The sequence below is a fragment of the Burkholderia sp. GbtcB21 genome (assembly GCF_019091065.1).
Lineage (GTDB): Bacteria > Pseudomonadota > Gammaproteobacteria > Burkholderiales > Burkholderiaceae > Burkholderia > Burkholderia pyrrocinia_C.
The window spans coordinates 340,384-382,102 of sequence record NZ_JAGXKA010000006.1 but is presented as its reverse complement, the minus strand read 5'-3'; the positions used below and the strand labels follow the sequence as shown (position 1 = coordinate 382,102).

Here is a 41,719-nt window from a genome sequence, read left to right as displayed (position 1 = left end):
CGCAACTGCCTTCGCCGCTCAGATACGCCTTGACCAATTGTTGCTTGAACGACGGGTCATACTTCGTCATGAAAAAAACCCCCAAGGGTTGGAGTGATGTCCAACTCTTGGGGGTCAATTCACATGTGCAGGCGGCCTTTTCGTTTATTGCCCTTCGATCGCTTTGCGGTCGAAGGGCACGGAGACCGGGCTCGCGTTACTCGTTGCCCGCGTCGTCCGACATGAACGCGCGCATGAACACGAGCGCGCCGAAGCCCCACACCGCGTTCGCCGCGAAGCCGGCCGCAAGCACGGGCATCATGTTGCCCGACGGCCAGATGCCGCGCAGCGGATCGATCGCGAACACGCGGGCTGCAGTCAGCACGATGCCGCCGAACATCAGTGAGCCGATCCACGACGCCTCGCGTTCCGGCGACACGCGCAACAGCCATGCCATCGGGATCGCGCAGCACGCGCTGATCAGCGCGTTCGCGACAAATTCAGGAATGCCGAGCGGCGCGAACGGCTGCGTGGAGAAGCCGGCCGCGGCGATCAGGTCCGCGGTGTGAAGGAGGGCGAGCGTGGCCTCGCGGAAGAACAGGGCGGCAAGGAAGCCGGACAGGAACGGCAGGATGACTTTCTGCATCGATGAGTGCACCGCAGGCGCGCCCGGCCGGGGCCGTTCGCGCGGAGTTATTCGGATAGGTACGCCATTATAGGGCCCGGTCGCCGCGATATTCGCTCCAGCGTCGTGCTAATCACGAAAGCGGAAAACCTAAGCTCAAAAAAATCGTTCCAAAGCCCTGCACCGATCCCTAGACTGATTTCCCAGAAACAGCCGTGCAATCGCGTATTTGCCCGCTGCACGGCCTGACCCGCGAACCATCCCGATTCGAACGCACACCATGCATGCGTCGCTCGTCCGCGACGCGAGCAGGGCGACGTTTTTTTCAAATTTCGGCAAGAACAGTCAAGCAGGAGCAGCAGATGAATGTGTTCTGGTTTATCCCCACGCATGGCGACAGCCGCTACCTCGGCACGGCCGAAGGCGCGCGCGCCGCAGATTACGATTATTTCAAGCAGGTCGCCGTCGCGGCGGACACGCTTGGGTACGAAGGCGTGCTGCTGCCGACCGGTCGTTCCTGCGAGGATGCGTGGGTCGTTGCGTCGAGCCTCATTCCGGCGACGCAGCGCCTGAAGTTCCTGGTTGCAATTCGTCCCGGCATCGCGTCGCCGGGGCTGTCGGCGCGCATGGCCGCGACGTTCGACCGCCTGTCGGGCGGCCGCCTGCTGATCAACGTCGTGACGGGCGGCGATGCGGCCGAACTCGAAGGCGACGGCCTGTTCGCCGATCACGATACGCGTTACGAGATCACCGACGACTTCCTGAACATCTGGCGCGGGCTGCTTGCCGCGTCGCACGACAACGGCGGCTTCGACTACATCGGCAAGCACCTGCAGTCGAAGGGCGGCAAGGCGCTTTATCCGCCCGTGCAGCGTCCGCATCCGCCGCTGTGGTTCGGCGGCTCGTCGCCGGCCGCGCACGCGATTGCCGCCGATCATATCGATACCTATCTGACCTGGGGCGAGCCGCCCGAGGCGGTCGCGAAGAAGATCGCCGACATCCGTGCCCGCGCGGAGGCGCGCGGCCGCAAGATCAAGTTCGGCATTCGCCTGCACGTGATCGTGCGCGAGACCGAGGACGAAGCATGGCGCGATGCCGAGCGCCTGATCAGCCGCCTCGACGACGACACGATCGCTCGTGCGCAGAAGGCGTTCGCGAACATGGACTCGGAAGGTCAGCGCCGGATGGCCGCGCTGCACGGCGGCAAGCGCGGCGGCCGCGAGGCGCTCGAGGTGTATCCGAACCTGTGGGCCGGCGTCGGTCTCGTGCGCGGCGGCGCGGGCACCGCGCTCGTCGGCAATCCCGAGCAGGTTGCCGAGCGCATGCGCGAATACGCGGACCTCGGCATCGAGACGTTCATCCTGTCCGGCTACCCGCACCTCGAGGAGTCGTATCGCTTTGCCGAACTCGTGTTCCCGCTGATCAAGGGCAAGGGCGCGCAGCGGCCGGCCGGCCCGCTGTCGGGGCCGTTCGGCGAGATCGTCGGCAACAACTATCTGCCGAAGACAAGCCAGAGCTGAGCGAGGAGAGGCCTGCGATGACAACGAAAACGTCGACGACGGTTGCCGCCGTGGCCGCCCGCGCATGGCGCGGCGTCGCGCCGTGGCTCGTGCCCCTCGCGCTGCTGGTTGTGTGGGAAGTCGGCGCGCGCACCGGCTGGCTGTCGACCCGCGTGCTGCCCGAGCCGGTGGCGGTCGTGCGGGCGGCGTGGTCGCTCGTGACGTCGGGCGAAATGTGGGCGAACGTGAAAGTGAGCACGTGGCGCGCGCTGTTCGGTTTTGCGATCGGTGGCGGCGTCGGTCTCGCGCTGGGGCTTGCAACCGGCCTGTCGAAGGCCGCCGAGGTCGCGCTCGATTCGACGATCCAGATGATCCGCAACATCCCGGCGCTCGCGATGATTCCGCTCGTGATCCTGTGGTTCGGCATCGACGAGAAGGCGAAGCTGTTCCTCGTCGCGCTCGGTGTGTTCTTCCCGGTTTACATCAACACGTATCACGGGATCCGCTCGGTCGACGCGAACCTGATCGAGATGGCGAAGAGTTACGGCGTGCGCGGCTTCGCGCTGTATCGCGACGTGATCCTGCCCGGTGCGTTGCCGTCGATCCTCGTCGGCGTGCGTTTCGCGCTCGGGCTGATGTGGGTGATGCTGATCGTCGCGGAAACCATCTCCGCGCAGTCGGGCATCGGCTACATGACGATGAACGCGCGTGAATTCCTGCAAACCGATGTGGTGGTGGTCGGCATCCTGCTGTACGCGGTGCTCGGCAAGCTGGCCGATGTGCTGGCGAAATGGCTCGAGCGCGTGACGCTGCGCTGGCACCCCGCTTACCAATCAGGAGCAAAGGCATGAATGCGACGACTTCGGCGGCCGCCTACGGCCCGCTCGCCGGCGCAGACCTCGAGGCCGAACTCGCGCAGGCACGCGTCGCGGACGGCGATGCGCGAGACGCGGCAATCCTCGATCGTGACGGCAGCGCATCCGTTGTTCCGCTCGCGCGGCGGCGCGCGGGAAGCCCGGCACCCGATGACGCGGTGACGCTGTCGGGCGTCAGCAAGCGCTTCGGCGCGCGCACCGTGCTCGACAACGTCGAACTCGGCATCGTGCGCGGCAGCTTCGTCGCGATCGTCGGCCGGAGCGGTTGCGGCAAGTCGACGCTGTTGCGTCTCGTCGCGGGACTCGAGCAGCCGAGCAGCGGCGCGCTCGTGACGCGCGGCGACGGCGGCGGTGCGCTCGATACGCGGATCATGTTCCAGGATGCGCGCCTGCTGCCGTGGAAAACCGTGCTGCAGAACGTGATGCTCGGCCTCGGGCGCGGCGCGCGCGACGACGCGCGCGCGGTGCTCGATGAAGTCGGCCTGCTGGAACGGGCGAACGACTGGCCCGCGCAACTGTCGGGCGGCCAGCGGCAGCGTGTGTCACTGGCGCGCGCGCTCGTGCACCGGCCGCAACTGCTGCTGCTCGACGAGCCGCTCGGTGCACTCGACGCGCTGACCCGCATCGAGATGCATGCGCTGATCGAGCGCTTGTGGCGCGAGCATCGGTTCACCGCGCTGCTCGTCACGCACGACGTGCAGGAGGCTGTCGCGCTCGGCGACCGCATCCTGCTCATCGAGCAGGGGCGCGTGGCGCTCGACCAGCCCGTCCCGCTCGACCGGCCGCGTGCTCGCGCATCGGCGGCGTTTGCGGCGCTGGAAGACCGCGTGCTGAAGCGCGTGCTTGCCGGCGGGCCTGGCACGGCCGAACCGGGCGCGGTGCATGAAGCAGACAACGTTCGACCGGTCGGGCAGATCCGCTGGGCCGTTTAAATCCGGGCGGCTCCGGCCGCCCGTTCTGAGACTTTTTCTTCGGAGCGATCAACCCGATGAGCATCACTGCAATCAACGTGCGTAACCAGTTCAAAGGCAAGGTGAAGGAGATCATTCGCGGGCCGGTGGTGTCCGAGGTCGATGTCGAGACGCCGTTCGGCATCGTTACGTCGGTGATCACGACCCGCTCGGTCGACGAGCTCGAACTGAAAGTCGGCGCGGAAGTCGTCGCGCTCGTGAAGTCGACCGAAGTATCGATCGCGCGTCTCTGAGCGCGTGCTTCCTGCGCTGGTGCGGCGCCGGCGGGCAAGCCTGCCCGTTGGCGTCGTCCGGCGTTCCCGCAGCGCGTTTGCCTCGGTATTCGGCGTCCGGACGAAGTGTTAGGATGGAACGACACCGATGCCGGAGGGCAACGCATGACCCCCATCCTTTCCCCCGAAGCCATCGAGGCGCTGAAGTGGATCGACCAGTTCGGCGACAGCCGGCCGGTTCCTGCCGCGTTCGGCGACGTCGTCTATGCGTTGCTGAACGAGGGGCTGATCTATCAGGCGGCGGCCGACCGCGTCGACCTGACGGCCGACGGCAAATCCTTTTTGTCCGACGAATACGACTGAGCGCACGGCGCCGGCTGCACGGGCGGCCTGGCGCTGTATCGCCACGGAGCGTGCGATGGAACCGAGAGGCAGCGACCTCGGCGATTTCAGCGAGCCGTACCGCGGCTTCGAGATCGAGGTGAAGACCGAGCAGGTCTGGGACGGCGAGCATGCGCACTACCGCGTGCTGCAGGGCGACGCCGTGCGGATCGACTGGCGGCTCGTCAAGGTCGACGGGTTGCTGCTGACCGAACGGCGCGTGATCGAGCGCGTGCTCGACGAGGCGCGAAGGGCAGTCGATGCGGAGCTGGGCGAGGGTGACTAGCGCAGGCGCCGGGCAGGTACGGCCCATGTTGCGGTAAAATAATTGGTTGTTTCCGCGCCGCCTGGCTTGTTGCCCGAATTTCATGTCCGTACCGTCCTCGCTTCCTCCCCGCCGCGTATCCGTCGCGCCGATGCTCGACTGGACCGATCGCCATTGCCGGTCGTTCCACCGTACGCTGACGCGCGATACGTGGCTGTATACGGAGATGATCACGACGGGCGCGCTGCTGTTCGGCGATGCCCAGCGGCATCTTGCGTTCACGCCGAACGAATCGCCGGTCGCGCTGCAGCTTGGCGGCAGCGAACGCGACGATCTCGCGCGCGCCGCGAAGCTCGGCGAGCAGTGGGGCTACGACGAAATCAACCTGAATTGCGGATGTCCGTCCGAGCGCGTGCAGCGCGGCGCGTTCGGCGCGTGCCTGATGAACGAGCCGCAGCTCGTCGCCGACTGTGTGAAGGCGATGCGCGATGCGGTGTCGGTGCCGGTTACGGTCAAGCACCGGATCGGTGTCGACGCGGTCGAGGACTACGCGTTCGTGCGCGACTTCGTCGGCACGGTGGCCGAGGCCGGCTGCGAAACGTTCGTCGTGCATGCGCGCAACGCGATCCTGAAGGGGCTGTCGCCGAAGGAGAATCGCGAGATCCCGCCGCTGAAGTACGACTATGCGTATCAGTTGAAGCGCGATTTTCCGTCGCTGGAGATCGTCATCAACGGTGGCATCAAGACGTTGGACGAGGTTGCTCAGCATCTCGAGCATGTCGACGGCGTGATGCTCGGCCGCGAGGCGTATCACAACCCGTACGTGCTCGCGGAGGTCGATGCGCGCTTCTACGGATCGACGGGTGCGGTGCCGACGCGCGAAGAATCTGAAGCGCAACTGATCGAGTACTGCGCGGCCGAACTGAAGCGTGGGACCTATCTCGGCGCGATCGTGCGGCATGCGCTCGGGCTGTATCGCGGCGTGCCCGGCGCGCGCGGCTGGCGTCGCGTGCTGTCCGACAACAAGAAGCTCGCGCGCGGCGATCTGGCCGTGTTCGACGAGGCGCGCGCGCATCTGAACGAAGCCGAAGAATTTTTTGAAAAAAAGGCTTTGCAAGATTCAAAAGACTTCGTATAATCTTGCTTCTTCGCTGCTGAAACAAAAACAGCGAAGAGCAGAAAGCAGTATCAGTGGTGGCTGTAGCTCAGTTGGTAGAGTCCAGGATTGTGATTCCTGTCGTCGTGGGTTCGAGTCCCATCAGCCACCCCAACAAATTCAAGCACTTGCGCTCGATCACTGTTCGGGCGTACAGCATCTAAATTCCCAAAATGGGAATTTAGTCGCACTCCCCTCCGTCACTATCTGCTTCTTTCAGCATGTTGTAGTCTCTCCTGAAGTTCGAGAAAGGGCTGCACAGCTGCAACGTCGGCAGTTGGTTGCCAAGCACCTTGGCTTGGTTATAGACTTGGCAGATCTCAATGTAGCAATGTCCTCGCGTGCCACATTCCTGCGGGCTCTTGCAATCTTTGCACGGGCTAAACATCCCGTGCATCTCGCGATGCAACATCGCGTTTCCGAAAAGCATCACATCCCCCTTCGTTTGACAATTTTTGTCCGATCGTACACCCGCGCCGTTGTGGCCGGGTTTGCGTGAAGATCGGGTAGCGAACCACGTTCTGCCTTATACGTCGTGACGTAGTAGGCGCGAAGGTCATGGAATGTGAACCGCTTGGCGATCACTTTCTCTCTGAGCGCTTCGGCCATCAACTTCGTCCACATCGCCTTGAATCCAGCGGCGGTGTAGTGCGTCTTGTGCTTGCTTGAGAACACGTACAGGCAATCGTCCTTACGGACGGCGCGCAGACGCTCCAGAAGCGCCGAGATAGCCGGCGTGATCTCGATATGCTCGATCACTTCGCCGCGCTTCTTGCCGCGCTGCTTGGCCCGCTTAACGCGGATGATTCCGGCCTGCTCGTCGATCTGCGGCCACCCCAGGTCAAGAAACTCCACCTTGCGGTTTCCTGCCAGCGCAGCGTACTCAGCAGCCATGCCGATGACACCTCGCTGGCCACCTTGGTTCGCAAGCCAAGTGGCGAATTTATGAAACTCTTCCGGATCCGGGGCTTCAGTTCTCGGCTGCTCTTCATTGCGTCGCACCTCTCGGCAGGGGTTGTGCTTGGCTTCGCCGCGGTCGATTGCCAAGCCGATCAGGTTCGAGAGTAGGGCGGCCTCGCGGTTGGCGCGCACCGGTGCCGCGGCGCGCTCGATCCGTAGGTAGCGCGAGACGTGCGTTGCGTCGATGTCGGCCGCGCGCATGTCGCCAAACGTTTCGAGTAGCGGTCCGCTGCATTGCTTGTAATCGTCGCGGGTGTACTGCGAATAGCGCTTCCAGCCGGGTGTCTCCTGAAACTGCTCCCAGAGCCGCGAGATCGTCCCGAGGTCGTCACCCGTGCCGAGCAGGTCAAGCACCTTGCGGATCGCGATCAGCCGGTCTTGACCGAGATTGATCGGCTTCTTGCCGACCGGGTGGTAGCGGTACGTGAAGCCCTCCTTTCGTTTGCGCGCCTCCATGCGCGGCAGGAGGCCATCACGTTCCCGGTGCTTCTTCATGCTGCCACGCTCCATTTCGGCTGAGACTTAGGCTTCTCTTCGGGGCCGCGATTGACCTGTTCCCACGTCAGGAGAGGATGGCCGTCTACCTTGCGCGGACATTTGATCCCGAGATTCCGCAAGATCCAACGCGTTTGCGCCGCCCCTTGCTTCAGGCCGCCAGTCAATTCGACAAGCTCCGTGTTCGTCACGATGCTCATTCATCCACTCCTTCGTGATCTCCAATATGCGCTGAAAGGCCGTTTCCACTTACGATCCTTCTCCCTGTCGTTGCGCGAGGGCGGCATCGATGGCTGCGTCCAGTTGTTCGGCGCGCAGCGTTTCGCCAACCCAGTTGATCACGCTCCAGCGCTGACCGCGACGCACTAATCGATACCGGTCCGCATCTAGCTTATCCGCCGCAGCGGCTTCCAGCTCGTCCTTCAGCTTGCGGATGTTCTCGTGGATGCTTCCGACATTCGGCAAGCCTTCGGCATCCGGCTCAAATTCGTTCGCATAGGCGATCCGCGCGGCCCGGAGTCCTTCCACCTCTGCCAGTAGGAGGTCTATGGCGTCGGCGGCTTGATTTGGTATCGGGTTGTTCACCCATTTCCATGCGCGTAGCGTCTTCGCCAGCGCTCGCATATTGTCTTGGTCGATCATCTGTCACCTCGCATCTCTTTCATGAATTTCTTGTGTGCCCGTCTCTCTAAAAACCATGCGATCAGAACATATGGAACCATTACAACCAGGGATCCTATAAGGCCGCCAAGAACCGGGTTCATCACGCACCTCCCTTATCGCTAGTGATGGCGGTCTTGAGGGCAGCGTATAGCCCATACATCAGCTCGCTAAGACCGTTAGCCCGCATCTCGTCGTTATGCTCGTCGCAGGGATGAACGCGTACGTCGTCAAGTGCATCTCGAACCACGCGTTGAGCGGCGGTGATAACCGCCTCCCTGTCGGGCGTGGTGCGGCGGGCGGCTTGCCATGCTGCAAAGGCAAATCGGGGCCAATCTTTGGCCAGCAACTGAGCTCCATCGTCAGGACGCCATTCGGTAGATACCCAATGCACAAATGATTCTCTGTCGGCAATCTCGCGCTCATCCATGGTGCTTCTCCTTCAGGCCGCGCCAGCCCTTGTTTTGAACTGCCGAGGGGTAGCGCCTGTTGTTCGCCTCGGAAATTCTTCCGCATGAATTTCCCCAGTTCTTGCCGTCCCAATAGGCCCAGCCGCCGCTGCGGCATACGTTGAAGTCAGTTTCGTATACCCCAACGTGCGCGGGCTTTACTTCATGCGGAAACCACTCCGTCAGCATGTCATCGGTGATCTTCATGATTGGCTCCGGTTGAGGGCGTAGACGATGCGCGTATCGTAAAACTGCGGCTGGGATGCGCAGGCATAATGCGTGCCTGCATACACGTCGTCCCATCGGTCAGGCTCGTCGGAAAGTTGACGGGCTTGATAGATCGGCTCCCCGCACAGCTTCTCCACCAAATCGATGATTGCGCCGCAAAGCAGACCTACCTCGCGTGGCTCTAGTGCGGCTTCGACGTTGAGGCCAGGTACCGTCAATGCATCAAGTACTTCCTCGCGCGACAGAATCGGCTCTTTCATGATGAGGCTCCGGTGCTGGCGGCGTCGATGGCGGCTTGCACCGTTGCGCGCAGTTGACCGAGATGCGGCCCACGTCCGACGCTCTCGCCGTGCGGACATGGGAACGTGTCATATGCAAATGCCGCAGCCTCGACCATTTCGTCCGTCACCTCGGAGCGCGGCTCCGGCTGCGGTGTCGCGAGAAGGGCGTGGGCGCGCGCTAAGACATCATCCCGCCATACTTTCTCGCGCGGCTTGAATTCCCGAGATGCTGCGTAATCGGATACATCATCGATGAGGTCTTGCAGCAGGTCGCGCGGGATCGTCAGCACGTTGTCATTCGGCATGGTTGGTTCCTTGGAGAAGGGCGCGAAGGACTTGGTGCATCTTCCTGACGCGCGGATCACCACTCAGGCCAATGAGAGAAAGCGCAGTTTCCAATGCCGCTCGCTGCTCGTCCGTCAGCCCGACCCGAGCGTCGGCCTGCGCGGGCGGCTGCGGGGCGGCGAGGATGGAGGCGCGGCAATCATTCCATCCGTCCACGTATGCGCACTTCACGTCGTGCTGGTCACCTTCCTCCGCAGAGCCGCCGTAGTACTTCGGATCTGGCAGCTTCGCCTTCGTTACCGCCTCGATAATCCCGGCCTGCCACGCGATATATTCGTCCGGCGTGCAAGGCTTGCCATCGATGAAGTATTCATCGGCCGGTTTATACAGGCCACGCAAGCAATATGCGGGAGAGTTTGGGATCGCCACCGCTTCCGCCGCCATAGCGGGCGAGCGAAGTACGTCCGACAGCTTGACGTATTCGCCGTCAGCGCGGCTATTTTCGGTGGTCGTCTCGTTCTTGCACGCGCCGGTGCCACAACCGCGCGAACATTCGATGTCGGCGATTTCGCATACGCGAACGGCTGAGCGGCTTTCATTGGTGGTCATATCTGGTATCCAAAAAGATGGGCGCTATACAAGCCGCCCAAACGGGGGCTAAATCGCTTCGAATTCGACGGCAAGCGTTTCCACTGCATACAGTTCGATCATCGTCACGTAACGCTGGAACGTTTCCTTGTCCATCTGGCTCGTGCTCATCGGAGTCAGGCCAGCGGGCCCGTCTTCCTTGGGCGCGTATTGCTCACGGAAGTACGTGTGCCATGCTTCCCGGCTGAACCGCTTGCCATCGACATAGGCTTGCCCGGAGATTTCCTCCAGGAGCGCCCAATAGCGGGCATTGGCCTGGGTGGAGCGCTTCGCCTGGTATTCACCGACCTCTACTACGATCGGCTTACCTGAGGCTGCGGCAGGTCCAGCAACAGCCTTGATGTAATCCACCATCCGCTGGGCGATGTCTTTGTTTCGGAGGATGTAGGTAGGCATCATTCCCCCCATGCAGCCGGTAATAATTCTTCTTTCTGATCGCGCAGTTCGTTCGCGGTCGAAACGAGCGTCGACAAAATTCCGACGAGCATTTCGACGTGCGCGATGTGGTGATGACGATTGGCCTCGTCTTGCAGAACCAGCCGCAGATGATCGCAAGCCTTCTGCGTGGTTTTCTGCATTTCCTCCATCGTGTCCTTGTATGCACCGTTGACGGTTGCATATCGGCCACGGGCCTCGATCAAAGCCGGATCAACAGTGGACAGATCCATCACGCCCCCTTGCTTGCCTTGAGCGCTTTGCGACGCTTCGTGTATTCGGCTGCGAGTTCTGCCTTCTGCGCATCCGTTGCCGTTGCGGGAACACTGCTTCCTACTCGCAGAAGAGATTCTTCGTCATCGGCTTCGCGCATGGCGACGGTCAAATCAGCCATTTCGCTATCCGACATTCCATGCTGCTCGCGAGCGCCTATCGGTGCGCCGGAACCAGCACCATCGTCGTCATAGGACTTGTCCTTGACGGCGAGTCCGGTCGCAGCCAGAAGCGTGTAGCGTTCCAGATATGTGATCGTGCTGGCTTGAGCTTGGATATTGTTCTTTCCGCCTGATTGATCCAGACCAGCTTCGAGAGTGATGGATTTGCTGTATCCGAGCTTGTGGGTGATTTCGCAAGTAACCGAAATCATGCCGCCTTCGCCACGCGACGGGATCCAGCTATGCGAAAACCCATGCTCAGCCAGACTTGCTACGACCTTCTCGACCACGTTGCCGATCGTCGCGTGATCGTAGGTTGTCCAGCCTTTGCTAGTCTCGAAGTTGACCGTCTTGTCTTTGATGATGGTCGGAGCGTTCTTCTTGAACTCAGCCATATCCAAGGCATACGCCTTGCGAGCTTCGTTCGCTTCCCACTTCGTCTGCATGTCCATCAGCCGTTCCAGGCGGTCCAGGTCGGCACCGCTGTCCATGGCGTAGCGCAACAGTTCAGCAGGCGTCGCCATGGCCGTGATGGCGGTTTTGGTGGGTTGCTCAACGACTACCGGCGGGTTGCATTCGCGCGGCAATGCATCGATCACGTCCATCTCGGTCTGTTCCATCACGCGTGTCATCGCTTGTTCCTCATATGCTCTAAGTGTGTCGGCCGCGAGCCAGTCGGGGCCGTCATCGGTATTCATGTTTTTTTCTGATGCGCAACCGCTTGGTCCACATAACTAGGGTCAGCAGGCAACACCATCCAGAACACGAATAGGAATGCCCAGCCAATGCAGACTTTCGTGAGGTCGTGTTTGAAGAAGCGATTCATGCTGTCCATCCGCTAGCAGCCGCATAGGCCAGAAGGAAGCCGCATGTGAAAGCTACTGCCCAATCGATAAAGGTGGATTTCATCTCATTCTCCTTCCCGTACTGGCGCAGCCTTGCGGCCTGCCTTGATGAGGGCGGCGTCGATGGCAAGACGAATGCCAGAGGTCATCAGAATCTCGCCAGCGTCGGCGTCAGCAGCGATCATTTCCAGGACTTCGGCCATGTCGGGCGCGGCGGTGATCAATCTGGCATTGGGAATACCCTCTGAGATGAGATCGTTGACCTCTGCGATAACAACATCTCCATCGGCACTTACCGTGCTATATCGCCCTGGTCCGTCTGGCGGAAGAATGCCGCGGTCGTAACTCCACGGCCCCGGCGTCGATTTCGATTCATTCATTGTTGGTCTCCAGCAAGACGGCGACGCGTCTCGTAATGGTTGGCACCGCGCGCTACGTGCTCGCGATGAGCGCTTGCCTTGATCGAAGCGGAATGACTCTCTCCACGCGAAGTTCGGCCGTGGCGATCTCGATCAGCCGCGTTGTCCTTCTGCGTGCCCCATGCGAGATTCTTGTAATGCGGATTCAGCTTGTTGCCGTCTAGATGGCGAACTTCATATCCGGGTGCGGGTTGTGGACCAAGATGCGTTCGCGCGACCAGCGAGTGGACCGTGACGCGTTTTCGTTTTCCGTTGACGATGATGCGAACGCACGGATAGCCGTCGGCATTGAGCGTCTGAGCCATCTCACGGCGACCATATCCGCGCCAGTTCGTATCGACCGAGAACACATGACCATCATGCGTAATTTCGTATGCCGGCGTGTGCTTGATCTCGTTCATGTGGTCCCTCTATTCAGTTACCGTCGTATATCCGCGCGGCCCATCGGAACGCGCCTTCTCGTGTTGAAAAGCTCAATGTCACGTCAGGACACTTCGCACGGACTTTCCAGAATCCTTGCTGGTAGAAAAGGTGCGGGCGCATGTCAGCACCAGACAACGTTCTTCCAGTCGACAATTCGACGGATCGACCAGTGGCGCCGAAGCTCGGGCAGTTCCATATCCGGACATGCAACTTCCATGTAACCCCCGGCGAGCAGCACAAGTTCGGTATGCAAACGGTGGAAGTTCATGACTGCCTCCGCAGAAAGCGCCGATTGATCGCCTCGATGACGAGGGCTACGAGCGTCAGGGTGAGGGTGCCGAGCGTGCCTATTACGATGGTGGCCATGTCAAGCTCCGGTCGCCTTGGCGATGGCGGCATCGATCTCATCCATGACGCCGAAGATCGGGTCATCGCCGTCGATTTCGGTCACCATGCCGACATAGTGTCGCGCCTTGATTAGAAGGTCTAGCGTGTTCGATTCGGCTTCGATTTGCATGCGCTCTTCCAGACAGCGCATGAATCGCTCCGAGAGATCCGGATCGCCATTAAACAGCGCTTCTAGCGCATCGTGCTCGTCAGGCGACATGCATTCGGCGCCAGCGTCTATAATCAGTTTTCTCGCATCAATAACGCTTTTCATTTCACTCATGATTCACCTCTCGTCGAAGTCGATTGCGGCTGCAAGTTCGAGATCGTCCTCGGTGCAGCATGCCGTTTCCCGCGCACTGAACACCGTTCGCTGCTCGCGTTGGATGCCCATGATCTCGATCGCAGCTTCGTAGCTGCTGAACTCGCCAAGCCACCGATCACCATTCACGCCCGCGTAGAGCGTTCCGCCATTCACTACGAGGGGTTGGGTCCAGTCCATGATTGCCTCCCGACCTATCATTTGTTTGCCTGATAGTTTTCGACGTGAATCCCGGGAATGTCGTAAAGCTCGCTGGCCATGACGAAGTGCTTGTTGTCGTCACCCATCTGGAACATCCCGAAATACGCATCAATCCAACGGCACTTAAATGTTCCGCCGGGACCCACCAAGTCGAATGTGGCGCAGTTGTATGCATCGTCGTCTTTGGCAAGACGTTCGCACCGTTCAAGCGTCATCTGGTCCATGTTTATCTCCTTATTAAGCAGCCCGATCACTCGCCGCATCGGCCGCGATCTGCTCGTTCATCGTTACGCCTCGATCGCCTGAAGAGATTGGATCTGAGCATCGATCTGCGTAACACGCATTTGGAATTCCGCCTTGATGCGCTCTTTTTCTGCCTTCAGCCTTTCAACCATGGCCGGTCGCGGATCAAAATCATCCGGAACATCGAAAGAAAGCGTTTCAGGACGGACAGTGACGAAGCTTTCGCTACCCGGCTCGTAATCCTTGAAGCTGAAATACGGCTTGTCGCCACTACGGGCCTCATGCTCATAGCACCCGTAGACGATGAATCCATTGATCTCGATCTTCATGTCAGTCATCCTCAGTTTCGTGTTCGCGCTCGTCTTCCGGTTCTTCGTCTTGCTCGGGTTCGTCATCGGGTAGATCGCGAGTCAGCCAATCGTCGTACCCGATCCACTTGTCGACGAGCTTCATGATCAGTCAGCCTTAACGATCGTGACGCTGAAGCCAGCGGAAGCAGGATCTTTTGCGATTCCGTTTCTCCGCGACTTGTAATCGAGATCTACGCGCCCCGTCCCATCGTTGTGACAGTTCAAGAAAAGGCGCTCGATTTCTTCTATCGTGGCCAGCCTGTTTTCTGCGTCGTTGAAGACAAAAAGCTCGATGCTCATGACGACCTCCAATTACCGACGACCCATGCCACCAGAAGCAGCACCAGCACCGTTACCGCTCGCGCCACGACCTCCGATGCTGCCGTGACCCATGCCGCCAGCAGTAGCGCTGCGACCGCCTCGGGCGCCGACTGCCGTGGAGTGACTACCGTTGCCGACGCCGTGGTCAACGTGCTGCGTCGGAGCCGACGTACACGCCACCAGGGCGATTAGGATCATTGCTGCTGCGTATTTCATGTTGGTCTCCATTGCCCGCAGTAGCGGGCGCGGTTGTTCAGACGATCAGTTCGATTCGCGAATCGACTCAGCCCATACCCATCCGTCATACCAGTCGATAGACTCGCGCGTATCCATGGGGTACGGATTTTCATCTTGGCGCGCCCCTTCGATTCCGGCGGTGTATCCGGCGCGTTGTTCAGTGCTGCGGAATTCCTTTTCGTGGCTGCGTTCCATCGTCGTTCTCCTGTAGCGGGAGGAGTTGTTCAGCAGCCGCGCGAGCTCAGTTGAGCGGCCAGAAAGCGCATATGTGCTCGCCCCATTGCGTCGTGGTGCCCGGATCGGATGAACTGGATCAGTCCTCGTGCGGTCTTGCTCATGTTCAGCTCCTCTGTTGTTCGTCTGTCGTGACGTTGAATCTATCTTAGGGCAACCTAATATCAAGGTCAAGAATTATTTTAGGTGGGGCTTATACCGAGGGCGAAAAAAAGCCCGCTCGAGGCGGGCTGCCGATAGGGCACGACAGGCTAGATGCCGCGGCCCATGCCACCAGATGCGGCGCTGCGTCCTCCGCGCGCGCCAGTCGTACCACTAGACCCGGAGCCATCTCCCGACGCTTGATGGTCTTGGCTATTCCAAATGCCGCCAACCCCGATCGCTGGTGATGTTGCTACGCCTGCCGAGCAGGCGCCGAGAATGAGGCAAGCAAGAAGGATGATGGCTTTCATGATATCCCCGTTGGAATTTTGATCTCGCACAGGATGTCCGAGATTTTGATGATGTGCTCCGTTATGGCGCGAAGATCATCGTATAGCTTTTGGTATTCGGAAGGGGCTAGAGTCCTGCGTCTTGCCTTCCGATAGTCGTCAAGTCTTGTTACTGCGGGGCTTGGTTCTATGCTCTGCATGGTCGGTAACCTCTGGCCAAAGGTTAGGGAGACGTTTCGTCGACTTTCTCAGATCATGGGACGGCGAAACATTCCTACCGTATGAATGTTCCTTGAAAGGAGAAAGAGAGGGTAAACCCGCAATGAAAGCCAGCGTCGCCTCTATTTCCGTATGAAGATTCTGCAACTTTATGATTAATTGATTTATTTCTTGCAAAACGTTTGCATCGGGAATTTTTTCATCGGGGTTTCCGATATCCCCGCCGGGACGCATCTGACCGCTCTCGTACAGGATCCATTCCGGGCGCACGTTCAGCAGGCGGCACGCCTCCATCAGGTGCGTCGCCTTGATGTCCTGAGCCGGCTTGATCGAGGCCGCGCCAACCCATGCCGCAACAGTCGGCGCAGACACTCCCACGTCGGCTGAAAACCGGTTGACGTTCCCGCAGTAGCTGCTTTCGGCCAGAGCCTTGGCCATTCGCTGATTCCATGTAGTCATTAGTCCAGCCTAACTCATTTTCTTTTAGGCAAACCTTGCGTTCGTGCTTAGGTTGACCTAAAATTGGGCGTGTACCTTGAGGAACCGATATGCAACACGATCCGAACATCGTTATCGACGGGCTGGGTGGCACTACGGCCGTAGCAAAGATTTGCGACTGCAAGCCGCCGTCGGTCCATCAATGGCGCACGGACGGCATCCCGAAGTACCGGCTGCAATTCCTGCGTCTCGCTTACCCGACGTTCTTCGCCGAGTTGGACAAGAAGCAAGAGGAATCCGTTTAACAGTTTCATTTTCGTAAGGCGTCCTTAGTGACGCCTTCATTTGATGCGATGCAGTACGTAGAACGCTACGTAGAACACCAAGAACTTTCCAAGAAAAACAAGGGAGTGCGACATGCAGACCGAGATTCCGGTTTTTCAGGCCGTCAAGGAGCCTGACTGGGTAGCCGAGTATTTGATTGGCCGCTTGCGCAACGAGCACGATGCCGTGCTGCTTTGCTGGAACAAACGGCGAGTCAAGTATTCGATGAGCGACGCCGCGGCGCTGTTGGGCCTGCCGAAGTCGCACCTGTCGAACATCTTGGCCGGGAAGAAGTACCTGCCTTACGACATGCGGGTTCGGTTCCAGCAGTTCTGCGGGAACTACGCGATCCGCCAGTACGAGGACAAGGTCTTCGGTTTCAGAACCATCGCGGAGACGCCACAAGAACGCGAGCTACGTGAGCTTCGCGCGAAGGTGGCGGCAATGGAGGCAGCAGCATGACACCCCTTCTCGGAGCATTCATTGCATGGGGAGCCCTGTTCTTCGGGCTGTTTGGGTTGCTTGGCTGGCTGACGAGGGGTGGGAAATGAATTGCAAGCCTGGTGATCTGGCGATCGTTATCGCTAGCGGATTTCCATCGAATATTGGCCGCATTGTTGAGGTTCTTAGGCCCTGTCCGTCTTGCGAATTGATTGATCCCTTGGTTCCTGAATGGGAGTGCAGAATGCTGAGCCCCATGGAAGGCGCCCTCTGGTTTGAGGCGGACGGAATCGATCCTATCCAAGATGAAATCGATATCGAAGATCGACAACTTCGCCCCGTCTCCGGCCTTCCCATAACCGAAGACATCGATACTGAGATCCTGGCGTGAATCATCTTATCTGGATACCGATATTCCTTACTGTCCTCGCGTTTGTTCTGCCGTACGTATGGCTTGGCAAGGATCGGAAGGAAATGTGGGCTGCTGTCGGCTATGTATTCATGCTGGCGCCGTGTTTGATCGTCGCTCTGCTTGCATGGATAGCTTATGCATTTTGGGGCCAAGCATGACCGCGCTCTCTAGCGGCTTCCTCTTCGGCTTCTTCGGCATGCTCTTCATTGGGGCGCCGTATCTCGTGATGGGGCATGAACTGTGAACGAAGATTGGCTCGATATCAGCGCTTCGATGGAGTTTGTTGACGGCGACTGGATGGAGCGGCAGCAGATCATTCGCCGGAATTACGCTCGATACAAGCGTGGCGTTGATGCTGGGATCCTGTCGTGGCAATTCCCATGCAACCCGTACTTGGTAGCGGACTGGAAGCGCCTGATGACCCCGATTGAGCTGGCTATGTGGGATGAGATGCGATCGGAAGGTGTCGCCTTCTGGCCGCAATTCCCGGTTGGCAAATACATGGTCGACTTCGCGCAACCCGACAGAAAGATTGCAATCGAGTGCGACGGATCTGCCTATCACGATGTCGACAAAGACTCAGTGCGCGATCGCGAACTTCGGTTGATGGGCTGGACGACATATCGGATCCCGGGTCGAGAATGCTTCGCGGATGAGATTGTGCTTCGTACGCTTTGGGGCGAAGAACTTAGCTTGGGGAGCTTCCGTGCGTGAATACGGAAAGATCCACTCGTCGTTCTGGACGAGCCAGGATATTCGGTCGATGACCGAGGACGGACGAACGCTCGCCGCGTATCTGCTGACGAGTCCGCATTCGAACATGCTCGGATGCTTTCGCGTGCCGATGGCATACGTTGCAGATGACCTCAAGTGGAGTATGGAAAGGGTTAAGGAAGGGTTTAGAGAAGTGTTTGAGAAGGGTTTCGCTACCTTCAACGAAGAGTCGAATTGGGTAGTTATTCACAAGTTTTTGAAGTGGAACCAGCCCGAGAATCCGAATGTGGTCAAGGCAGCCGAAAAGCTGTTCGCTCAAATCCCTAGCAGCAGTGGCGTTAAGTCAATCCTGGCGTGGGCTGTTGCTGAATTCGAGTCACGCTTTTCTGTGGATAACCTTAAGGACTGCAAACCCTTTGTGAACCCTTTCGATACTAGTCATAAAGCCTATCGAAAACCAGAGCCTGAGCCAGAGCCACAGCCTGAACCGGAGAGAGAGCCTGAACCTGAACCGGAGCCGACCCTGTTGCAGCCGGCAGAAAATCCGCCGGCCGCGCCGCTGACGGCTGGGGTGTGGAGTTCGTACGCGGACGCCTACAAGCGTCGGTACGGCGCAGAGCCAGTGCGAAACGCAAAGGTCAACGGCCAACTATCGCAGCTCGTGAAGCGGCTTGGGAGCGACGAGGCCCCAGGCGTAGCGGCGTGGTACGTGGCGAGCAATAACCGGTTTTACGTGCAGAAGCGGCATACGGTCGACTGCCTGTTGGCGGATGCCGAGGGTCTTCGGACGGAATGGGCGACGAATCGTCGTGTCACCGAAACCGGGGCTCGAGAAGCGGATCGACTGCAAGCGACTGGCGACATGTGGGAGCGGATCATCGACAAACACGTGGAGGTGTCGGATGGCGAGTGCTGAACTGATCAAAGCCGTGGCCGCTACTGCTGAACTCTGCGGAACGACGATGAGCCAGCCGGCCGCGGAGCTGCTGCTTGCCGATCTGTCGTCGTTCGACGAACGAGCCGTTTTGGCTGCACTGTCGAAGTGCCGCCGCGAAGTCAAAGGGCGCCTGACGGTCGCAGAGATCCTGTCTCGCATCGATGACGGTCGACCAGGCGTCGAGGAAGCGTGGGCGATGCTGCCGCGGGATGAGGATTCAACGACGGTCTGGACTACCGAAATGGCGGAAGCGTGGGGACTGGCGCGAGAAATGATCGCGGAGAGTGAGACTGTCGCCGCGCGCATGGCCTTCAAGGAGGCATACCAACGCCTCGTGAACGCGGCGCGGGAGGCTCGCCAGCCGGCGAAATGGAGCGTCTCGCTAGGCCATGACGTGAACGGGCGAAAGGGAGCTTTGCTGATGGCCGTCGCGCAGAAGCGAATCACGGCCGAGTATGCCTGCGCATTGCTGCCGAATTTCGCGGGAGAGGCCGAGGTTCCACTTATGCTGCCGAAGCCGGTTGGCGTTATCGGGCCGACGCATGCGCTCCAGCATTTCTCGGAGGTTGATAGTGATCCGCACGCTTAAGCCCAAGCGATGCAAGGTTTGCTCGCGCGACTTCACGCCAATCTCGTCGATGTCGAAGGTCTGCTCAGTGCCGTGCTCGCTCCAGTTCGCGCGGGACGTGGCTCGGAAGAAGGCGGAGCGGGAAGCTGTGGCGGAGCGCAAGAAGACGCGAGAGGCAAAGGAACAGCTGAAGACGCGTGGGGATCATCTGGCGGAATTGCAGGCCGTGGTGAACCTATTCGTAAGACTACGGGATCGCAATGACGGCTGCATCTCATGCGACAAGCCGGCGACATGGAGCGGCCAATGGCATGCATCGCATTTCAAGTCGGTCGGTTCGCATCCTGGCTTGCGGTTCAATTTGCTGAATATCCACAAGGCTTGCTCGGTATGCAACAAGTGGAAATCAGGGAACTACGCGGGGTATAAGCCGCGATTGGAACAGAAGATCGGCAAGGAAATGGTCGAGTGGTTGGAGGGGCCCGAGGGTGAGCAGCCGCTGAAGATCACCGTGGCAGAAATCAAGGAACAGAAGAATTTTTACCGCGCCGAGGTTCGGCGGATGAAGAAGGAGGCATGAGATGCAGAGCAAACAGCGCAAACCCACGCGCTCCCCATGGATGACGAGCGAGGTCGCGATCCTGCGAAAGCACTACCCGACTAACATGCCGATCGAAGAGATCGCGAAGATGCTGCCTAACCATCCGGCCAGCTCATTCAAGGCATATGCGCAAAAGGTTCTGAAGCTGCGCCGCCCTACGAATGGCAGATTCTTCGAAAATCGCGGTTGGAACCGAATCGTTGAATTGCTGGCCGAGCGCCCCATGACTGCTGGAGAACTCGCGGCGAAGACTGGCAAGACAAAGCAATCGACCGGCGAATGCCTTCGACTTCACCGCAGCGAGTGGCACATCGCAGGCGAAATCCCACGCCGCGGCGTATATACGCGCCTGATCGCTTTGGGCGCTGACAAGGATGTGGTGACGAAGCGGAAGGGGCGCAATCGGCCGGAGCGAGCCATCACAGCCGTCAATCCGTTTCTCGTCGCCGCAGGATCGGTCAAGCCGCGCGAGACGATCACCGGCCGCGTCATCAAGCAAGACATGACCATCCACCTCGACCATCTCGACGAAATGGAGGCAGCATGATGTTCGGAAAGTTTGAAGCGCGCCCCGACAGGTGTGAGGTCTGCAAATTCTCGGTTCGAGAGACGAGATATGCGTGCTCGAATTCGATGGTGCCGCCCGCGTACGGTGGTTGTAGACCTCACGATACGATCGAGGTATGGGTCTGCAAGAGAATGCCGCCAACGCCCAATGAACGCGGAGATGGAGTGTCGCCCGTAGTCCGAGAGGGGGATTATTGCGGCGAGTTTATGGCGAAGGAGGCAGCATGAAACCCATGAAACTAGAAATGGACAAGAACCGCCTTGAGCGGATTTGGGACGAAGTGATCGCGCTGAACCGGGCCGCGGGGCCGTGGGGGATCTTCGGGAAGAAGGAGGAATCGTGAAGCTCTTCGTAACGCCGGCCACCGATGGACTGCCAATGACCCAAGGGCGCGAAGAGAGTGCCCTCTGCCACCATCAACTGAAGCGGGGATGCGAGATGCCGATCGCCGACGAAGGCGCCGGGAAATTCGACCAGAAGGCTCACGAAGCCTTCATGAGGAGCTTGGGATGAACTTCTGCAAAGACTGCAAGCATTTCAACGATCTCGGGAATGGGATTTCGATCTGCATACATCCTGAGGCACCGCGCAGTCCTGTCTACGGGAATTTCAGCGGAACCTGCGATCTGATGAGGTCACCTAATGCCCTGATTCAGCCGCGCTGCGGCCCGGTCGGGAACTGGTTCGAGCCCATTCCTAACGCTCTGGAGGACTGATGGAAGACGAAATCGCAGAGCGTTGGGTATGGTGGTGCCAAACGAGGCGCTATTTCGCGCCCCGCGTGAAGTCGAATATCCTCGCCAGGCTACGGCCTGGTGGGCGATCCTTCGAGCCCGACGCATTCCTCGACAAGGAGATGCCATTCTTCAACATGGCCGTGCATGCGCTTTGCGATTCCACTTTGTACGAGAAGGAGGCCATCTGTTTCATTGGCGTTCATTGGTACAGAGAGAATATCAAAGCGCTTGCCAGCGAACAGCGCTGCGCCCGCGGAACGATCTACAATAGAGCCAGACGGTTCGCTCGGCATGCCTACGCTTTGTCGCAGTCGATCGCGAAGATTCATTCAGCACATGGGCCCGAGAAGTGTTCAATCTTAGTTGAACAAAATAGTTCTTTGAGCGATTGAACACTTTGCCTTAAAATCGATGATGTTTAGATAGGCTGCATCATTGCCTCTCGAAGCACCTCTGTTGTGTCTCCTCTGCATCCCCCGATGCTTCGGCCGCCTAGTGCGGCCATTTTGTTCTCACGCATGGCAGGCTGGAGTGTTAAGCCGCAGACCAGCGTTCCGGATGTCGCGCACCGGGCCAGCCGTGAGAGCGAACGCGCTGAAAGCGCCATGATCCGCACATGACCCTGAAAGTTGCGGATACGGTCATCGTTGAATGACTGGAGTTAATGGGCGCTCTCAACCTCTATCCCCGCTATATGCGGGGTTTTTAATTTCTGGAGCCCGAAATGGCGAAGCTCACCACCAAAGCGCGCAAGAAGCTGCCCGCAAAGGATTTCGCCGGTCCGGGCCGCTCGTACCCGGTGAATGACAGGAGCCACGCAGCAAACGCGAAAGCTCGCGCCAGTCAGGCTGTCAATTCCGGCCGCATGTCCAAAGCGCAAGAGTCGAAGATCGACCGCAAGGCGAATGCCGTGCTGAAAGGCAAGCGAGGCCGTTGATGTGGCGCGTATTTGGTTGGATCGCTGCCATGGCAATTCTTGCTGTCGTCGTGGTGACGATCGTTGACCTTGGCCGCGCTGTCTCGGGATGTAAGTGAAATGGAAGATACAACCGAAACTACGGGAAATATCGGGGCTGGACGAGATGGGAATGGCCGCTTTGCTCCTGGCAATGCTGGACGCCCGAAAGGCTCGCGCAACAAGCTCGGCGAGGAATTCCTTTCGCAGCTTCACGCTGATTTTGTGGAGCACGGCGCTCGAGTCATTCAGACGGTGCGTACCGAAAAGCCCGATGTCTACCTCAAGGTCGTGGCTTCGATCCTGCCGACTCAGATGGAAGTCAAGATCGACCCGATTGAGGAAATGAGCGATGCAGACCTCGATCGATACATCAAGCAGCTTGCTGCCGCAGTCGCCCGATTCGACCAGCTTGAAGATGCAGCTGGCGCGGGCGCTGAAAGCGAAGCACGACCGCTCTCGCACTAACAAGCTCCGTGATTACCAGCCGTACCCGAAGCAGCGCGAATTTCACTCGGCTGGCGCGGTGCATGGCGAGCGGCTGTTTATGGCTGGCAACCAGCTTGGAAAGACATGGGCTGGAGGATTCGAAGCCGCGATTCATCTCACCGGCCGATATCCGGAGTGGTGGGATGGCGCTGTATTCGAGCGCGCGCCGAAATGGTGGGTGGCTGGAGTGACTGGCGAATCGACGCGGGACAACCCGCAACGGATCCTGGTTGGGCCGCCTCAGATCAAGGACGAGTGGGGCACGGGCTCGATCCCGAAGGAATGCTTGGTCGACTTCACGTCGGCCCGCGGCACGCCGGATGCACTGGATAGCATTGTGGTGCGCCACGGCGGCGGTGGGGACGTTCAAGCGCAGCACGCGATCGTCCTGTTCAAAGCCTACGAGAAAGGTCGTGAGAAGTGGCAGGGCGATACGGTCGACGGCGTGTGGTTCGACGAAGAGCCGCCGATGGAGATCTATTCAGAGGGCCGCACACGGACGAACAAAGGCCAGCGGGGCGTGTTCAACATCATCACGTTCACGCCGCTGCTCGGGATGTCTGAAGTGGTGCGATTGTTCCTGGCTGATAGCGAAGTGGAGTCGATGAAATGACGATCGCAGCACAGGAATATGGCAAAACGCCGGGGAATTTCGATACCTCGATGCGGAAATCAGCACAATGACACGCCACGTCGTCCGCGCCACGATCGATGATGCGGTGCCCTATGTGTATTCGCGCGCTCAGGCTGACGCGATCATTGCGGGCTATCCGGCTCACGAGCGCGACGCGCGGGCGAAGGGCATTCCGATCCTTGGCTCGGGCCGCGTGTTTCCGATCTCGGATGACGACATCACTGTCGACGCATTTCCGATCCCGCGGCATTGGAAGCGGATCGGAGGCTTGGACTTCGGTTGGGATCACCCGACCGCAGCAACGAAACTGGTGCATGACGCAGACGAGGATGTGATCTACGTGACGAGCGAGTACAAGGTTCGCGAACAGACGCCGCTGATTCATGCCGGCGCGCTTCGTCACTGGGATGGTCACGTCTGTTTGCCGTGGGCGTGGCCGCACGACGGATTGCAGCATGACAAGGGATCGGGCGAGCAGCTCGCCGAGAAGTATTGCGAGCATGGGCTCGACATGCTCGCCGAGCGCGCGACGTTCGAGGATGGCTCGAATGGCGTCGAGGCTGGCGTGACGGACATGCTGGAACGGATGCAGACGGGCCGCTGGAAGGTGTTCAAGCATCTATCGGGCTGGCTCGACGAATTCCGTCTCTACCACCGCAAGAACGGCGTGATCGTGAAGGAATTCGACGATCTGATCTCGAGTTCGCGCTACGCGCTGATGATGCTGCGCTTCGCCAAGCCTGACATTCCGCCGCCCTCGCAGCGCCGCCGTCACACCGGCTCCTGGATGAGTGCCTGACATGGCTGAAACCACCGAAAATCCGGCCACTGGCTCGCTCTCGGGCGACATGAGCCTGTTCGAGACGCTCAAGGAATGGTTTCGTCAGGATGCTGACCATTCGCACGACTGGCGTATTCAGGCGCGCGAGTACTACGCGTTCGTGGCCGGCGATCAGTGGACCGCAGAGGATGCCGCGAAGATGCGCCTTGAGCTGCGGCCGATCATCACCTTCAACCGCATTGCACCGGTCATCGATACGGTCAGCGGGATGGAAGTGGCGAACCGGCAGGAAGTGCGCTACATCCCGCGGCGTCTGGGTCAGGCAGGCGTCAATGAGCTTCTGACCGAGGCAGCGAAATGGGCGCGCGACGAGTGCAACGCCGAGGACGAGGAATCTGATGCGTTTGTCGATGCGGTGATCTGCGGCTATGGCTATACCGAGACGCAGATGGACTATGACGAGGATCCGGACGGGATGTGTGTCGTCCGGCGCCTCGATCCGCTCGAATTGTACGTCGATTCGAACGCGACGAAGCGCAATCTGATGGATGCAAAGCGCATGTTCCGCGTTCGCGACATGACGTGCGAAGAAGCGGAAGAGATGTTTCCGGGCATCCCGCTCGAAGAGATCAACGCGCAATGGGCTGACGACACCGCGAGCGTGACGGACGATCCGCACGACGCGCAGGAGGCCCCGTTCTATCGGCACGATCAGTCGCCCGAGCTGGACAAGCGCAACTATCGCGTGCGCGTGGTCGAGGCTCAATGGTGGGAGCATCAGATCGTCGTGCGGTATGTCGATCCCACAAACGGCAACGTTTCGCGCCTGACGCGCGGTGAGTTCGACAAGCTGCAAGAACGTGTCCATGCGATCGGCGGCCCGGATCTGATGCACGTCGAGCAGAAGCAGAAGATCTACCGACGGGCTTTCCTCGGCACGAAGGTGTTGAAGATGCTGCCGGGCCCGAAGGCTGGCGGCTTCACATGGAAGGCCATCACCGGCAAGCGCGACCGCAATAAGGGCACGTTCTACGGCATCGTGCGCGCGATGATCGACCCGCAGAAGTGGGCGAACAAGTGGCTTGCGCAGACGTTGCATATCATCAACACGAACGCCAAGGGCGGCATTCTGGCCGAGGCGGATGCGTTCGATGACGTGAATGAAGCTCAGGACACGTGGGCGCAGCCGGATGCCATCACGCTTGTCGCGAAAGGCGCGATCACGGGCGGCAAGATCAAGGACAAGCCGCAGGTGCAGTTTCCGGCTGGCATGGAGAACCTGCTCCAGTTCGCTGTCTCGAGCATTCGGGACGTGTCGGGCGTGAATCTCGAACTGCTTGGCATGGCGAACCGCGATCAGCCTGGCATCGTCGAGGACGCGCGCAAGCAGGCTGGCATGACCGTGCTGGCTTCGATGTTCGATGGGCTGCGTCGCTACCGCAAGGAACAGGGCCGCTTGCTGCTCTGGTATCTGACGACGTTCATGTCGGACGGGCGCCTGGTTCGTATTGGCGGTCCCGAGTCGGCTCAATACGTGCCGCTGATTCGCCAGCACGACACGCTCGAATACGACGTGATCGTGGACGATACGCCGTCCAGCCCGAACCTGAAGGAAAAGACTTGGGAAGCGCTGCTGCAACTGATGCCGATGTTGCAGAACATGGCCGTCCCGCCGCAAATCTGGCTGGATATCCTGCAATACAGCCCACTTCCGTCGACGCTGGTCGCAGACATCGAGCGCACGATCACGAGCGCACAGCAGCAGCCGAACCCGGCAGCGCAACTTGCGCAGGCCGAGCAGCAGGCGCGCGTGGGCGAGATCAACTCGAAGACGCAGCTCAATCAGGCTACGGCCATGGAGCGAGTCGCTCACGCGCACCAAGCCGGCGCGCAACAGCAATTGCCGCCTGTCGACCCGATGCAATTGATCACGGAGATGGTCAAGGCTCGCGCGGCCGATACGAAGGCGAATGCGGACGCGATCCGAGCGTCCGCAGAAATGCACACGGCGCTTCACCCGCCACCGGTTGCGGCTCCGAAAGCCGCATTGCATTGACCCGCACCGGACGGACTCCGGGAAACGTTAAGGACCGACGAAATGGCCGAGCAAGAAGGTTTGACCCCGCAGGAAGCAGCGTATTTCGAGTCAGACGGTGCACAGACGGATGGCCTGAGCGATGCTGCGCCGTCGTCAAGCGAGCCAGTGCAGCAGCCCGCTACGCAGGCCGCGGAGCCGGCACAAGACCTGACGCAACAGCAGCAGGAACCGCAGCAGCCCGACCAGCGCACCGTACCGCTGGCCGCGTTGCAAGAGGAACGCGCCGAGCGCAAACGCCTGCGCGACGATCTGCAACGCCTGCAGCAGCAGCAAGACGCGCTGGTTCAGCGGATCCTCGCGAATCAGCAGCCGCAAACGCAGGAACCGCAAGTCCAGATTCCAGACTACGCTACCGATCCGGTCGGCCATCTGCGCGCGACGAACGAGGCACTCCAGCGCCAGATGCAGCAAATGGCGTCGTACCTGAGTGGCCAGCAGCAACAGCAAGAGCAGATGACGCAGCAACAGCAGCAGCACGTGGCTGTCGCGAACTTCATCGCTTCGCACGAACAGGAATTCCGCAGTCAGGCGCCGGATTACGATGCCGCCGCAGCTTTCTTGCAGCAGTCTCGAGCCGAAGAATATCGCGCGCTCGGCATGACCAACCCGATTCAGATCCAGAACGCATTGCAGCAGGATCTGATCGCGATGGCGAACATCGCTCACCAGAGCGGTACTAACGTGGCGCAGGCGGCCTATAACCTCGCGAAGGCGCGCGGCTACAAGGCAGCAGCCGCCGCGGCACCGCAGGGCGCACCGGCAGCGCAGCAGGACAACGCAGCGCGTCTGGCGGCCGTCGCTCAGGGCCAGCAACATGCAGCATCGCTGAGCCAAGCCGGCGGCGCGGCAGCTACGCCGATGTCGATCGAGAAGCTGCTCGCGATGAGCGATGCGGATTTCGCGAAGGCAACGACCGGGCTGAACTGGCAGAAGCTGAACGCAGAACTTTCGCAGTAACCGCATCGAAGGATTCCGGGGCCTCCTGAAGCGCCCCGATTCGGCCTCCTGAGCCGTTATTCAGGTTTCGCAAGCTCCGAGCGTGATCGGGCAATTCGCAGTCGCAGCGCTACGCGACGAACCCGAATTGTTCTCTCATCTCTAGGAGTCTCATCATGGCTGTTTCCAGCTGGGGCACAAACGATCCCCTTGCCGTAAAGCTCTGGTCCAAAAAGCTCGCAGTCGAAGCACTGAAGCAAACCTGGGCCTCGAAATTCATGGGCACCGATTCGTCGGCGCTGATCCAGATCAAGGACGAGGCGCAGAAGTCCGCCGGCGACAAGATCACGTACGGCCTGCGCATGCAGCTCTCGGGCGGCGGTGTGCAGGGCGACGGTACGCTGATGGGCAACGAAGAAGCGCTCACCACGTACAGCGACGCCGTTCTGATCAACCAGCTCCGCCACGCCGTACGCTCGGCGGGCCGCATGTCGCAACAGCGCGTGCCGTTTGACGTGCGCCAGGAAGCGCTCTCGGGCCTTCGCGACTGGTGGGCTGATCGCTTCGACGCATCGTTCTTCAACCAGATCTGCGGCAACACCGCGCAGACCGACACGCGTTTCACCGGCAACCAAGCCACGATCGCACCGGACGCAACGCACCGGCTCGACCCGGCCGGCGGCACGGACGACAACGCGCTCGGCTCGAGCAATACGTTCACGCTCTCGCTGATCGACAAGTGCGTCGAACGCGCGCGCACGCTGACCCCGGCGATTCGCCCGGTTCGCGTCGGCGGCAAAGACTGCTACGTGATGTTCCTGCATCCGTATCAAGTCACCGACCTGCGCACCAGCACCAGCACGGGCCAATGGCTGGACATCCAGAAAGCGGCGATGACCGGCGGCGAGATCAGCGACAACCCGATTTTCGACGGCTCGCTCGGGATGTACAACGGCGTGATCCTGCATTCGGATGCTCGCGTGACGACCGGGTGCGTGCTTGCCACGCCGACCTCGGCTGTCACGACGGTTCGCCGCGCGGTGTTCTGCGGTGCGCAAGCGTCGATGCTCGCCTTCGGTCGCGATTCGGGTCCGAGCAAGTACACGTGGGTCGAAGAACTGTTCGACTACGAGAACGAACTCGGTGTGTCGGCTGGCACGATTTTCGGTCTGAAGAAGACGCAGTTCAACAGCGCCGACTTCGCCTCGATCGTCGTGTCCACGTACGCCGTGCAGCACTGATAGGAGCGTGAAATGACGACATACCTCTCCAACAAGGCACAACCTGGCGTTGCGCCGAAGTTCCTGCCCGCCGGCGCCATCGCCGTCTGCGCTTCGTATGCATTCGCGTCCGCTCCGTCGCTGAACGATCTCGTTCAGATGATGAAGATCCCGGCAGGCGCGACTGTCGTGGACATGATCCTCGATTCGGACGATCTGGACTCGAACGGGACGCCGACGATGAAGTTCGACGTGGGCGATACCAACACGGCGGCTCGCTTCATCGCGGCTTCCACGATTCCGCAGAGCGGCGGTGTCGCCCATACGGGTGTTGCCGCTGGCACGGCATACCAGTATTCGGCCGACACATGGATTTACGTCAAGGTCAACACCGCAGCAGCGACGTTTGCGGCTGGCACGGTGCGCCTGACGGCCGTTTATACGATGGATCCGTGATCGCACGTTCTTCCTGAGTGCTCCGGGCGGCTTCGGCCGCCCATCTTTTTCGAAGGAATCGAAATGTCCAACGCAAAACGCAGTGCGAACCGGAAGGCCAGCTTCCGAACCGGTTCGTCGGGCTCGCCGTATCACACCGAACGCTCGGGCGGTGGTGGTGGCGGTGCGGGCGAGGTCTATACCGGTGGTCCCGGTTCGGCCGCGCGCCGCAAGATGGTCGATACGAGCAGCAATCCGCGTCCCGCTGCCTCGGGCAAAACCCCCGGTGGCATGAAGACGTACAACGAGGAATGAACCTCGCATGGTGGTTCTCGGCCGCGCATCACGAGCTAGAACAGGCTCAAGTGCGTGCGCCGGAACCCGTCATCGAGGCTGCTGAACCAGCGCCGCCGCCTGTGAAAACCGGCCCTCTCGTCTGTCCTTTGTGCGGGCGCCGCGGTCGCGGCATCGCCAAGCACATCCGCCATTGCAAGGGGTGACGCCATGCAGAAATTCCAGGACGCAGTGCTGATGACGAATGGTCAGCCGGCGGCGAATGTTCAGGTTACGGTGCTCAATTATCCGTCTCTGACTGCGCCTACGATCTATTCGGACAATGGCGTAACGCAATATCCGAGCAACGTGCTCACGACAGATTCGCTCGGGAACTTCTCGTTCTATGCCCCGAATGGTCACTACCAGCTCACGGTAAGCGGCGCTGGCATTCAAACTGCAATCCGCAGCGACATCATTTTGCTGGACATGCTTCCGGCAGATCTTTCCACGACGCTTCCTGGCACTCCGGGGCAGCCGTGGAACAACGGCGGCTCCATCTCGATCTCCTGACATGCTCAAACGAATTCTGATCGCGGCCCTCATGTGGCCGCTGCTGGCGCTCGCCCAGAGCTATCCGTCGCCGACATTCAACAACCTCACGGTCAACGGTACGTTCACGGCGACCGGGAAGGTTGGTTTGGCGAGTCTCGCATCGCAAGCAGCCAATACGGTAGTCGCGAACGTCACGGGGTCCAGCGCAAGTCCGACGGCCTTCGCAATGCCATCCTGCTCGACCAGCTCGAGCGCGCTGACATATACGACGAGCACGGGCTTTACCTGCAATGCGGCAGTGAATGCAGCGCAACTCGGTGGAGCAACATTCGCAGCACCGGGACCGATCGGTTCAACGACGCCTGGAACAGGTGCATTCACGACGCTCTCGGCATCGAGCACCGTCAGCGGAACCGGCTTCAGCACATATCTCGCATCGCCACCCGCAATTGGCACTACCGCTGCTGCGGCTGGCAAGTTCACAACGCTCCAAGCAACGAGCGCGATTACCCCATCGAGTACGGCTGGCATCGTTGGTACGACTACCAATGACAATGCCAATGCGGGCAGCATTGGTGAATATGCTACCAACTCGACGAGTGGAACAAGCCTCACGACGGCCACGGCTGCTAATGCGACCAGCGTGTCGCTTACCGCAGGAGATTGGGACGTAAGCGGAGTAATTCGGTTCAACCCCGGTGGCTCTTCGACAATCTCCAATTTCACTGTCGGTATTTCTACCACAAGCGCCACATTCGGAACCATTCCGAATACTGTCCAAGCGCTATTGATCCCGTTCACGGGTGCATCAGGACAAAACCACGCGATAGCAACCCCAACAGTACGGATTTCTGTGGCGTCGACAACCACTGTGTATTTAGTGGCGCTTTGCTCGTTCTCTGCCAGCACAATGACGGCAGATGGATTTATTCGGGCTCGTCGAGTTCGGTGATTCAAATGAATGTAGCTCAGATCCTTCGCTATATGTATCCGGATGCCAACCCGAATGCTGATTACCAGGTTGGTGATGATGGGTCTGGTCCGCGTATTGTCGCGTGGAATTATGCGAAAGCGCCGCAGCCGTCTGATGCCGATTTATCGGCTAATGCAGTTGCTGCGCAGATGGCGGAAGACTGGGAGATTTACCGAGGGCAAGCGCGAGTGCTTCTAGATTCGTCGGATACAACAATCCTTCGCTGCTATGAGCATGCTGTCCCAGTGCCGGCGGGGTGGGTTACATACCGAGCCGCCTTGCGCGCCATCGTGAGCGCGCCCAGCGGTGATCCAACTCAGCCGCTTCCATTGAAACCAGCCTATCCGAGCGGGACGTAATCCATGCCTATCTTCGTCATTCCCTCGTCGCAGATTGGGCTGGACAACCGATCCTATGGCGACATGCAAACGCGCATCGCGGATGAGATCCTTCGATCGGACCTGACCTCGCAGATTCAGAATGCGATTCAGACGGCCATCAAGCAGTACGAACGCATTCCGTTCTACTTCAACCAGATTCGGCAAGAGGCGGCGTTTTTCACTGCTCAGGGACAGGAGTTCTACACATCCGCAAACTCGGCCTTGATCGCCCAGATGGTGACGCTAAATCGGGTGACGGTGACGGTTAGCGGAAACCGCTATTCGCTGAATCCGCGCACGCCGGAATACCTCGAAGACACGTCGGTCAACCCGATCGTATTAGGTCAGCCGGTCGATTACGCGTATTTTGCCGAGCAACTTCGGTTCTATCCGATTCCGGACAATGCGTATTCGGTGGCGCTGTCGGGCATCTACCGGCTGTTCACATTGGCTAATTCAAGCGACACGAATCCGTGGACTTCTGACGCAGAACTGCTCATTCGCAGCCGTGCAAAGTACGAATTGGCGCTTCATGTGCTGCGCGACGCCGACATGGCTACGCTGATGAAGGCATCGGAACTGGAAGCGCTCTCGGATCTGCGGGGCGAAACGATCCGTCGCACGCCGCGGCGCATCCGGCCCACCTATTTCTGATCATGCTGCTTCCCATCGCAAGCTACGCACCGGACCTCCCGCCGAACAACGCGGAAGGTGCGTCCGCAAACGTCGTGAATCTGTTCCCCCGCACGAAAGAATCATGGGGCCCGGTCGGTACGCTGTCGAATTACAGCAGCAACGGGCTCGCGAAACAGTGCCTAGGCGCGTTGATGGCGATCGATACGGGGGCGAACAACTACCTCTTTGCGGGCGATGCGAACTCGCTCTATGAGCTGGCGCCTGGCGGCACAGCATTCTCGAACGTCAGCAAGGTAGGTGGGTATTCCGTTCCGGCTGGTGACGGATGGTATTTCACGCAGTATGGCCAGCGCATCATCGGCGCAGCTCAGTCGCAGAACTTGCAGAGCTTCACTCTCAACTCAAGTACGTTGTTCGCTGATCTGGCTGCCGGTGCCCCGCAAGCCCGCTACATCACTACGATCAAGGATTTCGTGATGGTGGCGAACACCTATGACGTGACGAATGGTGAACAGCCTCAGCGCGTGCAGTGGTGTGCGATCGATGATCCGACCACATGGCCAGCAGCCGGCAGCGTGCAAGAGGCGCAATTGCTAGCGGGATCGCAGATCATCCCCGGCGATCAAGGGTGGATCCGCGGCATCGTCGGCAACCTCGGCACCGCAGATGGCGCGATCTTCTTCGAGCGCGCGGTGTTCCGCGTTGTGTTTCAGGGCTCGCCCACGGTGTTCGGCTTCTATCCGGCCCAAGGCGTCAGAGGGACTCCAGCACCAAAAAGCATCGCGCAAATCGGTGCGCTGGTCTACTACCTCGGCGAGGATGGTTTCTACGTGTTCGATGGTTCGCAATCGCGGCCCATCGGTGTCGATCGCGTTGACAAGACGTTCTGGTCGACCGTGAACATCACATATCTGGCGAACGTGGTAGGCACCGTCGATCCAGTCAATCGGCTCGTGATGTGGCTCTATCCGTCCAACTCGGCTCCGGGTGGCGTTCCCGATTCCCTGTTGGTCTATAACTGGGCGCTCGACAAATGGGGATTCGCGAAGATCAATGCGGAATACGTCTTTCGGGCGATCTCGCAGGGCTATTCGCTGGATTCACTCGACGGCACTGGTTACACGCTCGATACTCTTCCGTTCTCGCTCGATTCTCGAGTCTGGACGGGCGGTCAGGTGCTGATTGGTGCCTTCGATCCGACTCACAAGCTGAACTATTTCACCGGGGCGCCGGCTCCCGCAACGGCCGATACGGTTGAGCTAGAGCCGTTCGGATCTGCCGGCAAGCGCGCGTTTCTGACGAGCGCTCGGCCGATGGTAGACGGTGGATCGCCAACGATCCAGATCGGGACTCGTCAGCGTCTGATTGACGCACCGACCTTCACGACGCCGAGCGCGATCAATTCGAACGGCGAATGCCCAACACGCGCTGATGGTCGTTACCTGCGTGCGCGTATTCAGACGAGCGGCAGCTTCACGAACCTTCAGGGTGTTGAGATCCCAGAAGACTCCGTTCACATGTCGGGGCGGCGATGAATCGCGGGTATGACGGTGTACAGGAGACGATGTCCGATGAGGCAGAGCATAGGCGTCGGCTCGCGCGGCTTGGCAATAGCTTGCTGCAAGGCAAGACGAACAACGTCATTCAGGTGACGCTTGCGGCCGGCGCAACGACCACGACCGTCACCGACAAACGCATCGGCGCCTATACCGGGCTGTTCTTTTCACCGCTCACGGCAAACGCAGCGGGCGCACTGTCTGGGCTCTACGTCTCCGCTCAGGTCAACGGCTCAGCAACGCTGACGCATGCCAATACCGCGTCAGTCGATCGTACCTTCAACGTCCTTATCGTCGGATAACCATGCTCTACGGCATTCAGAAACACCTCATTGACGAGGTGTGGGACGAAGTTCGTCCGTGGATTGCTGCTGCCTGCAAAACCAGCCGCGGCAAGTTCGATGAGAACGACATCCGAATCGGGCTGCTTGAGGGCGAAGACCAACTCTGGATCTGGCGCAGCGAAACAGCCTATGCGGTCGGCATCACGCGCCTTGTGAATTACCCGCAGCAACGGGTCTGTGCGATCCGCATCGTTACTGGCCGAAATCGTGCCGAATGGCAGGTTCCGGCGATGGAAACGCTTGAGCGGTGGGCAAAAGCGAATGGTTGTCAGGCGATGGAACTGCAAGCACGCCCCGGTTGGTGGCGTGGCTTCCTACGTCTGTTGGGGGGCTACGAAATGACTCATCTCTACTGCGAGAAGCCACTATGATTCGCAATCCTCGACAGCTGCATTTGATGCGGCTTGGGCTTCCGTCTGTTCCGGCGAACGGTAGTGGCGGCGGAAGCTCGACGACGACGACCAAAGCCGATCCGTGGTCTGGCCAACAACCATACCTCCAAAGCGTCTTTTCCGGCGCGCAAACCGCGTATGACCGATACAAGAACGATCCCGCATCTTCGGTGGCAGGTTTCACCCCCATGCAACAGCAGGCCATGGGTGCAACTCAAGGGGTGGCGAATGGCACGAACTTCGGCAATGCTGCTGGCCTGAATAATTCGGCTGGAACTTACACGACGAATCTGCTGAACGGGAATTACCTCAACGCCAATCCTGGCAATTCGGCGTTCAGCCAATTCGCCAATGGCTCGATGATGAATAACCCGTATCAGTCTAGTGCGCTCGATGCTGCGAACAATGCCATTACGCGTGCATACCAGACTGCGACGGCTCCGCAGACTGCCAGTGCATTTGAAGGTTCAGGTCGATATGGCTCTGGCGCCTATGGTCAGGCCGTCAGCCAGAATCAGCAAGATCTCGCTACGCAACTCGGCAATACGGATGCGAGTCTCATGAACAGCATGTACCAACAGAACATGGGGAACATGCTCCAAGGCGCTGCCGGCCTCTCGAACAACTACAATACCGCGGCGCAGCAGCAATTGGCTGGTTCGGCAAATGCGCCGAATATCGTCAACTCCATCAACGGAGCGGCGACGAATCTGTACAACATGGGCGGCAATCAACAGGCGCTGCAACAGCAGCAGATCAGCGCGCCGTGGCAATTACTGAACAACTATTCGAACCTGATCCAGGGCCAATATGGCGGTACGTCGACATCGACGCAGCCTTATTACCAGAACCAAGGCGCGGGGGCGCTCGGTGGCGCAGCCAGCGGCGCCGCAATGGGTAGCATGTTCGGCCCGTGGGGCACCGCGATTGGTGCGGTTGGCGGCGGCCTGATGGGCGCCTTCTCCGATCGCCGCCTGAAGGCTGATATCGAGGCCACTGGCGAACGTCTCGAGAACGGGTTGCCCCTCTATCGCTATCGCTACGTGTGGGATGAACCGAATGTTCGCCGCGTCGGCGTCATGGCCGACGATGTGCGTCTCGGTGCGCCGTGGGCGGTATGGCGCGACGCAAGCGGCTTCGACAAGGTGGATTACGGCGCAATCGGCGCGAGTCATGTTCTTTCGATGAAGGGGTGAGCGATGGACTACCCATATTTCGGGTTTCAACAACCCAACGTCGGACAGCAGATGATGCAACCCAACGCGTTGTTTAATCCCGCGACGCAATATCAAGGTGCGATGCCCGCAGGCATGTTCGGTGCCGGCGCGCAACCGAATGGCTCAGTTCAGCAAGGTATGACGCCGAATATGGCCGGGATCGGTCAACTCGGGCTAATGGGTGCAAGCCTGATGCAACAAGCCCACCAGCAACCGGGGCAGCAACAACAGGGTCCGCAGTATGGCGGTTTGTTGAATATGGCCGCAATGATGAATCCTAGTCTGATGCAGGGAATGGGGCAGCAGCAAATGTCCGGGGGAGCACAGCAGGGCTCTCAACCATCCGGACTGGCAGAAATGCTGATGCGCCTGATGAACGCTCAGGGGGGCTGATATGGGCCTCTTTGACGGAATGACAGACCCGAATAGCGGCTTGATGGGGATGTTCGCAAACCCGCAAACAGCCGGCTTGCTCGGACTCGGTCAAGGCTTGCTTCAGGCGTCCGGCCCGTCACGCATTCCGGTGAGCATGGGGCAAGCGCTCGGCAATGGGTTGGGTCAGATGCAGCAGGGCATCGGCAACGCTTTCCAGACTCAGCAGCAATTGCTGCGCATGCGCGCGATGCAAGGCCTGATGGGCGGCATCGGTGGAGCACAGCCGCAAAGCCAACAGGCCGATCCGACGCTTGCACAGGGAACGCCAGTCTATGGTGCGGCGAATAGCGGCCCGATGTCTGGGCTGTCCGCCGGCCTCGGCGCCGCAGCACCGCAGATGCCGTCGCCACAAGCGGGCGGCGCAGCACCTACCGCTGGTATTTATGGTCGATCTCCCCAGGAACTGTTCCAGCAAGGCATGCTGATGAATATGGCAGGGATTCAGGGCGGCGGCGACATGATGCGGATCGCGGTCGAACACGATCCGACATTGGCTCGCATGATGCCGACGGACATCCAGAAGAATGCTGCGGCAGCGTACGGCTTTGGCTCTCCGGAATACACGAACGCGATTCGAGGCGTGGTCGACAAGGAGGGAATCGTCGCATTGCGTCCAGGTGCGCCGTATATTCGTGGCGGTCAGGTGTATGGAACGCCAGGTCAAGCACCCGCCGGCTACATGAACGTTCCGAACGGTGACGGAACATGGACAGTGCAGCCTGTTGCCGGAGGGCCCGAAGCGGTTAAGGGAAGCGCGGCTGCGGGCGCGATCGGCAAGGCATATGGCACGAATACGACCGGTTATCAGAATGGCCAACCCGTCTACGTCAACCAAGGTCAATTGAGCGACCAACTTACGAGCGGTGGTCCGGGCGCAGGCGTGGCTGGATTCACGCCATTCCAAAACGCCATCCGCCAAGTCGAGAGTGGTGGCAATCCGATGGCTATCAATCCGGCGTCCGGAGCATCGGGAAGCATGCAAACAATGGGGCCGACGCTGACGAATCCGGGTTTTGGTGTGACGCCCGCGCGTGACAATTCTCCTGCCGAGAAGCAGCGAGTCGGCGCTGATTATGCGGCCGCTATGCAGCAGCGCTATGGCAACGATACGGACGCGGCTGTCGCGTATAACTGGGGGCCGCAGAATGCCGATAAATGGATCGCTGCCGGCCGGCCGTGGAAGATGCTACCCCGCGAGACACAAGGCTACGTCGGGCAAGTTCATGCGCAAATGCAGAACTTTTCCGGAGGTCAGCAAGGAGGGCTGGCATCGGGCGTAGCGCCTGAATTGCCGCCTGGGTCCGCAACTGCCGCAAATGCCTCTCAAGGCGCTCCGGGCAAGCAGATGGCCGATGCGTACGGTTCTCTATCGAACGCGGATGCAAACTATCAGCAGTCGCGCGAAGCGCTCCAACAGATGTTGGCCTTGGCTCATAACCAAGGGCTCGGCGGTACGGTGGCGCGCATGCTGCCTGCCGATGTGGCTACGCGCATCAGCAATGATGCCGCAGAATATCAAAAGGCCCATGCCAATTATGTGAGCCTGCAAGGGAAAGCGCTGGGCTCTGGAGGAACTGACGCCTCTCGCGCGACGCTGAACGAGGCCGTGCCGACCTACGATAAGCCGCAGGACGCGAAAATCGCCGGCCTGACGAACCAGCTTAACCAGCTTGACCAGATGCATATGAAGACTCAGTTCCTGACGCCGTTGTATTCGCAGGGGAATGAGAAAACCTTCACGACGCAATCGGCGGCATTCGACCAGAACATCAAACCCTCGATGATGCCGATCCTGCAAATGTCGGGCGATCAGCAGCGTGCGGCAGTTCAGGCGGCGATCAAGGCTAATCCGAGGCTGCGCGCGAACTTCGAATGGGCGTTCAACAACGGGATGCTGAAATGAGTGCGTTCGACGATTACCTGAACGCGCCAGGTGCGGCGCCTCAACAGGACTTTGGCGCCTATCTGGGAGCTCCAGCAGCACCGGCGGTCGTCCCGCCCGCGCTGCGCGTGCCGCAGGCTTCGAATCAGCCTCAGGGGCAATGGCAAGTTCCCGGAAGCGTCACGATGGGGATCGGCGATGTGGTGCGCGGTGGTGCTCAGGATGTCGTCCACGGCCTATCATGGCTCGCAAACAAGATCGCTCCGAACTCTCAGTTCGCCAAAGACGCTTCCGCCGCGCTGCCGCAGATGCAGCAGACAATCGATACGCAGAACGCTCAATATGCAGCCCAGCGCGCCGGTCAGCAGCCGCAAACGTTGAGTGGCATTGTGACTGGTCAGCAGTCGACGCCCGGAACCGATTGGGGGCGTCTCGCCGGCAATGCGATCGGCACGCTTCCGGTAATGGCGATGGGTGGCGGGACTGGACTCGCTGGACGCGTCGGGATGGGCGCATTGCAGGGCGCTACTAGCGCCGCCCTGATGCCTACCACTGGCAATAGCGACCAGTCTTTTGGCCAACAGAAGATGCAGCAGGCAGGAATCGGCGGCTTGATGGGTGCTTCTATCCCGCTGGCCTACGAGGGGGCGAAAGCAGTGGGGACCGGGCTGTGGAATGCTGCGCGCCCGGTGCTGCAACCCGAGCGCTACGTCGGCGAAGGTATGAGCAGCCTCATGAATCCGTCAGAAGCGGCGGCGGCGGCGGCGAATATCCGAGGGGCTCAGACGTTCGTTCCGGGATCGCAACCGACAACCGCGCAAGTAGCCGGCAATCCCATGCTCGTGCAGACGGAGAAAGCAGCTGGCAACATTCCGGCTTTCAAGACTGCTGCTGCCGAACGGGCCATCCAAAACAATAATGCTCGTTGGCAGACCCTCATGGGGGTCGCCCAAACGCCTGAAGCGCTCCAGGCGGCGCAAGCAGCGCGGGAAGACGCGACATTCCCGCTCTATGCCGCGGCTGGCGATCAGACGGCCGGCGCCGGGAAAGCCCTCGTGAAGCTGTTCCAGCGTCCGGCGATGATGCAGGCTGCGCAGCAAGCCGATATGCTCGCGGCGAACCGTGGCGAAACTCTCGTTTGGCCGCAGCAGGGCGGCGACATGTCGATCAATGGCCGCGCGCTCGATTATACGAATCGCGCCTTGAGGGACATGATTGGAAACGCCAAGGCGAGTGGGAACAAGGAACTCGCCTCCGGCCTCGCGGATGCGCAAAGCCAGCTTCAGGCGTGGACTTCCCGCTATATCCCGGCGCAACGTGAAGCGGCTCGCGTCTATGCGCAAATGAGCGTTCCCGTGAACACGATGGAAGCCGGTCAGGCGATCGCCAACGGCCTCGGCACGCGCGCAATGAACGCTGGCGGCGTCCCCGAAATCCAGATGATGCCGTTCCGATCCGCGCTCACTTCGGCAATGAAGAACGCGCCTTACGGAATTGATGCTGATGCGCTGCGACAGCTTCAGGGCATCGGTCAAGACCTTCAGCGCGCGACGATCTCGAACTCAATCCGCTCGCCTGGCAGCGATACTGCGTACAACCTAGCCGCGCAGGGCTGGCTCGCGCGGCAACTCTACGGTCCGACGTTCGGTGGGGCGGGAAATGTCGGGAAGGCGGTGGGGGCGCTCGGTGCTACGGCATTGGGTCATCCGATGGCCGGCCTCGGGATTCTTGGCGCCGGCAACAAGATCGGTCAGATGGTCGGCGGCCGCCTTCAAGATCGCCTGACGGGTCTACTTATGGACCCGAATGCGGTCCTCCCGTACCTCGATGCTCGTGCTGCCGCGGCGGCGCAATCGGTTCCAAATCCGCTCATGCAAGGGTTGCTTAATTATGGGCGTCCAGCCATTACCAACGGTCTTGTTGGCGGCCTCGTAAATGCCCACCAGTAGCCCGATGACGATGGCAACCCCAATTTTGATCAGGCCGATCTGAATGATCTGGTCGTACATGAACGCTCCGAACCCCGCCAAGTGCGGGGTTTTTCATTATAGGTGATCCGAAATGGCACTCTGGCAATGGTCCACGATCGCAGCGAACAATGCGACCGCCGGGACGATCAACTGGGCCGAAGGACAGGCGCCGTCGACTGTCAATGATAGCGCGCGGCAGATGATGGCCGACGTAGCTACAGACCTCATGACCGATCGCGAATGGCTGAAGTTTGGCGATACGCCGACATATGTGAGCGGGACGCAGTTCACGGTACCGACGAACCGTACAAGCATCTATACGGCCGGGCGACGCATTCGCACATTCAATACTGGCGGCATACTTTACGGCACGATTACTGGTTCAGCGTACACGTCTCTGACGACAGTAACCGTTGCTCTAGATTCCGGTGCGCTGGATAGCGGGCTTTCAGAAGTGGATGTTGGGATTCTGAACCCAGCATCTGCATCGCTAGGAAACTTGCCGGGGTTGACGCTTAATGAGCCGGGCAACAGCACGAGCACGCTGACTATCAATGCTGCCACTGATGCATATGGCGCCAATATCAAACTCGTCGGCAATGGTGGTACGAGTTCAACGCAGAGCAAGTACATCATTGCCACGGGCGGGAATTTCCAAATTGGCAATGGGCTACGCAGCGCAGCAATCCTGAGCATCGACGATCCCGGCAATTTGACAATCACCGGGGACATTAGAGCCAATTCCGACGAGCGTCTAAAGCGTGATTGGAAGCCTGTCGTAGAGGATTTCCTTGAAAGGCTCGCGACCATCAAGAGCGGCACGTTTCATCGTATCGACATCGGCGAAGTTCAGGCGGGCGTGAGCGCTCAAGATTTGCAAAAGCTTCTTCCCGAGGCCGTCGGTGGAGCATCCATTCTATCTGTCGCCTATGGTCAAGCAGCCCTTGTTGCATGCGTCGAGCTCGCCAAAGAGGTCATGCGCCTGCGCGCGCTTCTGGAGCCGGTCAAATGACGCTCCCGGCCTCGTTTCCCCTCTCCATGTCGCAGATCGCGGCCGAACTCGGGCGCTCGCTCCCGCTCTCGCTGCTCGATTCGTGGGTGGTTGCATTGGCCGGCAAAAGTGGTGCGCCGGTCAGCTTCAGCGACCTGCTCGGCAAGACCGGCCGATACGATGGAAGCAATGCAATCGGCGGCGTCAACCCTGCCAATATCTCATTGAGCAATCCATTCTTCGGCGGAACGCTTTCTGCGATGAGCCAAAGCACGACGAACGGAAACATGACGCTTTCATTCTCTGTCGCCCCTAATTGGTCTGGAAACATCCTCGCCAAGAACAATACGACGAGCGCGAGTGCAGTCCTCTTCAAACAGAACTCGACCACTTGGGCTGTGAATGGTGCCAGCGGAAGTATCTTGGCGCTTCGCGAAGGCAATACCGACAGCTTCACCATTATTCCATCCAACTAACGACAACCGGGGATTACATGGATCAGCAAATGGCAGCCATCGCAGAACTTCGGGCGCGACAGGAAGCGACCGACAACGCCATCGAGCGACTTGACGAGCGGGTGACACGCCACGACGAGATCATCTCGAGCCTCCGGGAAGCGGTCGCGAAGGTTGCGACGAAGGACGACATCACTGAACTCCGGAAGGACATCAATGAGCAATTCACCGTGCAGATGCGCGACGCGCACAACTCGGTGCCGGTCAAGCATTCTCTCATGATCAGCGCAGGAATGTTCGTGATCGCCATCATCACTCTTGTTGTTAGCTTCTATCAGCATCATGGATGACGAAACCATTGAGGGCCGCTTTGAGCTTCACGACGAGCGGCTCGACCATTACGGCGAGCGAATCGAAAAGCTCGAAGGCGAGCGCGCGCAGAGCCATGGGCGCCGGCTGGAATGGATCGTGATCGCGCTGGTCGCGCTGGAAGCCGTCTTCGAGGTGCTGATGTATGTCCGCGGGCACTGAAACGTTAGGGCAGCGCGCGGCCGATTTGGCGTCAAAGCACATCGGCAGTTGGGCGTTCCTGATCGCGTTCAATCTGTTTGTTGGCGCGTGGTGTTTCATCAACGTTGCGCTCGGCGGAAACGCCTTCGACCCATATCCGTACATCCTCCTGAATCTCGTGTTCTCGTGGCTGGCTGGCGTTCAAGCACCGGTCATCATGATCTCGCAGAACAGGCAGGAAGAAGTGCAGCGCCGGCTCGTCGAGGATATTTACCGAATCAGCCAAGCGGCCCTTTTGATCGTGGAAGCCCAGCGCGACATGCTGGCAGACCATGCCGAACTGCTACGCGCGCTGCGCGAGAGCGACGATCGAATCCTGAAAACCCTCACCG

Annotated in this window: 66 protein-coding genes and 1 tRNA gene (1 of these 67 cut by a window edge); 42 read left to right on the top strand and 25 right to left on the bottom strand. The window is 59.7% G+C overall.

Going from position 1 to position 41,719, the window contains the following annotated elements; genetic code table 11:
* Positions 1–196 precede the first annotated feature (196 nt).
* Positions 197–625, bottom strand: coding sequence for a hypothetical protein (locus KVT39_RS17430; protein ID WP_034184081.1), 429 nt, complete (start codon positions 623–625; stop codon positions 197–199).
* Between the two features lie 341 nt (positions 626–966).
* Here KVT39_RS17430 and ssuD point away from each other — a divergent pair, with 341 nt between their 5' ends.
* From ssuD to KVT39_RS17390, 8 genes are all read left to right on the top strand, one after another.
* Entirely contained in the window at positions 967–2,124 is a 1,158-nt protein-coding gene (ssuD, locus tag KVT39_RS17425) for an FMNH2-dependent alkanesulfonate monooxygenase (protein ID WP_034184082.1), read from the top strand.
* A 17-nt stretch (positions 2,125–2,141) separates the two neighbouring features.
* Complete coding sequence (gene ssuC, locus KVT39_RS17420; protein WP_217589839.1) at positions 2,142–2,954, top strand: aliphatic sulfonate ABC transporter permease SsuC; 813 nt, start codon at positions 2,142–2,144, stop codon at positions 2,952–2,954.
* Positions 2,951–3,910 carry an ATP-binding cassette domain-containing protein gene (locus KVT39_RS17415; protein ID WP_217589837.1) on the top strand — a complete coding sequence of 320 codons (960 nt, stop codon included), beginning with the start codon at positions 2,951–2,953 and terminating at the stop codon, positions 3,908–3,910. The genes ssuC and KVT39_RS17415 overlap by 4 nt, the downstream gene beginning before the upstream one ends.
* A 56-nt stretch (positions 3,911–3,966) precedes the next feature.
* A complete protein-coding gene (locus tag KVT39_RS17410; RefSeq protein WP_006400187.1) occupies positions 3,967–4,182 on the top strand; it encodes a molybdopterin-binding protein in 216 nt (71 codons plus the stop codon).
* 144 nt (positions 4,183–4,326) lie between these two features.
* Entirely contained in the window at positions 4,327–4,524 is a 198-nt protein-coding gene (locus KVT39_RS17405) for a hypothetical protein (protein ID WP_034184085.1), read from the top strand.
* Between the two features lie 55 nt (positions 4,525–4,579).
* Complete coding sequence (locus KVT39_RS17400; protein WP_072441576.1) at positions 4,580–4,828, top strand: hypothetical protein; 249 nt, start codon at positions 4,580–4,582, stop codon at positions 4,826–4,828.
* A gap of 130 nt (positions 4,829–4,958) precedes the next feature.
* Positions 4,959–5,945, top strand: a complete 987-nt coding sequence (dusA, locus tag KVT39_RS17395; protein ID WP_034184087.1) for a tRNA dihydrouridine(20/20a) synthase DusA — start codon at positions 4,959–4,961, stop codon at positions 5,943–5,945.
* A gap of 56 nt (positions 5,946–6,001) precedes the next feature.
* A tRNA-His gene (locus KVT39_RS17390) sits at positions 6,002–6,077 on the top strand.
* A gap of 315 nt (positions 6,078–6,392) precedes the next feature.
* Here KVT39_RS17390 and KVT39_RS17385 read toward each other — a convergent pair.
* From KVT39_RS17385 to KVT39_RS17285, 23 genes are all read right to left on the bottom strand, one after another.
* Positions 6,393–7,418 carry a tyrosine-type recombinase/integrase gene (locus KVT39_RS17385; protein ID WP_254640527.1) on the bottom strand — a complete coding sequence of 342 codons (1,026 nt, stop codon included), beginning with the start codon at positions 7,416–7,418 and terminating at the stop codon, positions 6,393–6,395.
* Positions 7,415–7,618, bottom strand: coding sequence for a DUF4224 domain-containing protein (locus tag KVT39_RS17380; RefSeq protein WP_217589819.1), 204 nt, complete (start codon positions 7,616–7,618; stop codon positions 7,415–7,417). The genes KVT39_RS17385 and KVT39_RS17380 overlap by 4 nt, the downstream gene beginning before the upstream one ends.
* Before the next feature lie 49 nt (positions 7,619–7,667).
* On the bottom strand, positions 7,668–8,060 hold the full coding sequence (locus tag KVT39_RS17375; RefSeq protein ID WP_254640526.1) for a hypothetical protein: 393 nt from the start codon (positions 8,058–8,060) through the stop codon (positions 7,668–7,670).
* Positions 8,061–8,181: 121 nt separating this feature from the next.
* The gene (locus KVT39_RS17370) at positions 8,182–8,508 is read right to left on the bottom strand and encodes a hypothetical protein (RefSeq protein ID WP_217589817.1); all 327 of its coding nucleotides are present in this window, start codon (positions 8,506–8,508) and stop codon (positions 8,182–8,184) included.
* On the bottom strand, positions 8,501–8,734 hold the full coding sequence (locus KVT39_RS17365) for a hypothetical protein (RefSeq protein ID WP_217589815.1): 234 nt from the start codon (positions 8,732–8,734) through the stop codon (positions 8,501–8,503). The genes KVT39_RS17370 and KVT39_RS17365 overlap by 8 nt, the downstream gene beginning before the upstream one ends.
* Positions 8,731–9,015, bottom strand: a complete 285-nt coding sequence (locus tag KVT39_RS17360) for a hypothetical protein (protein WP_217589813.1) — start codon at positions 9,013–9,015, stop codon at positions 8,731–8,733. The genes KVT39_RS17365 and KVT39_RS17360 overlap by 4 nt, the downstream gene beginning before the upstream one ends.
* Positions 9,012–9,341, bottom strand: a complete 330-nt coding sequence (locus KVT39_RS17355) for a hypothetical protein (protein ID WP_217589811.1) — start codon at positions 9,339–9,341, stop codon at positions 9,012–9,014. Before KVT39_RS17355 ends, KVT39_RS17360 begins: the two co-directional genes overlap by 4 nt.
* Complete coding sequence (locus tag KVT39_RS17350) at positions 9,331–9,930, bottom strand: hypothetical protein (protein ID WP_217589857.1); 600 nt, start codon at positions 9,928–9,930, stop codon at positions 9,331–9,333. The genes KVT39_RS17355 and KVT39_RS17350 overlap by 11 nt, the downstream gene beginning before the upstream one ends.
* A 48-nt stretch (positions 9,931–9,978) precedes the next feature.
* Positions 9,979–10,368: a recombination protein NinB gene (locus KVT39_RS17345; protein ID WP_217589809.1), complete on the bottom strand. Its 390-nt coding sequence runs from the start codon at positions 10,366–10,368 to the stop codon at positions 9,979–9,981.
* Positions 10,365–10,637 (bottom strand): hypothetical protein, encoded by a 273-nt coding sequence (locus KVT39_RS17340; protein ID WP_217589807.1) that lies wholly within the window; start codon positions 10,635–10,637, stop codon positions 10,365–10,367. The genes KVT39_RS17345 and KVT39_RS17340 overlap by 4 nt, the downstream gene beginning before the upstream one ends.
* Positions 10,637–11,536, bottom strand: coding sequence for an ERF family protein (locus tag KVT39_RS17335; RefSeq protein ID WP_217589805.1), 900 nt, complete (start codon positions 11,534–11,536; stop codon positions 10,637–10,639). Before KVT39_RS17335 ends, KVT39_RS17340 begins: the two co-directional genes overlap by 1 nt.
* The gene (locus KVT39_RS38520) at positions 11,533–11,664 is read right to left on the bottom strand and encodes a hypothetical protein (protein ID WP_306795587.1); all 132 of its coding nucleotides are present in this window, start codon (positions 11,662–11,664) and stop codon (positions 11,533–11,535) included. The genes KVT39_RS17335 and KVT39_RS38520 overlap by 4 nt, the downstream gene beginning before the upstream one ends.
* Positions 11,665–11,748: 84 nt before the next feature.
* Positions 11,749–12,063, bottom strand: a complete 315-nt coding sequence (locus KVT39_RS17330) for a hypothetical protein (RefSeq protein ID WP_217589856.1) — start codon at positions 12,061–12,063, stop codon at positions 11,749–11,751.
* Positions 12,060–12,503, bottom strand: coding sequence for an HNH endonuclease (locus KVT39_RS17325; RefSeq protein WP_217589794.1), 444 nt, complete (start codon positions 12,501–12,503; stop codon positions 12,060–12,062). Before KVT39_RS17325 ends, KVT39_RS17330 begins: the two co-directional genes overlap by 4 nt.
* 143 nt (positions 12,504–12,646) lie before the next feature.
* Positions 12,647–12,793, bottom strand: a complete 147-nt coding sequence (locus KVT39_RS17320) for a hypothetical protein (protein ID WP_217589855.1) — start codon at positions 12,791–12,793, stop codon at positions 12,647–12,649.
* Between the two features lie 99 nt (positions 12,794–12,892).
* The gene (locus tag KVT39_RS17315; protein ID WP_217589792.1) at positions 12,893–13,195 is read right to left on the bottom strand and encodes a hypothetical protein; all 303 of its coding nucleotides are present in this window, start codon (positions 13,193–13,195) and stop codon (positions 12,893–12,895) included.
* A 3-nt stretch (positions 13,196–13,198) separates the two neighbouring features.
* Positions 13,199–13,414 carry a hypothetical protein gene (locus tag KVT39_RS17310; protein ID WP_217589790.1) on the bottom strand — a complete coding sequence of 72 codons (216 nt, stop codon included), beginning with the start codon at positions 13,412–13,414 and terminating at the stop codon, positions 13,199–13,201.
* A gap of 17 nt (positions 13,415–13,431) precedes the next feature.
* Positions 13,432–13,659, bottom strand: coding sequence for a hypothetical protein (locus tag KVT39_RS17305; protein ID WP_217589788.1), 228 nt, complete (start codon positions 13,657–13,659; stop codon positions 13,432–13,434).
* A 63-nt stretch (positions 13,660–13,722) separates the two neighbouring features.
* Positions 13,723–14,007, bottom strand: coding sequence for a hypothetical protein (locus KVT39_RS17300; RefSeq protein ID WP_217589786.1), 285 nt, complete (start codon positions 14,005–14,007; stop codon positions 13,723–13,725).
* 1 nt (position 14,008) lies between these two features.
* Positions 14,009–14,131: a hypothetical protein gene (locus KVT39_RS38515; RefSeq protein WP_306795586.1), complete on the bottom strand. Its 123-nt coding sequence runs from the start codon at positions 14,129–14,131 to the stop codon at positions 14,009–14,011.
* Between the two features lie 2 nt (positions 14,132–14,133).
* On the bottom strand, positions 14,134–14,328 hold the full coding sequence (locus tag KVT39_RS17295) for a hypothetical protein (protein WP_217589784.1): 195 nt from the start codon (positions 14,326–14,328) through the stop codon (positions 14,134–14,136).
* Between the two features lie 282 nt (positions 14,329–14,610).
* Positions 14,611–14,781, bottom strand: a complete 171-nt coding sequence (locus KVT39_RS17290) for a hypothetical protein (protein ID WP_217589782.1) — start codon at positions 14,779–14,781, stop codon at positions 14,611–14,613.
* 629 nt (positions 14,782–15,410) lie between these two features.
* Complete coding sequence (locus tag KVT39_RS17285; RefSeq protein ID WP_217589780.1) at positions 15,411–15,908, bottom strand: hypothetical protein; 498 nt, start codon at positions 15,906–15,908, stop codon at positions 15,411–15,413.
* A 110-nt stretch (positions 15,909–16,018) separates the two neighbouring features.
* Between KVT39_RS17285 and KVT39_RS17280 the strand changes: the two genes are divergently transcribed.
* From KVT39_RS17280 to KVT39_RS17185, 20 genes are all read left to right on the top strand, one after another.
* Entirely contained in the window at positions 16,019–16,213 is a 195-nt protein-coding gene (locus KVT39_RS17280; protein ID WP_217589778.1) for a helix-turn-helix domain-containing protein, read from the top strand.
* A 112-nt stretch (positions 16,214–16,325) separates the two neighbouring features.
* Positions 16,326–16,694, top strand: a complete 369-nt coding sequence (locus tag KVT39_RS17275; protein WP_217589776.1) for a hypothetical protein — start codon at positions 16,326–16,328, stop codon at positions 16,692–16,694.
* Between the two features lie 85 nt (positions 16,695–16,779).
* Positions 16,780–17,064: a hypothetical protein gene (locus tag KVT39_RS17270; RefSeq protein ID WP_217589774.1), complete on the top strand. Its 285-nt coding sequence runs from the start codon at positions 16,780–16,782 to the stop codon at positions 17,062–17,064.
* A 261-nt stretch (positions 17,065–17,325) separates the two neighbouring features.
* Positions 17,326–17,799 (top strand): DUF559 domain-containing protein, encoded by a 474-nt coding sequence (locus tag KVT39_RS38510; protein ID WP_217589772.1) that lies wholly within the window; start codon positions 17,326–17,328, stop codon positions 17,797–17,799.
* Between the two features lie 49 nt (positions 17,800–17,848).
* Complete coding sequence (locus tag KVT39_RS17260; RefSeq protein WP_217589770.1) at positions 17,849–18,715, top strand: hypothetical protein; 867 nt, start codon at positions 17,849–17,851, stop codon at positions 18,713–18,715.
* Positions 18,702–19,325 (top strand): hypothetical protein, encoded by a 624-nt coding sequence (locus tag KVT39_RS17255; protein ID WP_217589768.1) that lies wholly within the window; start codon positions 18,702–18,704, stop codon positions 19,323–19,325. Before KVT39_RS17260 ends, KVT39_RS17255 begins: the two co-directional genes overlap by 14 nt.
* Positions 19,309–19,884: a recombination protein NinG gene (locus tag KVT39_RS17250; protein WP_368858928.1), complete on the top strand. Its 576-nt coding sequence runs from the start codon at positions 19,309–19,311 to the stop codon at positions 19,882–19,884. Before KVT39_RS17255 ends, KVT39_RS17250 begins: the two co-directional genes overlap by 17 nt.
* A 1-nt stretch (position 19,885) precedes the next feature.
* Positions 19,886–20,452: a transcriptional regulator gene (locus KVT39_RS17245; protein WP_217589766.1), complete on the top strand. Its 567-nt coding sequence runs from the start codon at positions 19,886–19,888 to the stop codon at positions 20,450–20,452.
* A 360-nt stretch (positions 20,453–20,812) separates the two neighbouring features.
* Positions 20,813–20,986: a hypothetical protein gene (locus KVT39_RS17240; protein WP_217589764.1), complete on the top strand. Its 174-nt coding sequence runs from the start codon at positions 20,813–20,815 to the stop codon at positions 20,984–20,986.
* Positions 20,987–21,188: 202 nt separating this feature from the next.
* Complete coding sequence (locus KVT39_RS17235) at positions 21,189–21,602, top strand: hypothetical protein (protein WP_217589762.1); 414 nt, start codon at positions 21,189–21,191, stop codon at positions 21,600–21,602.
* A gap of 332 nt (positions 21,603–21,934) precedes the next feature.
* Positions 21,935–22,147: a hypothetical protein gene (locus KVT39_RS17230; RefSeq protein WP_217589760.1), complete on the top strand. Its 213-nt coding sequence runs from the start codon at positions 21,935–21,937 to the stop codon at positions 22,145–22,147.
* Positions 22,148–22,246: 99 nt separating this feature from the next.
* Positions 22,247–22,633: a hypothetical protein gene (locus tag KVT39_RS17225; RefSeq protein ID WP_217589758.1), complete on the top strand. Its 387-nt coding sequence runs from the start codon at positions 22,247–22,249 to the stop codon at positions 22,631–22,633.
* Complete coding sequence (locus tag KVT39_RS17220; RefSeq protein ID WP_254640524.1) at positions 22,518–23,267, top strand: terminase family protein; 750 nt, start codon at positions 22,518–22,520, stop codon at positions 23,265–23,267. The genes KVT39_RS17225 and KVT39_RS17220 overlap by 116 nt, the downstream gene beginning before the upstream one ends.
* A gap of 67 nt (positions 23,268–23,334) precedes the next feature.
* Entirely contained in the window at positions 23,335–24,087 is a 753-nt protein-coding gene (locus KVT39_RS17215; protein ID WP_217589756.1) for a terminase, read from the top strand.
* Position 24,088: 1 nt separating this feature from the next.
* Positions 24,089–26,125 (top strand): hypothetical protein, encoded by a 2,037-nt coding sequence (locus tag KVT39_RS17210; RefSeq protein WP_217589754.1) that lies wholly within the window; start codon positions 24,089–24,091, stop codon positions 26,123–26,125.
* Between the two features lie 42 nt (positions 26,126–26,167).
* Positions 26,168–27,124, top strand: coding sequence for a hypothetical protein (locus tag KVT39_RS17205; protein ID WP_217589752.1), 957 nt, complete (start codon positions 26,168–26,170; stop codon positions 27,122–27,124).
* A 155-nt stretch (positions 27,125–27,279) separates the two neighbouring features.
* Positions 27,280–28,344, top strand: a complete 1,065-nt coding sequence (locus KVT39_RS17200) for a N4-gp56 family major capsid protein (RefSeq protein WP_217589750.1) — start codon at positions 27,280–27,282, stop codon at positions 28,342–28,344.
* 12 nt (positions 28,345–28,356) lie between these two features.
* Positions 28,357–28,779 carry a hypothetical protein gene (locus KVT39_RS17195; protein ID WP_217589748.1) on the top strand — a complete coding sequence of 141 codons (423 nt, stop codon included), beginning with the start codon at positions 28,357–28,359 and terminating at the stop codon, positions 28,777–28,779.
* A gap of 63 nt (positions 28,780–28,842) precedes the next feature.
* Positions 28,843–29,073 carry a hypothetical protein gene (locus KVT39_RS17190; protein ID WP_217589746.1) on the top strand — a complete coding sequence of 77 codons (231 nt, stop codon included), beginning with the start codon at positions 28,843–28,845 and terminating at the stop codon, positions 29,071–29,073.
* A gap of 189 nt (positions 29,074–29,262) precedes the next feature.
* On the top strand, positions 29,263–29,604 hold the full coding sequence (locus KVT39_RS17185; protein WP_217589744.1) for a carboxypeptidase-like regulatory domain-containing protein: 342 nt from the start codon (positions 29,263–29,265) through the stop codon (positions 29,602–29,604).
* A 60-nt stretch (positions 29,605–29,664) separates the two neighbouring features.
* Here the strand turns inward: KVT39_RS17185 and KVT39_RS17180 are convergent, their stop codons facing one another.
* Positions 29,665–30,495, bottom strand: coding sequence for a hypothetical protein (locus tag KVT39_RS17180; protein ID WP_217589743.1), 831 nt, complete (start codon positions 30,493–30,495; stop codon positions 29,665–29,667).
* A gap of 48 nt (positions 30,496–30,543) precedes the next feature.
* Between KVT39_RS17180 and KVT39_RS38670 the strand changes: the two genes are divergently transcribed.
* The 14 genes from KVT39_RS38670 to KVT39_RS17110 all read left to right on the top strand — a co-directional run.
* Entirely contained in the window at positions 30,544–30,918 is a 375-nt protein-coding gene (locus KVT39_RS38670; RefSeq protein ID WP_217589741.1) for an XkdW family protein, read from the top strand.
* Between the two features lie 3 nt (positions 30,919–30,921).
* Positions 30,922–31,593, top strand: a complete 672-nt coding sequence (locus tag KVT39_RS17170; RefSeq protein WP_217589739.1) for a hypothetical protein — start codon at positions 30,922–30,924, stop codon at positions 31,591–31,593.
* 2 nt (positions 31,594–31,595) lie between these two features.
* Complete coding sequence (locus KVT39_RS17165; RefSeq protein WP_217589737.1) at positions 31,596–33,110, top strand: hypothetical protein; 1,515 nt, start codon at positions 31,596–31,598, stop codon at positions 33,108–33,110.
* Between the two features lie 29 nt (positions 33,111–33,139).
* Complete coding sequence (locus tag KVT39_RS17160) at positions 33,140–33,433, top strand: hypothetical protein (protein ID WP_217589735.1); 294 nt, start codon at positions 33,140–33,142, stop codon at positions 33,431–33,433.
* A gap of 2 nt (positions 33,434–33,435) precedes the next feature.
* Positions 33,436–33,846, top strand: coding sequence for a hypothetical protein (locus KVT39_RS17155; RefSeq protein ID WP_217589733.1), 411 nt, complete (start codon positions 33,436–33,438; stop codon positions 33,844–33,846).
* A complete protein-coding gene (locus KVT39_RS17150; protein WP_217589731.1) occupies positions 33,843–35,063 on the top strand; it encodes a tail fiber domain-containing protein in 1,221 nt (406 codons plus the stop codon). Before KVT39_RS17155 ends, KVT39_RS17150 begins: the two co-directional genes overlap by 4 nt.
* Positions 35,064–35,066: 3 nt before the next feature.
* Positions 35,067–35,477: a hypothetical protein gene (locus KVT39_RS17145; RefSeq protein ID WP_217589729.1), complete on the top strand. Its 411-nt coding sequence runs from the start codon at positions 35,067–35,069 to the stop codon at positions 35,475–35,477.
* A 1-nt stretch (position 35,478) separates the two neighbouring features.
* Positions 35,479–37,422, top strand: a complete 1,944-nt coding sequence (locus KVT39_RS17140; protein ID WP_217589727.1) for a transglycosylase SLT domain-containing protein — start codon at positions 35,479–35,481, stop codon at positions 37,420–37,422.
* A complete protein-coding gene (locus KVT39_RS17135) occupies positions 37,419–39,350 on the top strand; it encodes a hypothetical protein (RefSeq protein WP_217589725.1) in 1,932 nt (643 codons plus the stop codon). Before KVT39_RS17140 ends, KVT39_RS17135 begins: the two co-directional genes overlap by 4 nt.
* Before the next feature lie 112 nt (positions 39,351–39,462).
* Positions 39,463–40,383, top strand: a complete 921-nt coding sequence (locus tag KVT39_RS17130; protein WP_217589723.1) for a tail fiber domain-containing protein — start codon at positions 39,463–39,465, stop codon at positions 40,381–40,383.
* Positions 40,380–40,838 carry a hypothetical protein gene (locus tag KVT39_RS17125; protein WP_217589721.1) on the top strand — a complete coding sequence of 153 codons (459 nt, stop codon included), beginning with the start codon at positions 40,380–40,382 and terminating at the stop codon, positions 40,836–40,838. Before KVT39_RS17130 ends, KVT39_RS17125 begins: the two co-directional genes overlap by 4 nt.
* A gap of 29 nt (positions 40,839–40,867) precedes the next feature.
* On the top strand, positions 40,868–41,167 hold the full coding sequence (locus KVT39_RS17120; RefSeq protein WP_217589720.1) for a putative holin-like toxin: 300 nt from the start codon (positions 40,868–40,870) through the stop codon (positions 41,165–41,167).
* Entirely contained in the window at positions 41,160–41,348 is a 189-nt protein-coding gene (locus KVT39_RS17115; RefSeq protein ID WP_217589718.1) for a hypothetical protein, read from the top strand. Before KVT39_RS17120 ends, KVT39_RS17115 begins: the two co-directional genes overlap by 8 nt.
* Positions 41,332–41,719: the 5' portion of a DUF1003 domain-containing protein gene (locus tag KVT39_RS17110; RefSeq protein WP_217589716.1), read on the top strand. The gene runs 17 nt beyond the window's last position; 388 of the gene's 405 nt are visible here — the first part of the coding sequence; the start codon lies at positions 41,332–41,334; the stop codon falls past the right edge of the window. The genes KVT39_RS17115 and KVT39_RS17110 overlap by 17 nt, the downstream gene beginning before the upstream one ends.

Excerpts from the sequence above, each read along its gene's own strand:
- KVT39_RS17235 (WP_217589762.1), top strand. The coding sequence starts at position 21,189 with ATGGAAGACGAAATCGCAGAGCGTTGGGTATGGTGGTGCCAAACGAGG.
- KVT39_RS17275 (WP_217589776.1), top strand. The coding sequence starts at position 16,326 with ATGCAGACCGAGATTCCGGTTTTTCAGGCCGTCAAGGAGCCTGACTGG.
- KVT39_RS17315 (WP_217589792.1), bottom strand. The coding sequence starts at position 13,195 with ATGAGTGAAATGAAAAGCGTTATTGATGCGAGAAAACTGATTATAGAC.
- KVT39_RS38670 (WP_217589741.1), top strand. The coding sequence starts at position 30,544 with ATGAATGTAGCTCAGATCCTTCGCTATATGTATCCGGATGCCAACCCG.
- KVT39_RS17330 (WP_217589856.1), bottom strand. The coding sequence starts at position 12,063 with ATGAATGAATCGAAATCGACGCCGGGGCCGTGGAGTTACGACCGCGGC.
- KVT39_RS17410 (WP_006400187.1), top strand. The coding sequence starts at position 3,967 with ATGAGCATCACTGCAATCAACGTGCGTAACCAGTTCAAAGGCAAGGTG.
- KVT39_RS17380 (WP_217589819.1), bottom strand. The coding sequence starts at position 7,618 with ATGAGCATCGTGACGAACACGGAGCTTGTCGAATTGACTGGCGGCCTG.
- KVT39_RS17205 (WP_217589752.1), top strand. The coding sequence starts at position 26,168 with ATGGCCGAGCAAGAAGGTTTGACCCCGCAGGAAGCAGCGTATTTCGAG.
- KVT39_RS38520 (WP_306795587.1), bottom strand. The coding sequence starts at position 11,664 with ATGAATCGCTTCTTCAAACACGACCTCACGAAAGTCTGCATTGGCTGG.
- KVT39_RS17350 (WP_217589857.1), bottom strand. The coding sequence starts at position 9,930 with ATGACCACCAATGAAAGCCGCTCAGCCGTTCGCGTATGCGAAATCGCC.
- KVT39_RS17150 (WP_217589731.1), top strand. The coding sequence starts at position 33,843 with ATGATTCGCAATCCTCGACAGCTGCATTTGATGCGGCTTGGGCTTCCG.
- KVT39_RS17280 (WP_217589778.1), top strand. The coding sequence starts at position 16,019 with ATGCAACACGATCCGAACATCGTTATCGACGGGCTGGGTGGCACTACG.
- KVT39_RS17210 (WP_217589754.1), top strand. The coding sequence starts at position 24,089 with ATGGCTGAAACCACCGAAAATCCGGCCACTGGCTCGCTCTCGGGCGAC.
- KVT39_RS17290 (WP_217589782.1), bottom strand. The coding sequence starts at position 14,781 with ATGGAACGCAGCCACGAAAAGGAATTCCGCAGCACTGAACAACGCGCC.
- KVT39_RS17340 (WP_217589807.1), bottom strand. The coding sequence starts at position 10,637 with ATGGATCTGTCCACTGTTGATCCGGCTTTGATCGAGGCCCGTGGCCGA.
- KVT39_RS17170 (WP_217589739.1), top strand. The coding sequence starts at position 30,922 with ATGCCTATCTTCGTCATTCCCTCGTCGCAGATTGGGCTGGACAACCGA.
- KVT39_RS17115 (WP_217589718.1), top strand. The coding sequence starts at position 41,160 with ATGGATGACGAAACCATTGAGGGCCGCTTTGAGCTTCACGACGAGCGG.
- KVT39_RS17155 (WP_217589733.1), top strand. The coding sequence starts at position 33,436 with ATGCTCTACGGCATTCAGAAACACCTCATTGACGAGGTGTGGGACGAA.
- KVT39_RS17355 (WP_217589811.1), bottom strand. The coding sequence starts at position 9,341 with ATGCCGAATGACAACGTGCTGACGATCCCGCGCGACCTGCTGCAAGAC.
- ssuC (WP_217589839.1), top strand. The coding sequence starts at position 2,142 with ATGACAACGAAAACGTCGACGACGGTTGCCGCCGTGGCCGCCCGCGCA.
- KVT39_RS17185 (WP_217589744.1), top strand. The coding sequence starts at position 29,263 with ATGCAGAAATTCCAGGACGCAGTGCTGATGACGAATGGTCAGCCGGCG.
- KVT39_RS17345 (WP_217589809.1), bottom strand. The coding sequence starts at position 10,368 with ATGATGCCTACCTACATCCTCCGAAACAAAGACATCGCCCAGCGGATG.
- KVT39_RS17230 (WP_217589760.1), top strand. The coding sequence starts at position 21,935 with ATGGCGAAGCTCACCACCAAAGCGCGCAAGAAGCTGCCCGCAAAGGAT.
- KVT39_RS17140 (WP_217589727.1), top strand. The coding sequence starts at position 35,479 with ATGGGCCTCTTTGACGGAATGACAGACCCGAATAGCGGCTTGATGGGG.
- KVT39_RS17375 (WP_254640526.1), bottom strand. The coding sequence starts at position 8,060 with ATGATCGACCAAGACAATATGCGAGCGCTGGCGAAGACGCTACGCGCA.
- KVT39_RS17305 (WP_217589788.1), bottom strand. The coding sequence starts at position 13,659 with ATGGACCAGATGACGCTTGAACGGTGCGAACGTCTTGCCAAAGACGAC.
- KVT39_RS17225 (WP_217589758.1), top strand. The coding sequence starts at position 22,247 with ATGGAAGATACAACCGAAACTACGGGAAATATCGGGGCTGGACGAGAT.
- KVT39_RS17145 (WP_217589729.1), top strand. The coding sequence starts at position 35,067 with ATGGACTACCCATATTTCGGGTTTCAACAACCCAACGTCGGACAGCAG.
- KVT39_RS17135 (WP_217589725.1), top strand. The coding sequence starts at position 37,419 with ATGAGTGCGTTCGACGATTACCTGAACGCGCCAGGTGCGGCGCCTCAA.
- KVT39_RS17415 (WP_217589837.1), top strand. The coding sequence starts at position 2,951 with ATGAATGCGACGACTTCGGCGGCCGCCTACGGCCCGCTCGCCGGCGCA.
- KVT39_RS17270 (WP_217589774.1), top strand. The coding sequence starts at position 16,780 with ATGAATTGCAAGCCTGGTGATCTGGCGATCGTTATCGCTAGCGGATTT.
- KVT39_RS17130 (WP_217589723.1), top strand. The coding sequence starts at position 39,463 with ATGGCACTCTGGCAATGGTCCACGATCGCAGCGAACAATGCGACCGCC.
- KVT39_RS17220 (WP_254640524.1), top strand. The coding sequence starts at position 22,518 with ATGCAGACCTCGATCGATACATCAAGCAGCTTGCTGCCGCAGTCGCCC.
- KVT39_RS17335 (WP_217589805.1), bottom strand. The coding sequence starts at position 11,536 with ATGAATACCGATGACGGCCCCGACTGGCTCGCGGCCGACACACTTAGA.
- KVT39_RS17370 (WP_217589817.1), bottom strand. The coding sequence starts at position 8,508 with ATGGATGAGCGCGAGATTGCCGACAGAGAATCATTTGTGCATTGGGTA.
- KVT39_RS17260 (WP_217589770.1), top strand. The coding sequence starts at position 17,849 with ATGACCGAGGACGGACGAACGCTCGCCGCGTATCTGCTGACGAGTCCG.
- KVT39_RS17325 (WP_217589794.1), bottom strand. The coding sequence starts at position 12,503 with ATGAACGAGATCAAGCACACGCCGGCATACGAAATTACGCATGATGGT.
- KVT39_RS17165 (WP_217589737.1), top strand. The coding sequence starts at position 31,596 with ATGCTGCTTCCCATCGCAAGCTACGCACCGGACCTCCCGCCGAACAAC.
- KVT39_RS17285 (WP_217589780.1), bottom strand. The coding sequence starts at position 15,908 with ATGGCCAAGGCTCTGGCCGAAAGCAGCTACTGCGGGAACGTCAACCGG.
- dusA (WP_034184087.1), top strand. The coding sequence starts at position 4,959 with ATGCTCGACTGGACCGATCGCCATTGCCGGTCGTTCCACCGTACGCTG.
- KVT39_RS17190 (WP_217589746.1), top strand. The coding sequence starts at position 28,843 with ATGTCCAACGCAAAACGCAGTGCGAACCGGAAGGCCAGCTTCCGAACC.
- KVT39_RS17195 (WP_217589748.1), top strand. The coding sequence starts at position 28,357 with ATGACGACATACCTCTCCAACAAGGCACAACCTGGCGTTGCGCCGAAG.
- KVT39_RS17200 (WP_217589750.1), top strand. The coding sequence starts at position 27,280 with ATGGCTGTTTCCAGCTGGGGCACAAACGATCCCCTTGCCGTAAAGCTC.
- KVT39_RS17120 (WP_217589720.1), top strand. The coding sequence starts at position 40,868 with ATGGCAGCCATCGCAGAACTTCGGGCGCGACAGGAAGCGACCGACAAC.
- KVT39_RS17295 (WP_217589784.1), bottom strand. The coding sequence starts at position 14,328 with ATGAGCATCGAGCTTTTTGTCTTCAACGACGCAGAAAACAGGCTGGCC.
- KVT39_RS17215 (WP_217589756.1), top strand. The coding sequence starts at position 23,335 with ATGACACGCCACGTCGTCCGCGCCACGATCGATGATGCGGTGCCCTAT.
- KVT39_RS17300 (WP_217589786.1), bottom strand. The coding sequence starts at position 14,007 with ATGAAGATCGAGATCAATGGATTCATCGTCTACGGGTGCTATGAGCAT.
- KVT39_RS17255 (WP_217589768.1), top strand. The coding sequence starts at position 18,702 with ATGGCGAGTGCTGAACTGATCAAAGCCGTGGCCGCTACTGCTGAACTC.
- KVT39_RS17320 (WP_217589855.1), bottom strand. The coding sequence starts at position 12,793 with ATGAACTTCCACCGTTTGCATACCGAACTTGTGCTGCTCGCCGGGGGT.
- ssuD (WP_034184082.1), top strand. The coding sequence starts at position 967 with ATGAATGTGTTCTGGTTTATCCCCACGCATGGCGACAGCCGCTACCTC.
- KVT39_RS17385 (WP_254640527.1), bottom strand. The coding sequence starts at position 7,418 with ATGAAGAAGCACCGGGAACGTGATGGCCTCCTGCCGCGCATGGAGGCG.
- KVT39_RS17245 (WP_217589766.1), top strand. The coding sequence starts at position 19,886 with ATGCAGAGCAAACAGCGCAAACCCACGCGCTCCCCATGGATGACGAGC.
- KVT39_RS17160 (WP_217589735.1), top strand. The coding sequence starts at position 33,140 with ATGTCCGATGAGGCAGAGCATAGGCGTCGGCTCGCGCGGCTTGGCAAT.
- KVT39_RS17310 (WP_217589790.1), bottom strand. The coding sequence starts at position 13,414 with ATGGACTGGACCCAACCCCTCGTAGTGAATGGCGGAACGCTCTACGCG.
- KVT39_RS17400 (WP_072441576.1), top strand. The coding sequence starts at position 4,580 with ATGGAACCGAGAGGCAGCGACCTCGGCGATTTCAGCGAGCCGTACCGC.
- KVT39_RS17125 (WP_217589721.1), top strand. The coding sequence starts at position 40,380 with ATGACGCTCCCGGCCTCGTTTCCCCTCTCCATGTCGCAGATCGCGGCC.
- KVT39_RS17405 (WP_034184085.1), top strand. The coding sequence starts at position 4,327 with ATGACCCCCATCCTTTCCCCCGAAGCCATCGAGGCGCTGAAGTGGATC.
- KVT39_RS17365 (WP_217589815.1), bottom strand. The coding sequence starts at position 8,734 with ATGAAGATCACCGATGACATGCTGACGGAGTGGTTTCCGCATGAAGTA.
- KVT39_RS17360 (WP_217589813.1), bottom strand. The coding sequence starts at position 9,015 with ATGAAAGAGCCGATTCTGTCGCGCGAGGAAGTACTTGATGCATTGACG.
- KVT39_RS17430 (WP_034184081.1), bottom strand. The coding sequence starts at position 625 with ATGCAGAAAGTCATCCTGCCGTTCCTGTCCGGCTTCCTTGCCGCCCTG.
- KVT39_RS38515 (WP_306795586.1), bottom strand. The coding sequence starts at position 14,131 with ATGAAGCTCGTCGACAAGTGGATCGGGTACGACGATTGGCTGACTCGC.